22 protein-coding genes are annotated in these 57,671 nt (G+C 40.4%); 19 read left to right on the top strand and 3 right to left on the bottom strand.

Annotation, left to right across the window (positions count from 1 at the left end; all coding sequences use genetic code 11):
- The first annotated feature begins 564 nt into the window (after positions 1-564).
- On the top strand, positions 565-1,077 hold the full coding sequence (locus tag HWQ39_RS15515) for a hypothetical protein (RefSeq protein WP_292846479.1): 513 nt from the start codon (positions 565-567) through the stop codon (positions 1,075-1,077).
- 91 nt (positions 1,078-1,168) lie between these two features.
- Here the strand turns inward: HWQ39_RS15515 and HWQ39_RS15510 are convergent, their stop codons facing one another.
- Together HWQ39_RS15510 and HWQ39_RS15505 are read right to left on the bottom strand one after the other, a co-directional pair.
- Positions 1,169-1,750, bottom strand: a complete 582-nt coding sequence (locus HWQ39_RS15510; RefSeq protein ID WP_292846476.1) for a thioredoxin family protein — start codon at positions 1,748-1,750, stop codon at positions 1,169-1,171.
- Between the two features lie 141 nt (positions 1,751-1,891).
- Positions 1,892-2,107, bottom strand: a complete 216-nt coding sequence (locus tag HWQ39_RS15505) for a chlorophyll a/b-binding protein (protein WP_292846473.1) — start codon at positions 2,105-2,107, stop codon at positions 1,892-1,894.
- Between the two features lie 216 nt (positions 2,108-2,323).
- Between HWQ39_RS15505 and thyX the strand changes: the two genes are divergently transcribed.
- Positions 2,324-3,046, top strand: a complete 723-nt coding sequence (gene thyX / locus HWQ39_RS15500; protein ID WP_292846470.1) for an FAD-dependent thymidylate synthase — start codon at positions 2,324-2,326, stop codon at positions 3,044-3,046.
- Between the two features lie 211 nt (positions 3,047-3,257).
- Here thyX and HWQ39_RS15495 read toward each other — a convergent pair whose 3' ends face one another.
- Entirely contained in the window at positions 3,258-4,415 is a 1,158-nt protein-coding gene (locus tag HWQ39_RS15495; protein WP_292846466.1) for an AAA-like domain-containing protein, read from the bottom strand.
- A 462-nt stretch (positions 4,416-4,877) separates the two neighbouring features.
- Here HWQ39_RS15495 and HWQ39_RS15490 point away from each other — a divergent pair, with 462 nt between their 5' ends.
- The 17 genes from HWQ39_RS15490 (at position 4,878) to HWQ39_RS15410 (ending at position 57,573) form a co-directional block, all read left to right on the top strand.
- The gene (locus tag HWQ39_RS15490) at positions 4,878-9,122 is read left to right on the top strand and encodes a non-ribosomal peptide synthetase (protein ID WP_292846463.1); all 4,245 of its coding nucleotides are present in this window, start codon (positions 4,878-4,880) and stop codon (positions 9,120-9,122) included.
- 137 nt (positions 9,123-9,259) lie between these two features.
- On the top strand, positions 9,260-14,017 hold the full coding sequence (locus HWQ39_RS15485; protein ID WP_292846460.1) for a non-ribosomal peptide synthetase: 4,758 nt from the start codon (positions 9,260-9,262) through the stop codon (positions 14,015-14,017).
- 2 nt (positions 14,018-14,019) lie between these two features.
- Positions 14,020-23,943, top strand: coding sequence for a non-ribosomal peptide synthetase (locus HWQ39_RS15480; RefSeq protein ID WP_292846457.1), 9,924 nt, complete (start codon positions 14,020-14,022; stop codon positions 23,941-23,943).
- Positions 23,944-23,945: 2 nt separating this feature from the next.
- Positions 23,946-28,211: a beta-ketoacyl synthase N-terminal-like domain-containing protein gene (locus HWQ39_RS15475; RefSeq protein ID WP_292846454.1), complete on the top strand. Its 4,266-nt coding sequence runs from the start codon at positions 23,946-23,948 to the stop codon at positions 28,209-28,211.
- A 51-nt stretch (positions 28,212-28,262) separates the two neighbouring features.
- Entirely contained in the window at positions 28,263-38,660 is a 10,398-nt protein-coding gene (locus HWQ39_RS15470) for a non-ribosomal peptide synthetase (RefSeq protein WP_292846451.1), read from the top strand.
- A gap of 127 nt (positions 38,661-38,787) precedes the next feature.
- Positions 38,788-39,585, top strand: coding sequence for a hypothetical protein (locus tag HWQ39_RS15465; RefSeq protein ID WP_292846449.1), 798 nt, complete (start codon positions 38,788-38,790; stop codon positions 39,583-39,585).
- Between the two features lie 56 nt (positions 39,586-39,641).
- Positions 39,642-40,748, top strand: a complete 1,107-nt coding sequence (locus HWQ39_RS15460; RefSeq protein ID WP_292846446.1) for a zinc-binding dehydrogenase — start codon at positions 39,642-39,644, stop codon at positions 40,746-40,748.
- A 42-nt stretch (positions 40,749-40,790) separates the two neighbouring features.
- Entirely contained in the window at positions 40,791-41,612 is an 822-nt protein-coding gene (gene proC / locus HWQ39_RS15455; protein ID WP_292846444.1) for a pyrroline-5-carboxylate reductase, read from the top strand.
- Between the two features lie 74 nt (positions 41,613-41,686).
- Positions 41,687-43,678 carry an ATP-binding cassette domain-containing protein gene (locus tag HWQ39_RS15450; protein ID WP_292846441.1) on the top strand — a complete coding sequence of 664 codons (1,992 nt, stop codon included), beginning with the start codon at positions 41,687-41,689 and terminating at the stop codon, positions 43,676-43,678.
- A 59-nt stretch (positions 43,679-43,737) separates the two neighbouring features.
- Positions 43,738-47,793 (top strand): non-ribosomal peptide synthetase, encoded by a 4,056-nt coding sequence (locus HWQ39_RS15445; RefSeq protein WP_292846438.1) that lies wholly within the window; start codon positions 43,738-43,740, stop codon positions 47,791-47,793.
- 278 nt (positions 47,794-48,071) lie between these two features.
- A complete protein-coding gene (locus HWQ39_RS15440; RefSeq protein ID WP_292846435.1) occupies positions 48,072-48,206 on the top strand; it encodes a microviridin/marinostatin family tricyclic proteinase inhibitor in 135 nt (44 codons plus the stop codon).
- 270 nt (positions 48,207-48,476) lie between these two features.
- Positions 48,477-49,466, top strand: coding sequence for an MvdC family ATP-grasp ribosomal peptide maturase (locus HWQ39_RS15435; protein ID WP_292846432.1), 990 nt, complete (start codon positions 48,477-48,479; stop codon positions 49,464-49,466).
- A 41-nt stretch (positions 49,467-49,507) separates the two neighbouring features.
- A complete protein-coding gene (locus HWQ39_RS15430) occupies positions 49,508-50,485 on the top strand; it encodes an MvdD family ATP-grasp ribosomal peptide maturase (protein WP_292846429.1) in 978 nt (325 codons plus the stop codon).
- A 131-nt stretch (positions 50,486-50,616) separates the two neighbouring features.
- Positions 50,617-52,893, top strand: a complete 2,277-nt coding sequence (locus tag HWQ39_RS15425) for a patatin-like phospholipase family protein (protein WP_292846426.1) — start codon at positions 50,617-50,619, stop codon at positions 52,891-52,893.
- 129 nt (positions 52,894-53,022) lie between these two features.
- Positions 53,023-53,427, top strand: a complete 405-nt coding sequence (locus HWQ39_RS15420) for a hypothetical protein (protein ID WP_292846423.1) — start codon at positions 53,023-53,025, stop codon at positions 53,425-53,427.
- Between the two features lie 386 nt (positions 53,428-53,813).
- Positions 53,814-55,859 (top strand): ATP-binding cassette domain-containing protein, encoded by a 2,046-nt coding sequence (locus HWQ39_RS15415; RefSeq protein WP_292846420.1) that lies wholly within the window; start codon positions 53,814-53,816, stop codon positions 55,857-55,859.
- Positions 55,860-55,884: 25 nt separating this feature from the next.
- Positions 55,885-57,573, top strand: coding sequence for a GUN4 domain-containing protein (locus HWQ39_RS15410; RefSeq protein ID WP_366932277.1), 1,689 nt, complete (start codon positions 55,885-55,887; stop codon positions 57,571-57,573).
- The last annotated feature ends 98 nt before the right edge of the window (positions 57,574-57,671 follow it).

The raw sequence follows: 57,671 nt of genomic DNA, 5'->3' as shown, positions 1-57,671 counted from the left end.
CTGGGTTTATTTTTTATATAAGCTTTGACTGATAAAGAGCTAATCGGTTTGATTAATAACCTCAGTTGAGATGTGACAAATCATCATAGTATTGTTGCAGAGTTATGTGGTTTAACCTTGAGCTAAAGCGCCCAACATCAAAGCACAGTCAAAGATAGATTTATGCCAAGTGCTTAGATGTAAATCCTTAGAAACAGTCAAAAGAGGGCCGCTAAATAATTAATTTATGACAGAGGTCTTCGTGAGTTTCTACGGTTATAACAAAAGCCGACATTAGGATACACTGGCTTTTGAATACACCGGAACGACTCCCGTTGTGAGGCTATAGCTTTAGAATATTTACAAGCTTTACTTACGAATTAGCTGTTTCTAGAAAAAATACCGTTATTGCTGTGTAGGCTGATATTCTACCTGTTTCTATGCGGCTTTGTGTAGCTTATTAACAAATCAGCGGATTCATTAATATTAAGCCTGCTTTACTATTTAGTTTCTTACCCTGACCTTTTAGACTGCCTAGTGTGTTCATTTCATTTTGTTCAATAGCTTTTAGCCCTTATCGCTCCCATGCTGACCCATCACCGCAAGCCCGTGTGCTTATCACTTATTTCCACTGACCTACCAATTTGGTCTGTTGTCGAAACCGCCGCGACATTGTATCAAAAAGATACTAATAGATTCCATTTACTGCTGACCGCACCGCCTCTAATTAGCTGCGAAGTAGAGAGTGTTCTGAGTCCAGAAGACACACTACCCCAAAGCAAGAGCAAAGCTTATACCCCTAGCAGTCCCAGAATTTTGTGGCTGGAGATTTCTCCTTATCGGGTAATTATGACTATGCAAGGTAATGGCCAAGTGAGTTACCGTCATTTTTGGGAACAGGGCGTTTATGGCATTAGTCGCTATTGGTTGCCAACTGAATCATTGCAACCTAACGATCCCATTCGTTTAAGAAATTTTACTAATAGCCTAACTCTCAACGGACATCCTTTGCCGGAGCATTTGCGTTTGGAATATGAATTGTGGGCAGAAAAAGTCCAATTAGGATGCTACATACTGAATTTGGAAATTAAACATTGATAGTCATAGGGAGTAGGGAGAAATCAATTCAAAATTCAAAAGTCAAAATTCAAAAACTCCTGCCCCCTGCCTCCTCTTTCCCCAATCCCTTTTAACCGAAATAACTGGGTTGGTTTCCAGGTTTCCATTTAATATTGCAACCAACACTCGGCTTTTGCTCACTCGTAACAGGTTTACCCGCTAGCACTGCTTCAATTGCTGCACGTAAATCTGCCCCTGTTACGGGTTTACCATTACTGGGACGGCTATCATCTAGTTGTCCCCGATAAACAAGTTGGCGTTGGTCATCAAATACAAAAAAATCTGGCGTGCAAGCTGCTGTGTAAGCTTTTGCAGTTTCCTGGCTCTCGTCGTAGCATAAGGTAAAATTAAATCCTAATTCCGTGGAAAATGCTTGTAACGACTCTGGCGCATCATCTGGATAATTTGTTGCATCGTTAGCACTAATGGCAACGATCGCTAAATCACCTGTAAAATAATCTTTTCCTAACTGCACTAGTTCGTTTTGGACGTGTTTTACAAACGGGCAATGCCGACAAATAAACATTACCAAGAGTGCTTTTTTATTTGCAAAAGTGGAAAGTGAAGTTGCCTTTCCAGATACCACTTCCGGTAGATGAAAATCTGGTGCTTTAGTGCCTAGAGGCAACATAGTTGAAGCAGTTAAAACCATAATTTACCTGATAACTTAACGCTGATAACTAACGGCTTTTGGTATCAGTATATTTTTACTCTAGCACTAAGTTTTCCATAAATTAAGAGACGGTAAATCTACCGTCTCTTAATTTTACTAGGAGCTTAAATAAATTAGATTTTACAGATTTGCCAAAACACCAATGATACCGTGTCCTGTGAATACTTCTAATGCGATCAGAGAGACAAAACCAATCATTGCTAAACGACCATTGAGCAATTCTGCATAGGTAGTGAAGCCAGTGCGATCGCCTTGCTCATCTATATAAACTCTTGGCTCGAGCGCAAAGTTGTTCAATTTGCCTTGGTCATCAATTATAGCAGTGTTTGTACGCATGGTTTTTTCCCCGTCTTCTCTTTATGTAAATAACTGTAACAAAGTCATTAATATTTGTAAAGTATCTTAATCCGATCGAGTAAAAGTCCAAGCCAGAGAAGAAATATGCCGGAGAAGAGATATGATAGTGAATTGAGTTCACAGCCATGTCTAAGCAACAGGCTCTACTCGTTATTTGTCAGCACTTTCAGTCACAAATTCATTCCCTAACAGCTAATGCATCGATTTCGAGTAGAGGTTATTGCCAAAACACCAAACCCGCAGCAGGTGATTTATGCCGCGATGCACCAAGACTATACTGATGGGTTTGTGAATGACTCGCGCGACTCCTGGCCTTCAGAGTCACAAAGCGGCGAAGTAATTGTTAAGCGACTTTTAGCGGGTGAGAGGGGACATTATGGGCCTTTAGAGCATCCCCAGATTGTTTTTAACTGTGGCTACTTTCCCCACAGTGTCATGCAGCAGGCCCGTACTCACCGTGTTTCCGTATCATTCGATGTACAATCTTTTAGATATACGGGCAAGCAATTTATTGATGTAGTAGAAGGAAAGAAAGACATAGAAGATGTTTTTTACTTACGTCCCGTTGGTTATTACACTGATAGACAAGGCAAAAAGTACCACTATTCACCAGAGCAGCGAACAGCAGATTTGCAATGGTGTCTAGAAGCGGCTAAACGATATAAAGCTGATTTTGAGGCTGGGATGTCTGAAGAACATGCAAGAGGTAAAGTACCTTTTGATTATCGTCAGCATTTTGTAGTGAGTTTCAATTTAAGGTCTTTCTTGCATTTTTGTGACCTGAGAAATAAAAAAGATGCTCAACTTGAAATTCAAAAGTTATGTGAAATGATGTGGCCTCATTTTGAAGATTGGACACCTGCGATCGCACAATGGTATGAAAAGCAGCGTCTAGGTAAGGCAAGGTTAGCACCTTAGAGGTTGTTTGAAAAGTGTTTCGCTGTGACTTTAGGCACTTTAGATCCCCCCTAACCCCCCTTAAAAAGGGGGGAACCGGAATCAAAGTCCCCCTTTTGAAGGGGGATTTAGGGGGATCTAAAATTTTTGATACCGACAAGAGGACTTTTCAAACATCCTCTTAGAGCAGATTGTTTGAGCTGTCATTTTGAATTGTTAATACTAGCTCCTATCAAGAAAAGGGAAGATTTTCTAACTGTCTTGATACCCATTGAGGATTGAAAACACTCCGGTAAATCGGATTTTTAACTCTCAGATAGCCGTTACAATTTTCCACCAAACCAGATAGCAACAGTTCTATCTGTTCTTCACTATTATCGGCTGGTATCAAGTTCTCTATCGGGTTCCTATTCTTTAGTTCCTCTACTTGTAACACCTGTTGATAAACGTTTAATAACTTTCCTGCTTTATATTCGTCAAAAAGCAAGCGATCTCTTATGGTACGGAGATGTTCAGGTTCATCTTGGAATTCCCAATGTTGAATAATGCGCGATCGCACCAATTGTTCTATCCAATATCCTTCAGTACCGTTCGGTATAGTAATCGCTCCTTTATAACTTTCTAAAGCAACTTGCACAACTAACTGACAAAGCTTTTGCGTCAAAAACGGCTGTCCTCTTGTCCAATGAATAATATACTGCAATATTGCCTGTGGCTGGGTGACTACTTCTTCTAAACCTTCAAGTAGGGGAATAGCTTCATGTAATTGAAAGTCACATAACTTAATTGCTTTACCAATCTTAAAGGGATTTCCATATCGATCGGTAATTAAGTTAGATGGACTGGCTACACCAAACAAAGCAAAACCCAAGCGTTGAGAGCTTGGGTTGTGTGCTTGCTGTTCATAACAGTAACGAATCCAGATAAAAAAATCGTTGACCGGAAAATTCAAACTTAGCAAGCTATTAATATTATCGATAAAGATTAAAATGCGATTATTTTGAAATTCTCTCAGCAATACCTGTTCAACAAACTGATACAGTTTTTGTACAGGGTCAAGTTCTGATTGTTGCTCCCACCAACTCCCAAAGTTGACCCGTTCTGTTAGATTTAACTTGTGAAATAAGCTGACAATAATACCCTTGTACCATTGTATAGGTGTAATTTGATTAGTACCTAATAGAACTGAATTCAGATAAACACATATATAATTTTCTTTTTCTAAGCGATGAATAGTCTGGTGTAGTAGAGATGATTTACCTGTTTGATGGGAGTTGCAGACGTAACAAAAATCTCCTGTTTTTAATCTAGTATAAAGTTGTTCGTCTGCTTGACGGACAATATATGTAGAGTCATCATACTTCAGGCTACCACCGACTTGATATCTCATAGTCAAGTCAATTCTTGTAAATAAGGATACTTGTAATTTTGTAACCAATACTATATTTCAACGAGTAAAGCAAATTTTTGGAGTAAAAACTATATATTTTTAGAGAACTAAAGAGCGATCGCCCAAGAGATAGATATCTATATCATTTGCAGACTTATCTTCTCTTAGCTAAAAATAAAAATCAAGGAAAGTTAAGACACTTAAGTAAATTCTAGAGATAGTTAAGACAGCAAACACAGAGATAGCATCATCTGATTCATTAAATATTTATTTATCTGCTTAAGTTTCTTAACTTTCTTAACTTTCTTCTTAAATATCTTAACTGGCATTGCGTTTTATTTAAAAAACTGGGATTATCTAATTTGATATATCTACTGGATGATTACAAATAAATTATGATTTTGCTTATAAATTAGTAATAATTTTAATTAATAGTAAAATTGAAGTTGGAAATAGAAGCTAATGCAGTTAGATAATCATAGTAAAATTTTAGGAAGTTTCAGTAATAAAAATCTTATATACAGAGAAATAGAAGTTGCTATTAGGTCGAGCTTAAGTGTAGATGATTGTGTAGTTATAAAGAGAGAAACAGAAAAGCTAAAACAGGAATTAGTTGCCTATATAGTTCCATCAAGCTTATTTGCACCAGAACAATTGTTGTCTCACCTGCAAACAATTCTGCCTAGCAATTTGATACCCACAGCACTGGTACCAGTCTCCACCATACCCCTAACGAATACAGGGCAGGTAGATGAAGCTGCTCTAGCTAGTTTAGAAATTATTGACTCTGACTTAATAGATGGCATAGAGGAGCCATTAAAGTCATTGTCAGAAATTGAACGTGTTGCGGTGGTTGTTGAACCCTTTATTACAAGTATTCCTCCTGTCCACTTACAAGATTTGCTAGGTAATACTCAAGCGAACGCCTCTGAAAATAGCCAGAAAAATGTACTAGCAACTACACCTATTCAGAAGATAGAAGACAAGAAGCTGCCCTCGTCGAAAAAGTTAGCTATTAGTCACGGGGAATCACTGCAATACTCCGAAGACACTCCTAAAACTTTAAAAGAATTACTACAACGAACTGCTCAACATTCAACTCAAAGTATCATCTACATTCAGTCTGATGGTAGCGAGAAAGTTCAATCTTATGGAGAATTGTGGCAAGATGCTCAACGAATTTTAGCTGGATTCAGAAAGCTAGGACTCAAGCCGCAAGATAAAGTAATTTTTCAACTAGAAAACAACCAAGATTTCTTATGTGCTTTTTGGGGTTGTGTGCTGGGGGGCTTTGTTCCAGTGCCAATATCCATCGCCCCGACATACGAACTAGCTAATACTATCGCCAGCAAACTTCAAAACACTTGGCAAATGCTGGGCAAACCCCTTGTACTAACCAATGCTTCTTTAGCTTCCAATATTGATGATTTATCAAAGTTTCTGAATTTAGAAAACTTTCAAATTGCAACTGTTGAGAAATTGCGTGAGTGCGAAGCGGATTTCAACTTGCATCAAAGTCAGCCAGAAGATTTAGCGATTTTGTTTTTGACTTCTGGCAGCACTGGTATACCCAAGTGTGTGATGTTAAATCATCGCAATTTATTGAGTATGACGGGTGGCGAAGTTTTGATGGGCAATTTTTCCAATCAGGAAAGCATTTTAAACTGGATGCCTCTGGATCATGTGGGTGCGCTAGTTTCCTTGAGCATTATGGCTGTTGACTTAGGTTGTCAGCAAATCCATGTACCCACTAACTTGATTGTGCAAAATCCGTTGTTGTGGCTAGATTTGATTGATAAACACCAAGCTACGATTAGTTGGGCACCTAATTTTGCCTTTTCACTAATCTGCGATCGCGCAACCGAAATTAACCAAAAACATTGGGATTTATCGTCGATGCGTTTTATCATCAACGCTGGAGAACCCATTGTCACTAAAGTAGCCAGGAGTTTTTTAAGGCTGCTTCGCCCTTACGGTTTACCAACGAATGCGATTCATCCAGCCTTTGGGATGAGCGAAACTTCTTCTGGTATTACTTACTCTGATAGCTTTTCTCTAGAAACTTCATCAGATGACGCTTTATTTGTAGAACTTGGACTTCCAATTGCTGGCGCTTCACTGCGGATTGTTGATAAAAACGAACAAATAGTTACAGAAAATACGATTGGTCATTTACAAGTAAAAGGTGCATCTGTTACTAGTGGTTACTATCAGAATCCACAGGCAAACCAAGAAGTTTTTACCCCCGATGGTTGGTTTAATACCGGAGATTTAGGATTTCTTAATCAAGGGCGTTTAACTATTACTGGACGGCAGAAAGATGTAATTATCATCAACGGAATTAACTACTACTGTCACGAAATCGAAGCCGCTGTTGAAGAAGTTAAAGAAGTAGAAGTTTCTTATACAGCCGCCTGTGCAGTGAGACAACCAGGAATCAATACTGATAAACTAGCTATCTTTTTCAATACTTTCCTTTCTAATGATGGCAATTTAGTAACTCTGCTTAAGCAAATTCGCACTTCTGTTGTCAACAAAGTGGGAATAAATCCAGATTATCTAATTCCAGTAGACCAAGAAATTGTTCCTAAAACCGCTATTGGTAAAATCCAGCGATCGCAATTGAGTCAACGCTTCAAAACAGGTGAATTTCAATCTATTATAAAACGAATTGATATATTACTGGGTAACGCCAATACTATTCCCAACTGGTTTTACCGTCAAGTATGGCAGCCTAAAAATACTATTACTTATAATTATTCTTTAACTGTTATTAATTCCACTCTAGTATTTCTAGATTCATTCGGATTAGGAGCATATTTATGTCAGATATTATCAGAGCATAATCTGCCATACATAACTGTTTCACCCGCAGAAGATTTTCGTAAAATTAATCGTTCAAGCTACGCGATCGCTTCAGGACAATCCAAGGACTACCAACTATTACTCCAATCCTTAGCAGCAGATAACATAATTATTGGACAAATACTTCACATCTGGACTTATGACCGATATAACGGCGAAGTTAAAAGCTTGGATGCTCTCGAACAAGCACAAGAAAATGGAATATTTAGCCTATTGTTTCTAGTTCAAGCTTTAGCTAAAGTTCAAGGTTTTAACCATTCCGTGCAATTATCATTTATTTCCAGTCATATTCAGTCCATTTCCTCACCTGACCCAATAGCTTACGAGAAATCAGCAGTATTAGGGCTTCTGAAAACCATTCCTCAAGAATTACCTTGGTTAAACTGTTGTCATATTGATTTGCCTTTCACTGAAGTTGAAACAAATGGAGCTTATATTTTACAAGAGATGCAAGCTTCCTCTAAAGAACGAGAGGTAGCTTACAGAAATGGGCAGCGTTTAGTTCCTCGCCTAGAAAAAGTTGATTGGACTAACAAACCTAAATCTCTAGTCAGCTTCAAGCAAGGAGGAACTTATTTAATTACTGGAGGACTCGGTGGTATAGGTATTGAAATTGCCCGATATTTGCTGAAACATTACCAAGCTCGGTTACTGTTGGTCGGCAAAACTCCTCTACCAGATAAAAGTACTTGGAATGAATATCTAGAGCAAACAGACACAATTGCACAACGCCTGAAAGCTTATCAGGAACTAGAACAGCTTGGAGGAGAAGTAATTTATGAAGCTGTTGATATTTGTGACTTTAAACAATTGCAGATAACAGTTGAAAAAGCTAAATCTCAATGGGGTAAAAACCTAGATGGAATAATCCATTTAGCCGGCACTTTCCACGAGCAGCTTGTGCTTGAAGAAACTCAGGATAACTTAGCAGCAATACTGCGTCCCAAGGTGTTGGGTACTTGGGCTTTGCACCAATTGGTAAAAGATAATAAGCGCAGTATTTTTATCAACTTTTCTTCAGCGCACGGTTTTTTTGGTAGCACTGCTGTTGGAGCTTATGCTGCTGCCAATAGTTTTCTCAACTGCTTTTCTGATTACCAAAATTCCCAGAGTCAATTAACAAGCTATTGTTTTGCTTGGAGTATGTGGGATGAGACAGGGATGAGTCAAGGATATCAGATGAAGAATCTGATCCGTGCCAAAGGTTTCTATGTGATGTCTTCTTCTCAAGCAATATCTTCAATGCTTGCCAGCTTGCAACATCAGCAAATGCATCTATTGATAGGTTTGGATGGTAGCAACCAAAACATTCAACGTTGGCAATCGTCAGCTTTTAATTTGCAGAAGTTAACGGCCTATTTTACAACTAGTAGCAATGATGACGATATTGTTAAATTACCAGACTTGGATGTGCAAGACCGCTTTGGAAATTTCTGCACTTGCAAATTAGTAAAGCTTAAGGAAATGCCCTTAACTCTAAACGGTGCAATTGATAAAGACAAATTAGTTCGACAATTTACCTATCAGGAAGTAAACACTCATGTACCACCCCGGAACGAGTTAGAACAACATATTACTAAAATTTGGCAACAAATTTTGGGAAGACCAATTTTTAGCATTCACAACAACTTCTTTGAATTGGGAGGAAACTCCCTCTTGGGGACGCAGGTAATTTCTCGGTTACGTGATGCTTTCTCTCTTGATTTGTCTTTACAGAGTTTATTTAAATTTCCTACTGTGGCTGAATTTGCTTGTAACATTGGGGTACTGCAAATCTTAACAGCAAATGAAGATGCACTTATTACTGACACAGAAGAAGATTATGAAGAGGGGTGTTTATAAAGTGACAAAATTTGAATTTTTGACTTCGTATATCTTTAATTTTATATAGAATTTTCTGTACAACAGCAATAACGTAATAAATCCAATCCTGTGAACAATGCACTCTATTTTTGATACAGAAGAAGGATATTTATAAAATGACAGTATTTGAATTTTTATCTTCATTAAGCAATTTAGATATAAAGATTTGGATTGAAGATGACCAGCTACGCTATCGCGCTCCTAAGGGAGTAATGACTCCAGACATTAAGCAGGAGTTGATGAAGCGAAAGCAAGAAATATTGAGTTGTCTTCAACAAGCAAGAACTGCAAAAAAAATAGCCTTTGAACCTATTTCATCTATTGAGCGAGATTGCTATTTACCTTTATCTTTCAGTCAAGAAAGGATTTGGTTTTTGCATCAGTTAGAGGGTGAAAGTGGTGCCTACACAATAGCTTTTGCTGTAGGGCTGGAAGGAAATCTCAATATCAAAGCTTTGGAACAAGCACTTGGGGAGATAGTGCAACGCCATGAAGTTCTACGTACTCGATTTGAGATTAAGAATGACAAACCAGTACAAGTAATAGACCCCAACACAACCATAACGTTGCCAGTAGTGGATCTACAAAATATGGCAGATAATTGGAAACAAGTGGAGCAACTGGTAATAAAAGAAGCCTACAAACCATTTGATTTAGCGTGTGATTCTGTGTTGCGGGTCAAAATGTGGCGAGTTTCTCAAGACGACTACGTATTACTATTTATCATTCACCATATTGCTGCTGATGGTTGGTCAAAAGGTATTTTGATACGCGAACTTTCTGCTTATTATCAAACTATTACCACGGGGAGTTCTGTTGCCTTACCAAAGTTACCTGTACAGTATGCTGACTTTGCCATTTGGCAACGCAAATGGCTAACAAATCAGGTATTAGAGCAACAATTAAGCTACTGGAAGCAACACTTAACAAAAGCGCCACCTGTATTAGAACTACCTACAGACCGCCGCCGCCCAGCTATACAAACTTTTCGAGGAGGTATAAAGCGATTTCAAGTAGATGTTAGGCTGAGGCAACAGCTTAAGCAACTGGGTCAAGATTCAGGAAGCACATTGTTTATGACACTGCTAGCGGGTTTTGTCGTATTACTGTCTCGCTACAGTGGACAAACGGATCTTGTCGTTGGCTCCCCAATTGCGAATCGCAACCGCCAAGAAATTGAAGGTTTAATTGGATTTTTTGTCAATACTTTGGCATTAAGGTTCAATCTGTCTCAAGAACAATCCTTTAAAGCATTACTAGAGCAGGTGCAGCAGGTTACTCAAAATGCTTATGAGAATCAGGATTTGCCCTTCGAGATGTTAATCGAAGAGTTACACCTTGAGCGAAACTTAGACCGCAACCCACTCATCCAAGTGATGTTTGCCCTTCAGAATGCTCCGACGAATGCCTGGGATCTGCCTGGTTTAAAGGTTGAGGAAATGTCTTGGGGGTTGGATGCAGTGAGATTTGACCTGGAAGTTCACTTCTGGGAAGTTCCCCAAGGTCTTGAGGGCATTTGCTATTACAGCAGTGATTTATTTGATGCGGCAACGATCGCCCGCATGATGAAGCATTTCCAGAATTTGTTAGCGGCCATTGTCACTAATTCAGAACAACCAGTCAGCCAATTACCTCTACTGACAGCACAAGAAAGGCAGCAATTGTTAGTAGAGTGGAATGCCACCCAAACGGATTATCCAGCAGACCAATGTATCCATCATTTGTTTGCAGATCAAGTAGAGCAGTTTTCTGGTGCAGTCGCCGTGGTTTTTGGACAACAAAAGCTCACTTATCAGGAGTTGAATGCACAGACAAATCAATTGGCACATTATCTGCAAAAACTGGGCGTGAAACCAGGTGTGCTGGTGGGTATTTGTGTGGAGCGTTCTGTATCTATGGTTGTCGGCTTGTTGGCAATTCTCAAGGCGGGTGCAGCGTATGTACCTTTGGATACAGAGTATCCTGAAGAGCGTTTGGCTTTCATTATAGAAGACACACAGATATCAGTGCTGTTGACAACACATAAATTAGCTGATGTTGTTCCCAAACAGCAAGCACATGTTGTCTGCTTTGATACTGATGCAGCAGCGATCGCTTTAGAGAGTGAGCAAAACCTCACGACGGAAGTGACATCTGATAATCTCGCTTATGTCATCTACACTTCAGGTTCAACAGGGAAACCCAAAGGAGTCGCTGTTGATCACCGAGCAGTTAACCGCTTGGTAATGAACACAAACTACATCAACATAGAACCGAAAGATGTAATTGCACAAGCCGCAAATTACGCCTTCGACGCTGCTACCTTTGAAATTTGGGGTGCGTTACTTCACGGAGCGCGGTTGGTAGGGGTGAGCAAAGAGTTGGCACTTTCGCCTTCATATTTCGCGACCTTTATGCGATCGCAAGAAATCAGCGTGTTATTTTTGACCACTGCCTTGTTCAATCAAATTGCTCAGGAAGTCCCCTCTGCTTTCAATTCACTACGGCATCTTCTATTTGGAGGAGAAGCTGTCGATCCTAAATGGGTGAAGGAAATACTAAAAAATGGAGCGCCACAGCGACTACTCCATGTTTATGGGCCAACAGAGAATACAACATTTACTTCCTGGTACTTAGTGCAAGATGTCCCCGAAGACGCTACAACTATTCCTATCGGGCAGCCAATTTCCAACACGCAAATCTATTTGTTAGATCCCCAACTACAGCCAGTGGGCGTTGGTGTACCAGGAGAAATTTATATTGGGGGTGATGGTCTAGCAAAAGAATACCTTAATCGACCAGAGTTAACTGCCCAAAAATTTATTCTCAATCCCTTCTTAACAGGTAGGGGGGCAGAGGAGCAGGGGGGCAGAGGAGCAGAAATTATTCCTAATTCCCAATCCCCATTACCCCTTATCCCCAGAGGGGGGGCCACCTTCCCCAATCCCCGCCTCTACAAAACTGGAGATAAGGCACGTTACCTGAGTGATGGGAATATTGAATTTCTCGGTCGGATTGATTATCAAGTGAAGATTCGCGGTTTCCGCATCGAATTAGGCGAAATTGAAACCGTTTTGAGTCAACACCCTTTGGTGCAAGAGAGTATTGTGGTAGTAAAAGAAGACACCCCTAATGATAAACGTCTGGTAGCTTACTTAGTACCTGCGCAGCATCGTCAAACATTACCCCAGCAAGTTACTCAATGGCAGAGTGAGTATGTTAATGATTGGCAAATGCTCTATGAACAACTCTACAGCCAAAATCAAACATCCACAGATGACCTGACGTTTAATATTGCTGGTTGGAACAGCAGTTATACCAGACAGCCCATCCCAAACCAGGAAATGCAGGAGTGGGTTGAAAGTGCAGTTAGCCGCATTCAAGCTAACTTTCCCCAGCGTATATTAGAAATTGGTTGTGGAACAGGGTTACTGCTATCTCGTCTTGCCAAGCACTCTCAACAGTATTGGGGAACCGATTATTCCATCGCCGCCATACAGCATGTTAAGCAAGTATGCGGCACAGTTGAGGGTCTAGAAGATGTGCGGCTGCTGCACCAAATGGCAGATAACTTTGAAGGCATCCCGAAAGAAGAATTCGACACTGTTATTTTGAATTCAATCGTGCAGTATTTCCCCAGCATTGAGTATCTGTTGCAGGTGATCGAAGGAGCGATTGACTTAATTACTCAACAAGGTACAATCTTCGTGGGCGATGTCCGCAGCTTGCCATTATTGGAGCCATACCATGCAGCCGTGCAATTGTCCCAAGCTGCTGAGGATAAAACTATTGAGCAATGGCAGCAGCAGGTACATCAGAGTATGGCCGCCGAGGAAGAATTGGTCATCGATCCCAGTTTCTTCATTGCCCTCCAGACACGTTTTCCCCAGATTGGTTGGGTGGAGATTCAGCCCAAACGCAGTTACGCTCAAAATGAACTAACCCAATTCCGTTATGACGTTACCCTCCATGTCGGTACTAGTGTTCAAGCACGTACCGTTCCTTGGTTAAATTGGCAACTAGACAAGCTCTCGTTCCCACAAATTCAAAATCAACTGCAAAAAGAGCAGCCAGAACTGTTGGGAATTAGGCGCGTGCCGAATCAACGGTTGCAGCAAGCATTACAGATTGGGCAGTGGTTGGAAAATCCCCCGGCTGTAGAAACAATCAAGGAACTGCGGCAGGTATTAGCCCAACAGCCAACAGTTGGGATCAACCCAGAACAGTTTTACCAGTTGGGGCTGCAACTCGGTTACAGTGTCCACCTAAGTTGGTGGGAGAGTAGCCAGGATGGTTGCTATGATGTCGTGTTCTGCCGTAATAGTTTAACGCAGACATCCCATGCACAAGGCACAATCGCCTTCTGGGATAGTTCAGCCGTCACTACCAAACCCTGGACTGATTACACAAATAATCCCCTATATGGCAAATTAGTCCAAAAACTAGTACCGCAGGTACGCGAATATATCCAGCAGAAGCTACCTGAATACATGGTTCCGCAAGCTTTTGTTGTTCTCAATTCCCTGCCTTTAACCCCCAATGGCAAAGTAGATCGTCGCGCTTTACCAACACCTGATACAGTCACGAGAAATCTTTCCACTGGTATTGTTTTACCGCGATCGCCGATTGAAGCTCAACTCGCTCAAATCTGGAGTGAAGTCTTAGGAGTTGAACGCATTGGCGTTAATGACAACTTCTTTGAACTAGGGGGACATTCCCTACTAGCTACCCAAGTTCTGTCAAAAATCAACTCAACATTTGGACTCGATTTATCTATACAGATGATGTTTGAGTCACCCACAGTAGGGGGCATAGCAGCGTATATAGAAGTAGTGAATTTGGTAACACAAAATTTATCAAATAAAGAAGTCAGTAGCGAGGTAGTGGAGTTTTGAGCATGACTAACAGCATTGTTGAATTCGTTCGTCACTTGACAAACTTAAGTATAAAACTAGAGGTCGATGGCGTTAGCGGAGCGCCTCTGGAAGAGGTTCGCTTGCGTTGTCATGCACCTGAAGGGGTATTAACTCCATCGCTACGTCAGGAAATAGCTGGGCGGAAAACAGAAATTATTCTATTTTTACAGCAAGTAAAGCAGGTTAAAACTGCTCATCAGTTGTCGATTCAAACAGTGCCACGAGATGGTGAGCTACCCCTATCTTTCGCCCAACAGCGACTCTGGTTTTTGCACCAACTCTCCCCCGACAGTCGTTCTTATAATGTATTACTGATTCTGCGGCTGAATGGGTCGTTGAATATAGTTGCACTAGAACAGAGTTTGAGTGAACTTGTTTGCCGCCATGAGGTCTTAAGAACTACTTTTTCCACATTAGATGGAAAACCTGCCCAGGTAATTGCTCTTCCTACTGCCTTAACTTTGCCAGTCTATGATTTGCAGGGTTTCTCAGCCGAAGAGCAAACCAACCAGATTCAGCAAATAGCCAATTCTCAAGCATCCCAGCCCTTCGATCTGGCTGTTGGGCCATTAGTAAAATTCACTCTACTTCAATTGAGTAACCAGGAGTATGTACTGCTGTTGAAGATGCACCACATCATCTACGATGGTTGGTCTTTGAACATCTTCTTTGGTGAGTTATCTCAGCTATATGCAGCTTTCACTCAAAGATTACCCAACCCACTATCAGAATTACCCATCCAATACGCTGACTTTGCTTTTTGGCAACGCCAGTGGCTAACAGGCGTTGTCCTTGAGCGCCAACTGGCTTATTGGGAAAAACAGTTAGCGGATGCCCCTGTTGTACTAGAACTGCCTACTGATAAACCACGACCCCCAGTTCAGAGCTTCCGGGGTGGAGTTGAGCGTTTTCAACTAAATCGCGACCTCACACAACGCCTTAAACAACTCAGCCAAGAGTCAAACGCAACTTTGTTTATGACTCTACTGGCAGCTTTTTTGGTCTTACTCGCTCGTTATAGTGGTCAGTCAGATATTATTGTTGGCTCTCCCATTGCCAACCGCAACAGCCCTCAACTTGAGAAATTAATGGGGTTTTTTGCTAACACCCTAGCATTAAGAGGCGATCTCTCTGGCAACCCCAGCTTTGTTGACTTTTTAGCGCAAGTACGGCAAACAACCTTGTCAGCTTATGCTCATCAAGACTTGCCTTTTGAAATGTTGGTGGAAAAACTACAGCCAAAACGAGATTTGAGTCGTAATCCTCTGGTACAGGTGATGTTTTCCCTCCAGAATGACGCGCAGTCTTCTTGGGATTTACCTGGTTTAACTATTCAGAACATCTCTTTACCACTAGATGAAACAGTCAAATTTGACCTGGAAGTGAACTACTGGGAAGTTTCTGGAGGGCTGGAGGGTGTTTGGAGTTACAGTGCTGATTTATTTGATGCAGCAACTATTGATCGCATAGCCCAACATTTTCAAACTTTACTCCAAGCAATTGTTGCTAATCCCAAAGTGCCAATTGCAGAATTACCACTGTTGAGTCAAGCAGAACGTCAGCAATTGTTGGTGAAGTGGAACAACACTCAAGTAGACTATTCTCATGACAATTGTATCCATCAGTTATTTGAGCAGCAGGTAGAACGTACACCAGATGCGATCGCTCTCATCTTTGAAAATCAAAAACTTACCTACCGAGAGTTAAATCAACGCGCTAACAAAATCGCCCATTATCTCAAAACTTTAGATGCGAAACCAGACGTATTAGTTGGCATTTGCATGGAACGCTCTTTAGAGATGGTAATTGGAATATTGGCAATTATCAAAGCAGGTGGTGCTTATGTACCTTTAGATCCTACTTATCCCAAAGAACGTTTAGCATTCATGTTGGCAGATGCTCAAGTGTCGGTGCTGTTAGTGCAACCACATTTAGTCCAAGAACTACCGACACACCAAGCGCAAGTAGTATGCATTAACTCTGACTGTCAAGAATTTGCTGCTTATAGCCCTGAAAACCCAACTAGTGAAGTTACAGCAGAAAACTTAGCTTATGTAATTTACACCTCCGGTTCCACAGGAAAGCCCAAAGGTGCAATGAACACTCATAAAGGCTTGTGTAACCGTCTATTATGGATGCAAGATACATATCAACTAACAGCAACCGAAAAAGTTTTACAGAAAACACCATTCAGCTTTGATGTCTCAGTTTGGGAATTCTTCTGGACTTTATTGACAGGTGCGAGCTTAATTATAGCCAAACCAGGCGGACATCAAGATAGCCGTTATCTAGTTCAACTAATTGCCCAAGAAAAAATTACTACACTTCATTTTGTTCCCTCAATGTTGCAAGTGTTTCTAGAAGAGACAGGACTAGATAAATGTGGTAGTATCAAACGGGTAATTTGTAGTGGTGAAGCGCTATCTTTTGATCTACAAGAACGCTGCTTTGAACGATTAAACGCCGAGTTACACAACCTTTATGGCCCAACTGAAGCGGGAATTGACGTAACTTTTTGGGCTTGTCAACCCAATAGTAATGACAAAATTGTTCCGATTGGTCGTCCAATTGCCAATACACAGATATATATCTTAGATAAACATTTACAACCTGTTCCCATTGGAGTAAGTGGTGAGTTACACATTGGTGGTGTGGGATTAGCGCGTGGTTATTGGAATAAACCTGAATTGACTCAAGAAAAGTTTATTTCTAACCCCTTTGAAGCCGGAAAATATTTATACAAAACGGGTGATTTAGCACGCTATCGTTCTGATGGCAATATTGAATATTTAGGTAGAATTGACCACCAAGTTAAAATTCGTGGTTTCCGCATTGAATTGGGAGAAATTGAGGCATTACTGGTTTCTCACCCAACAGTATGGGAAAATGTGGTAATAGAGCGAGAAGATGAACTAGGCGACAAACGTTTAGTTGCTTATGTAGTACCGCAGGTAGAAGAATCTCCCACAGTCCCAGAACTGCGACAGTTTCTCAAGGCAAAGCTACCAGAGTACATGGTACCAAGTGCTTTTGTATTACTGGAATCTTTACCCCTGACTCCCAACGGCAAAGTAGACCGCCGCGCACTGCCAAAACCAGATTTAGACAGCACACTGCAAGAATTGTATGTCGCCCCACGCACTCCCATTGAGGAAATGCTGACACAAATTTGGGCGCAAGTGTTGAAACTAGAGCAAGTGGGGATTCATGATAACTTTTTTGAATTGGGGGGACACTCCCTACTAGCAACGCAATTGCTTTCACGCATCCGCAACATTTTCAAAATAGAATTACCATTGCGTGAGTTGTTTGTCGCAGCAACCGTTGCTGAATTAGCAAAAGAAATTGAGCAGTTGCAGCAACAAGACATAAAACTCTCCGCACCACCAATCTTAGCAAGGACAGACAACGCAGAATTGCCACTGTCTTATGCTCAACAGCGTTTGTGGTTTTTAGACCAGTTAAACCCAAACAGTGCCTTCTACAACATCCCTACAGCTTTGCGTCTAGTCGGAACTCTCAATATAACCGCCCTAAAAGAAAGCTTACAAGAAATTATTCATCGCCACGAAGCCTTACACACCAATTTCGTCACTGTTAATGGACAACCAATTCAAATTATTCACAATAGGGGGGGACTAGGGATAAGGGGTAATGGAGACTGGGGACTGGGGACATTATCAATTGTTGATTTAAGGCATTTATCCACAACTGAACAAGAAATTGCTTTGCAGCAATTAGCGAAACAACAAGCTATTCAACCGTTTGACCTGGCAACACAAACATTGGTCAGGGCAACATTAGTAGTGCTGTCCGAGACAGAACACGTTTTATTAATGTGTATGCACCATATTGTCTCTGATGGTTGGTCAATTGGTGTGTTTGTTCAAGAACTAGCAGCGTTGTACAATAGTTATTCTCAAGGTCAGCCGTCACCGTTAGCACCACTGCCAATTCAGTACGCAGATTTCGCCTTGTGGCAAAGACAGTGGTTGCAAGGGGATGTATTGCAAAGCCAACTAAGTTACTGGCAGCAACAACTAAAAGATGCACCAGCTTTATTGCCTCTACCCACAGACCGACCCAGACCTGCTGTGCAAACAGACAATGGGGCATATCAAGAGTTTGCACTGTCAGTTGAGTTAACCCAGAGATTGGTAAAACTGAGCCAGGAGCAAGGTTGTACTCTCTTTATGACACTGTTGGCAGCGTTTGATACCCTGCTTTATCGCTACACAGGTACAGAAGACATTTTGGTGGGTTCACCAATTGCTAACCGCGATCGCAGTGAAATAGAAGGGTTAATTGGCTTTTTTGTCAATACCTTAGTCATGCGTACCAATTTGGCAGGCAACCCCAGTTTTAGCGAATTATTGACTCGTGTCCGTGAAATCGCAATGGATGCCTACGCTCATCAGCATTTGCCTTTTGAAATGCTGGTGGAAGCATTGCAGCAAGAACGGGATCTCAGTCATACACCACTGTTTCAGGTAATGTTTGCTCTCCAGAATGCGCCCACATCACAAGTAGAATTGACTGGGCTAACTGTCAGTCTATTCCCAATGAAAGGCGCAAATGCCAGGTTTGATTTAACTTTAATCATGCAGAACACTGCTACTGGACTGGTAGGGATATGGGAGTATAACACTGACTTGTTTGATGCTAGTACTATTGAGCGAATGACTGGTCATTTTGTCACATTGCTTAAAGGTATTATTGCTAATCCAGAAGAGCGAATTTCCCAATTACCACTGTTGACGCAACCCGAACAACAAAAGTTACTTATCGAGTGGAACGATACAGGAGTGGATTATCCACAAGATTTGTGCATCCATCAGTTGTTCGAGTCGCAGGTAGATAGTACACCCGATGCGATCGCAGTTGTGTTTGAAAATCAACAACTTACTTACTATGAATTAAACTACCGTGCTAACCAGTTGGCACACTACTTGCAGTCTTTGGGTGTAGGATCTGATGTGCTGGTTGGTTTATGTGTAGAGCGTTCTTTAGAGATGGTCGTCGGATTACTGGGGATTCTCAAAGCTGGTGGGGCTTATGTGCCACTTGACCCAGAGTATCCCCAAGATCGGTTGAGCTTTATTTTAGAAGACGCTCAAGTTTCAGTGTTGCTCACCCAGCAGCAACTCGTTGACAGATTCCCCCAGCATCAAGCAAACCAAGTCTGTTTGGATACTGACGCTCAACTGATCTCCCAGTCAGGTCAAGACAATCCCATCTCCGGCGTACAAACAAATAACTTAGCTTATATAATTTATACTTCTGGTTCTACAGGTCAACCTAAAGGTATAGCCATGAATCAGCTTTCCCTTGGCAATCTGATATTGTGGCATCGAGAAAATCTGAAAATTTCTCGTGGAGCAAAAACCCTGCAATTTGCTTCGATTAACTTTGATGTCTCCTTCCAAGAAATCTTCACTACCTGGTGTTCTGGAGGCACATTATTTTTAATTGGGGAGGAGTTACGCCGAGATACCTCAGCTTTGTTAGGTTTTCTCCAACAAAAAGCAATTGAGAGAATGTTTCTCCCCTTTGTTGCCTTGCAGCAACTAGCTGAAGTTGCTGTTGGTAGTGAATTAGTTAATAGTCATTTGCGGGAAATCATTACTGCTGGGGAACAGTTGCAGATTACTCCGGCGATTTCTCAATGGTTGTGCAAACTAACTGATTGTACTTTGCACAATCACTATGGGCCATCAGAGAGCCATTTAGCCACCAGTTTTACTCTGAATAATTTAGTAGAAACTTGGCCGCTAATTCCTCCCATTGGTCGTCCCATTGCCAACACCCAAATATACATCCTAGACAGGTTCTTACAGCCTGTACCCGTCGGTATACCAGGAGAAGTTTATATTTCTGGTGTCCTTTTAGCGCAAGGCTACTTCAACCGACCAGAGTTAACCCAAGAGAGATTCATCTCTAATCCGTTTAGCACTGACCTCGATTCTCGCCTTTACAAAACTGGGGACTTAGCACGCTATTTACCTGACGGTAACATCGAATCCTTAGGACGCATTGATAATCAAGTAAAAATTCGCGGTTTCCGCATCGAGCTGGGAGAAATTGAAGCAGTACTCAGCCAACTTGATGTGCAGGCATCTTGTGTCATTGCCCGCGAAGACATTCCTGGAAACAAAAGCCTAGTCGCTTACATTGTGCCTCAAAAAGAGCAGACGCTCACAGTAAACTTTGTGCGTAACTTCCTGAAGGAAAAGTTACCAGAATATATGGTGCCAAGTGCGATCGCGATCTTAGAAGCTCTACCGCTTACCCCCAACGGGAAACTAGACCGCCGCGCTTTGCCCATACCTGATTTACACAGCCAATTATCAGACAAATATGCCGCCCCACGCAGCCCAATTGAAGAAATCCTGTCAATAATTTGGGCGCAAGTGCTAAAAGTAAAGCAAGTGGGCATTCATGATAACTTCTTTGAACTGGGAGGACATTCGCTACTAGCAACGCAACTGATTTCTCGCGTGCGTACCAGCTTAAAAGTAGAATTACCATTGCGTAGCTTATTTGCTGCACCAACAGTTGCCCAATTGTCCCAAAAAGTTCAACAGTTGCAGCAACAGGATTTAGAAATAACAGCATCAGCCATCTTACCGAGGGCAAGGGATACAGAATTACCACTGTCGTTTGCTCAAACGCGGCTATGGTTTTTAGACAAGTTAAACCCGAACAGCGCTTTCTACAACATACCCTTAGCTTTGCGTCTAGTCGGAAATCTTGAAGTTGCAGCCTTACAACAAAGCTTACAAGAAATTATTCATCGGCACGAAGCGTTACGCACCAACTTCATCACAGTTGATGGACAACCTTCTCAAATTATTCAAATACAACCGGATTCGACAGTTTCAGTTGTTGATTTGCAGCATTTATCCACACTTGTACTGAGCGAAGCCGAAGTAACCGAACAAGAAATTGCTTTGCAGCAATTAGCCCAACAACAAGCGCAACGACCCTTTGACCTGGAAACTGAAGCATTAATCAGGGCAACATTAGTAGTGTTGTCCGAGACAGAACACGGGTTATTAGTGTGTATACATCACATTGTGTTTGATGGTTGGTCAATGGGTGTGTTTGTTCAAGAACTAGCAGCACTGTACAATGCTTATTCTCAAGGTCAACCTCCATCGTTAATGCCACTGCCGATTCAGTACGCAGATTTCGCCTTATGGCAGCGACAGTGGTTGCAAGGAGATGTATTACAAAGCCAACTGAATTACTGGCAACAACAACTAAAAGATGCACCAGCTTTGTTGTCACTGCCCACAGACCGACCAAGACCTGCTGTGCAGACTTTCGCTGGAGCGTATCAAGAGTTTGCACTCTCAATTGAGTTAACCCAGAGATTGGAAAAACTGAGCCAGGAGCAAGGTTGTACTCTCTTTATGACGCTGTTGGCAGCTTATGATACATTGCTTTACCGCTATACAGGTGTGGCAGATATTTTGGTGGGTTCGCCAATTGCTAACCGCGATCGCAGTGAAATAGAAGGGTTAATTGGCTTTTTTGTCAACAATTTAGTGATGCGTACCAACTTGGCAGGCAATCCCAGCTTTAGCGAATTGCTGAGTCGTGTTCGAGAAGTCGCGTTGTCTGCGTATGCTCATCAGAATTTGCCTTTTGAAATGCTGGTAGAAGCATTGCAGCCAGAACGGGATCTCAGTCATACACCAATATTTCAGGTAATGTTTGCCCTGCAAAATGCGTCCATATCTGAAGTAGAGTTGACTGGGTTAACTGTCAGTCCATTGATGAGTGAAGGGATAACGGCAAAGTTTGATTTAACTTTAATAATGCAAAACACTGCCACTGGACTGCTAGGGGTGTGGGAGTACAACACTGATTTGTTTGATGCCAGCACAATTAAGCGGATGAGTAATCATTTTGTAACTTTGCTCTCTGCAATTGTTACTAACCCTCAAGAGCAAATCTCACAATTGTCCCTGCTAACAGAAGTTGAGCAACAACAGTTATTAGTGGAATGGAACAACACTCAGGTAGATTATCCCTCTGATAAATGTATCCATCAGTTGTTTGAGGAGCAGTGTTTGAGTACCCCCGATGCTGTGGCTGTGGTGTTTGACAATCAACAACTGACTTACTACCAATTAAATTGTCGTGCTAACCAATTGGCTCATTACTTACGCTCATTAGGTGTCAAACCAGATGTGCTGGTGGGTATTTGTGTAGAACGTTCTTTAGATATGGTGGTCGGACTTTTAGGGATTCTCAAAGCAGGTGGAGCATATCTACCACTTGACCCAGAGTATCCCCAAGAACGCTTGAGTTTCATGCTAGAAGATGCTCAAGTTTCGGTGCTGCTGACTCAACAACGACTTATTCAAAGACTTCCTGAGTATCAAGCAAAACAAGTCTTTTTAGATGAAGCTTGGGAACAAATTGCCCAAAACAATCAAGATAATCCCATCACTGGAGTCAAAGCTTTTCATCTAGCTAATGTGATTTACACTTCAGGATCTACAGGTAGACCTAAAGGTGTCATGGTTGAGCATAAGGGACTATGCAACTTAGCTCAAGCTCAGATTCAGACTTTTGGCTTAGACTCTAATAGTCGTGTTCTCCAATTTGCCTCCTTCAGTTTTGATGCTTCTATTTGGGAAGTCGTAATGGCGCTCAGGTCAGGTGGGACGCTTTACTTGGGAACAAAAGACTCATTATTGCCAGGGAAACCATTAATTGAGCAATTACGCGATCACTGCATTACCCATATCACCCTACCACCATCGGCGTTAGCAGTTATGCCTGGGTCGGAACTTCCGGCACTGCAAACAATAATTGTCGCTGGAGAAGCTTGTGCTGCTGAATTAATTAGGCAATGGTCTGCTGAGAGAAACTTCTTCAACGCTTACGGGCCAACAGAAGCTACTGTCTGTGCCACGATTGCAAAATGCACTGAAGATGACGAGAAAATATCTATTGGTAGAGCGATCGCCAACACGCAAGTTTATATTTTAGACGAAAATTTGCAACTAGTGCCGATTGGTGTGCCAGGAGAGTTGCACATCGGTGGTGTGGGGTTAGCAAGAGGCTACCTCAACCGTCCCGAACTAACTCAGGAAAAATTTATCAGCAACCCCTTTAATAATTCAAAATTCAAAATTCAAAATTCAAAATTATATAAAACAGGGGATTTGGCACGCTATTTAACCGATGGCAACATTGAATACCTGGGACGCATTGACAATCAAGTAAAAATTCGGGGCTTCCGCATTGAATTGGCAGAAATAGAAACACTATTAGGGCAACATGGTGATGTGCAAAATTGTTGTGTCATCGCTCATGAAGGAACTCCAAGTAATAAGCGCTTAGTCGCCTACATAGTGCCACAAAAAGATGTGACACCGACAACAGACGAACTGCTTCAGTTCCTTGCCAATAAACTCCCTGGCTATATGCTGCCAACTGCTTTTGTCATATTGGAGTCCTTACCCTTGACACCTAATGGGAAAGTAGACCGTCGCGCTTTACCTGACCCAGATTTGCATCAGGAACTATCGGATTATGTAATGCCAAATACAGAACTAGAAAGAATTATTGCTGGCATTTGGCAAAAGGCATTAGCAGTAGAAAAGGTAGGAATTTACAATAATTTCTTTGAGCTAGGAGGTCATTCGTTATTACTAGTAAAAATTAACCAGCAATTGCAAGAAGAATTTGGTTTAGAATTGTCAATAGTTGATATGTTTAATTACCCAACCATACATAGTTTAAGTCAATACTTAAGTCCTAAGACTCACAAAAAAGATCCAATCAAGCAAAATACTAATCAGACTCAATTTAATAGTGAAATCAAATCTTTAAGAAGTCAACAATTGGAATCCAGACAACAATATCGCTCTCAGAGAAAAAGGTAAAAATGACCATAAATTCAGTGCATAACAATAATGAATTTAACAATTCTGAAATAGCAATAATTGCTGTTACTGGTAGATTTCCAGGTGCAAAAGATATTGAATCATTTTGGCAAAATTTACGTGATGGTGTAGAATCAATATCCTGGCTGACAGATGAAGAATTGATAAATTCTGGCATTTCTCTAGAATCATTGAGTAATTCTAATTATGTCAAAGCTAGCACCGCTTTATCAGACATTGAATTGTTTGATGCGAATTTCTTTGCTTATAGTGCCAAAGAAGCTGAGTTAATAGATCCACAACAACGCCTATTTTTAGAATTGGCTTGGGAAGCTGTAGAAAAAGCTGGTTATGACCCGCAAACCTACAATGGTTTAATCGGGGTTTATGGTGGTGTAGGGATGAGTAGATATTTGCTGAATAATATCTATCCTAATCATCAATTATTAGCAACAATTGATCCTATCCAATTAGGAATCTCCAACGATAAAGATTTTTTACCGACAAGAGTTGCATATAAATTAAACTTGACTGGCCCCGCAGTAAATGTGCAAACAGCGTGTTCTACTTCTTTGGTTGCTGTTCATGTAGCTTGTCAAAGTCTCTTAAATGGTGAATGTGACATAGCTTTAGCTGGTGGAGTAACTCTGGCCATTCCCCAAAAAATAGGTTATTTACATCAAGAGGGAATGATTCTTTCTCCTGATGGACACTGCCGTAGTTTTGATGCTAAAGCACAAGGAACAATTGGCGGTAGCGGTGCTGGGATTGTGGTATTGAAAAGATTAAAGGATGCGATAAGCGATCGCGACCACATCCATGCAATCATTAAAGGCTCGGCAATTAATAATGATGGTGCAATGAAAGTCGGCTACACTGCTCCTAGTGTTAGCGGTCAAGCAGCCGTGATTGGCGAGGCTCAAGCTTTAGCTGGTGTAGATGCCGAAACAATTTCCTACATCGAAGCTCATGGTACAGCTACACCTTTAGGCGACCCGATTGAAATTGCAGCTTTAACTCAAGCTTTTAACCAAACTACCGATAAAAAAGGTTTCTGCGCGATTGGTTCGGTAAAAACCAACTTTGGACATTTGGATACAGCAGCAGGTGTCGCAGGTTTGATTAAAACTGTCTTAGCGCTGCAAAATAAAATGCTGCCTCCGAGTTTGCACTACCAGACACCTAATCCCAAAATTGATTTTGCCAACAGTCCTTTTTATGTCAATACAACCCTAACTGAATGGAAAAGAAATAACACCCCTCGCCGTGCTGGAGTTAGTTCTTTTGGTATGGGGGGTACTAATGCTCATGTGATTTTAGAAGAAGCTCCTGTTTTTGAGCAGGGGAGCAGGGGAGCAGGGGAGCAGGGGAGGAATTCTCAATTATTGGTACTTTCGGCTAAAACTGCAAATGCGCTTGAGAAGGCAACAGCTAATTTAATCGCGCATTTAAAAGAGCATCCAGAACTCAACTTAGGCGATGTAGCTTATACCCTCAATAGTGGTCGCCGGGGTTTTAATTACCGACGGATGTTAATTTGTCAAAACTTAGAAGACAGTGTGGAATCTCTCAGTAGTTTAGCAGCCCAACAAGTTTTTACTAATTATACAGAGATTACAGAACGGCCTGTTGTCTTTATGTTTCCTGGTCAAGGTTCTCAGTACGTCAACATGGCGCGAGAAATTTACGAAACTGAAACAGTATTTCGAGAACAAGTTGATTATTGCTCGGAAGTTCTTAAACCTCTACTCGGACTAGATTTACGTCATATTCTTTACCCTAGTGAATCAAAGATTGATGAAGCATCGCAGCAACTTCAACAAACAGCCGTTGCTCAACCTGCTATTTTTGTAATTGAGTACGCCCTAGCTAAATTATGGCAGTCTTATGGAGTAGAGCCACAAGCTGCGATCGGTCATAGTATTGGCGAGTATGTAGCAGCAACTCTAGCAGAAGTTTTTTCCTTAGAAGATGCCTTATCTCTGGTAGCTGCACGCGGACAGATGATGCAGCAACTTCCTACTGGCGCAATGCTTTCGGTTCCCTTGCCCGCAGACAAGATAAAATTCCTGTTAGGGCAAGAACTTTCTGTTGCTGCGATTAATCAACCCTCGCAGTGTGTAGTTTCCGGTTCCATAGCAGCCATAGATGCACTACAAAATCAGCTTGCTGCTCAAGGGATTGAATGCCGACGTTTGCATACTTCCCATGCCTTTCATTCGCAAATGATGGAACCAATCTTAGAAGCATTTGCAGAACGAGTTAAAAAACTTACTTTAAATTCCCCCAAACTTCCTTATATCTCCAACCTGACTGGTACTTGGATTACAGTCACCCAAGCCACAAATCCTGACTACTACGCTCAACATCTACGTTCCACAGTGCTGTTTGCTCAAGGTGTCGAGAAATTATTAGCAACACCTGAGCAAGTATTACTAGAGGTTGGGCCAGGACACACATTAACTACATTAGTCAAGAGACATCCAGACAAAGTAGCCGCACAAACAATCTTGACTTCGGTACGTCATCCTCAAGAAAAGCAATCGGATAATCGTGTTTTATTCACCACATTCGGTCAACTCTGGCTAGCTGGGGTGAAGGTAGATTGGTTTGGATTTTATAGTCAGGATGAATATTATCGTCTTCCCCTACCGACTTATCCCTTTGAACGCCAACGTTATTGGATTGACCCCCCACAAAAAGCAGCTTGGGAACAGTTACAAATCTTACCCACAACATCACAATTGTGGACATCGCTTACACAAGCAGGTCAAAACCAAGCAAATACTAGAAATGCAGAACTTAACGAGTTAACATATCTAGACAATAGACAGTGGTTGGATCGTTTATGTACAGCCTACATCAACTCTGCATTTAAGCAATTAGGGGTTTTTAGCAATCCTGAAAACAAGTATTCTTTAGAGAAGTTGTTGGAGCAACGCCATATTTCTCCCCGCTATCAGCAATTGTTATCTAGATGGTTGCAAATATTAGTAGAACAAGGACAACTACAGCAACATGAAGGGTTATTTTCTGGGCTAGTGCCGTGTTCGCAAGATTATATTCATGAACATTTAGAACAAGTCAGAGCGAGGTTTGCTGCTTCATCTTTAGTAGATTTAGATTTAGTGCAACGCTGTGGTGAAAATTTAGCTGCTGTTGTTATTGGCGAACAAGAACCACTAGAGATTTTCAATGAACTAGTTTACCAAAAAGAAAACAATGGTTCATATTCAGAATCTCCTTTAATTAGTTACTACAACTCTATCTTGCGCTCAAGCTTGGAACAGGTGGTCAAATCATTGCCATCATCTGTTCAGCTAAGAGTTCTAGAAATTGGCGCGGGTACTGGTGTGTCTACGCAAGCATTATTACTTGTGTTGCCACCTAAACAAACCAACTATACTTTTACTGATATTGGTAGCGGTTTCTTAACTCAAGCTGAACAAAAGTTTAACGATTATCAATTTGTTGAATATCGATTATTAGATATAGATAAATCGCCAATTGAGCAAGGGTTTGAGAAGTATAGCTTTGATGTAATCATAGCCTCTAATGTATTGCACGCCACTCAGAACATAGATCAAACACTCCAGCATGTACGCTCTTTATTAGCTCCTGGCGGCTTCCTCTTAGGATGGGAAATCACTCAACCGAAAATAGACTTTGATATCAGTTGGGGTCTGCTATTGAAACCTTTAGATGATAAAAGACGTAACCCCGGTCAGCCTTTTATCACCAAAGTTCAATGGTTTGAAGCACTACTTACTCAAGATTTTGTTCAATTTGCTGTGTTTCCCGAAACTGAAGCGTTTGAGCATCAAATTATTATGGCTCAAGCTTCTGCATCAGCCGCGTTTAGCACAAAATCTCGGCAAAAAGAGACTGACCAAAAATCAGAAATTGCATTACAAACAAAGCCGGATATTTTTCAGCTAGAAAAATTATCTGCACTCCACTCCAGACCTGATTTACCCAATTATTATGTAGCTCCCCGTGATGAGATTGAGCAAAAAATTGCCGATATCTGGCAAGAATTATTAGGAATTAAGCAGGTAGGAATCCATGATAACTTTTTTCAATTAGGAGGAGATTCCCTAATAGCTGTTCAGGTTCTATCCAGATTACGGAATACTTTTTCTATTAAATTAACTGTAGCAAGTTTGTTTGAGTCTCCCACAATAGCTGAAATAGCATCCAAATTAGAAAACAAACTAGAGTCAGATAATAACTTAGGTGCAGTTGAGAGAGAAGAAATATCAATTTGAGTAACAAATAATTTTAAATTACGAATTCGCTGGGGTGAAGGTAATAATTCTATGAATATCCAACAATTAGTAGTCGATCTTAATAAACAGGGTGTAAAGTTGTGGGTTGAAGGTGAGCAGTTACGTGCTAATGCTCCCAAGGGAGTGTTGACGCTAGAAACTCGTGACTTATTAGCTAAAAATAAAGCAGAACTTATCTTGTTGCTGCACGATAAAAATGCGGACACTGATACAGATTTACCCCTCACCAAAACCGAGCGTCCTCAGAACTTACCTCTGTCTTTTGCCCAAGAACGACTCTGGTTATTAAACCAGTTAGAACCAGATAACCCCTTCTACAACGAACAAGTAGCTCTAAAACTTCACGGTAAGTTGAACGTCGTGGCGCTAGAGCAAAGCCTCAACAAAATTATCTCTCGCCACGAAGCCTTACGTACTAACTTACGCACTATCAACGAGCAGCCAGTCCAGGTAATTGCTGACAGTTTAACCTTAAATGTGCCAATAGTAGACCTAACAGAACTACCTGAAAGTGAAAGAGAAATCGCTTGCCAACAATTAGCCACAACTGAAGCTAATCGACCCTTTGACCTTGCTAACTCTCCTTTAATCCGAGCCTCTGTAGTTAAACTCACAGAGGTAGAACACGCTTTGGTATTAACAATACACCACATCATCTTTGATGGTTGGTCAATGGGCGTATTGATGGGCGAGTTAGCAACCATTTACTCAGCCCTCTGCAATAACTTGTCGCCAAAGCTACCTGAGCTACCAATTCAGTATGCCGACTTTGCTATTTGGCAACGGCAATGGTTGCAAGCAGAGGTACTCCAAACGCAGCTTGATTACTGGAAGCAACTACTCAAAAACGCTCCTACCTTACTAGAATTACCTACAGATAGACCAAGACTAGCTATTCAAACTTTCCGGGGCGCAATCCAATATAGAGAATTTTCAAATGAACTGAGTCAAGCCCTTGCCAATTTCAGTAGGCAAGAGGGAGCCACCCTATTCATGACGCTGTTCTCCGCTTATATTACCTTGCTTCATCGCTATACAGGCTCCGATGACATTGTAGTAGGTACGCCCCTTGCTAACCGCGATCGCTTGGAACTTGAAGGGTTAATTGGCTTTTTTGTCAATACTTTAGTGCTACGTACCGATTTGTCAGGCAACCCTAGTTTTCAACAGTTGCTAAGTCGAGTCCGGCAACTGACACTGCAAGCTTACACTCATCCAGACCTCCCCTTTGAGGAATTGGTAAAAACCTTACAGCCACAACGAGACCTCAGCCATACACCACTGTTTCAGGTGATGTTTGTCCTCGAAAATGCGCCCATATCTGAGGTAGAACTGAGTGGGCTAACTCTCAGTCCATTAGCAACAGAAAAGACAACTGCCAAGTTTGATTTAACTTTATTCATTAAAAATACTCCCTCTGGGCTGATAGCTATATGGCAATACAACACAGATTTGTTTGACCCTAGCACCATAGAACGGATGGCAGGTCATTTTGTGACGTTGCTCGAAAGTATTGTTACCAACCCACAGCAGCAAATTTCCCAATTGCCCCTACTGACACAAGTTGAGCAACAGCAGTTGTTAGTATGGAATAATACTCAGGTGGATTATCCGCGCGATCGATCTATCCATCAGTTGTTTGAGGAGCAGGTTGGACGTACACCCGATGCAGTGGCGGTGGAGTTTGGAAATCAACAACTAACTTACCACCAATTAAACTGCTGCGCGAACCAGTTGGCGCACTACCTGAAGTCTTTAGGAGTGAAAGCCGATGTATTGGTTGGGTTGTGTGTTGAACGTTCCTTAGAAATGGTTGTGGGACTATTAGGGATTCTCAAAGCAGGTGGGGCATACCTGCCACTTGACCCAGAGTATCCGACTGAACGCCTGAGTTTCATGTTAGAAGATGCTCAAGTTTCAGTGTTGTTGATTCAGCAGTCACTCGTTGAGAGACTACCCCAGCATCAAGCAAAACTTGTCTGCTTAGATACTGACACTCAACTGATGTCGCAGTGCAGTCAGGACAATCTCATCTCTGGCGTACAAGCCAATAACTTAGCTTATATAATTTATACCTCTGGTTCTACAGGTAAACCTAAAGGTATAGCCATGAATCAGCTTGCCCTTAGCAATCTGATTTTATGGCATCGGGAAAACCTGAAAATTTCTCGTAGAGCAAAAACGCTGCAATTTGCTCCCATCAGCTTTGATGTCTCCTTCCAAGAAATATTCTCTACCTGGTGTTCTGGAGGCACATTGCTGTTAATTACAGAGGAATTGCGTCGTGATGCAGTGGCTTTATTAGGTTTTATTCAAGAAAAAGCTGTTGAAAGACTGTTTGTTCCCTTTGTTGCTTTGCAGCAACTAGCTGAAGTAGCTGTTGATAGTGAATTAGGTACTACTCATCTACGGGAAATCATCACTGCTGGTGAACAGTTGCAAATTACTCCCGCCATTTCTCAATGGTTGTACAAATTGACTGATTGTACTTTGCACAACCATTATGGGCCATCGGAAAGCCATGTAGCCACCAGTTTTACCCTGACTAATTCAGTAGAGACATGGCCGCTACTGCCTCCGATTGGGCAACCAATTGCCAATACACAGATATATGTCTTAGATAAATATTTACAGCCTGTACCTATCGGTGTGCCTGGAGAATTGCACATTGGTGGTGTTGGATTAACGAAAGGCTACTTCAACCGTCCCGAATTGACACAAGAAAAATTTATCTCTAATCCGTTTAACAATTCAAGACTATATAAGACGGGGGATTTAGCACGTTATTTACCAGATGGCAATATTGAATACTTGGGGCGTATTGACAATCAAGTAAAAATACGTGGTTTCCGCATTGAATTGGGCGAGGTTGAAGCAGTTCTAAGCCAACATAGTGATGTGCAAGCATCTTGTGTCATCGCCCGCGAAGATATCCCTGGTGATAAGCGCTTAGTCGCTTATGTGGTAGCACATCAGAACTCTACACACACAACCAGCAAGCTTCGGCAATTCCTGAAAGCAAAGCTGCCAGAGTATATGATTCCAAATGCTGTTGTCATCTTGGAGTCTTTGCCACTAACTCCTAGTGGCAAACTAGATCGCCGCGCTTTGCCTGTACCAGATTTATATAATGATCGCACAGACAAATATGTAGCTCCACGGACTCCAATCGAAGAACTGTTGACACAAATTTGGGTACAAGTGCTGAAACTAGAGCTTGTAGGTATACATGATAACTTCTTTGAACTTGGGGGACACTCGCTACTAGCAACGCAATTGGTTTCACGTATCCGCAACATTTTTAAAGTAGAACTACCATTGCGTGAGTTGTTTGCAAGAGCAACAGTAGCCGAATTAGCACTCTTCATTGAGCAGCTACAACAACAGAACTTACAACTGTCTGCACCACCTATTTTACCAAGAACCAAGAATACAGACTTACCACTGTCTTATGCTCAACAGCGTTTGTGGTTTTTAGACCAGTTTGAGCCGAATAGCCCCTCTTACAACATTCCTGTGGCTTTGCGTTTAGTTGGAACTCTTAATGTTACAGCACTACAGCAAAGCTTACAAGAAATTATTCATCGCCACGAAGCCTTACGTACCAATTTCGTCACCGTTAATGGAAAACCTTCTCAAATCATTCAAACACAAACGAATTGGACAGTTTCAGTTGTTGAGTGCGAATATCTGCCACTAGGCGAACAAGAAATAATTACACAGCAATTAGCGCAACAACAAGCCATTCAAGCGTTTGACTTGGACAATGAAGCATTATTCCGGGCGACATTAGTAGTACTGTCCCAGACAGAACACGTTTTGTTAGTGTGTATGCACCACATTGTCTCTGATGGTTGGTCAATGGGTGTGTTTATCCAAGAACTAGCAGCACTGTACAATGCTTATTCTCAAGGTCAGCCGTCACCTTTAACACCACTGGCGATTCAGTATGCAGATTTCACTATCTGGCAAAGAGACTGGTTGCAAGGCGATGTACTGCAAACTCAACTAAGTTACTGGCAACAACAACTAAAAGATGCACCAGGTTTATTGTCGATGCCCACAGACCGACCCAGACCTGCTGTGCAGACTTTTGTTGGGGCGTATGAAAAGTTTGCACTGTCAGTTGAGTTAACTGATCGGTTGACAAAACTGAGCCAGCAGCAAGGAGTGACGTTGTTCATGACATTGTTAGCAGCTTATGATACTCTGCTTCACCGCTACACTGGACAAACAGACATTTTGGTGGGTTCGCCAATTGCTAACCGCGATCGCTTGGAAAGCGAAGGGTTAATTGGCTTTTTTGTCAATAATCTAGTCATGCGTACCAACTTGGCAGATAATCCGAGCTTTAGTGAATTACTCACTCGTGTTCGAGAAGTAGCTTTAGGAGCCTACGCTCATCAGGACTTGCCTTTTGAAATGCTGGTGGAAGCATTGCAGCCAGAACGGGATCTCAGTCATACACCTCTGTTCCAGGTAATGTTTGTTCTTCAAAATACGCCCATGTCTCAAGTAGAGTTGACTGGGTTAACTGTTACTCCATTGATGAGTGAAGGGACAACGGCAAAGTTTGATTTAACTTTATCAATGCATAACACTGCTACGGGGCTGGTGGGTGCGTGGGAGTACAACACTGACTTATTCGATGCCACTACTATCGAGCGAATGGCGGGGCATTTTGTGACATTGCTAGAAAGCATTGTTACTAATCCGCAGCAGCAAATTTCCCAATTGTCCCTGCTGACAGAAGTTGAACAACATCAACTGTTAGTAGAGTGGAACAATACTCAGGTTGATTATCCACTAAATAAGTGTATCCATCAGTTGTTTGAAGAACAGGTTGAGCGCACCCCGGATGCTGTGGCGGTGGTGTATGAAGATCAACAACTGACTTACCACCAATTGAATTGTCGTGCTAACCAGTTGGCACATTACTTGCAGTCCTTGGGTGTAAAACCAGATGTGCTAGTGGGGTTGTGTGTAGAGCGTTCTTTAGAAATGATAGTAGGGCTACTGGGTATTCTCAAGGCTGGTGGAGCATACCTGCCACTCGATCCAGACTATCCTCAAGAACGCTTGAGTTTTATGCTTGAAGATGCTCAAGTTCCAGTGCTACTAACACAACAGCAACATCTTGAAAATTTGCCTCAGCATCAAGCGGAGGTTGTATGTTTAGATACTGACTGGCAATTGATTTCTCAATCAAGGCAGGATAATGCGATTGCTCCTGTGCAAGATAGTAACTTGGCTTATGTGATTTATACCTCTGGTTCTACCGGAAAGCCTAAAGGAGTGATGCTTTCTCACCGCAACCTTTGCAACCACATGTTCTGGATGCAAGCAACATTCCCCCTGACTGAAGCAGACAAAGTGCTACAAAAAACTCCCTTTAGCTTTGATGCCTCAGTTTGGGAATTTTACGCTCCTTTATTAGTAGGCGGACAATTGCTATTAGCTCAACCAGGAGGTCATGCTGACACTGCTTACCTGTTAGAGTTAATTGCCCAAGAGCAAGTTACTACTGTTCAATTTGTACCATCATTGTTACAAATACTTATAGAACAAGGAGGACTCGAAACTTGTCAGTCCCTCAAACAAATCTTCTGTGGAGGTGAAGCCTTACCAATTGCTTTACAAGATCAGGTGTTAAGTAATCTCAATGTCAACTTGCACAATCTCTATGGACCGACGGAAGCTTGTATTGATGCAACCTTTTGGACTTGCAAAGAAGAAATTAAACGGCAGGTTGTCCCTATCGGTCGTGCGATCGCTAACACCCAGGTTTATATTTTAGATGAATATCTGCAACTAGTTCCGATTAATGTGCCAGGAGAACTGCACATTGCCGGTGCTGGATTAGCAAGAGGCTACCTCAACCGTCCTGAGTTGACAAAAGAAAAATTTATCCCTAATCCTTTTAGCGATGAACCACATTCCCGCCTTTATAAAACTAGTGATTTAGCACGTTATTTACCGGATGGCACAATTGAATACCTTGGTCGCATCGATAACCAAGTGAAGATTCGCGGCTTCCGCATCGAACTTGGAGAAATCGAAGCAGCCTTCAACACCCATCCCCAAATCCAACAAGCTGTAGTTATTGTCACAGAGGATATTCCAGGTAACAAACGCTTAGTTGCTTATGTAGTCAAGAGTGATGAATCACTTACCACCAACCAACTGCGTCAATTCCTCAAGCAACAGCTACCAGAATATATGGTTCCCAGCGGCTTTGTCACCTTAGACAACCTACCGTTAACACCCAACGGCAAAATAGACCGCAAAGCACTACCAACACCTGATGGGGAAATTAGCCGGGAACATGAGTACGTAGCGCCACGTACAGCCATAGAACAAATTTTAACCAACATTTGGCAAGAACTGCTGCTCAAAGAAAAAGTCAGCATCCACGACAACTTCTTTGAAATTGGTGGCGACTCCATCTTGAGTATTCAAATAGTTTCTCGTGCCAAAAACTCAGGATTACAAATCACTCCCAAACAAATATTCCAAAACCAAACCATCGCCGAACTTGCCAGGGTTGCCAATACAACAGTGAGTGTTGAGTCTAAACAAGGGATAGTGACTGGAATTGCACCCCTAACACCGATTCAACAAAGATTCTTTGCACAAAATAGACAAGAGCAACACCATTATAACCAATCAGTTTTATTGCAGATTCCAAATCATCTACAAACTGAATTAATTACAATAGCTTTGGAAAAGTTGCTAGAGCATCACGATGCTTTGCGTTTAAAATTCACATCAGCTGCATCTGAACACAAACAAATAAACCAAGGGTTAGATGATAACATACCATTCGCCATAGTAGATTTATCATCAACATCTAAAAGTAAACAACCACTAGCTTTAGAAAAAATCGCCGTAGAATATCAAGCAAGTTTAAACTTGTCAACAGGGCCGATAATAAAAGTGGTGATGTTTAACTTGGGTGATGAAAGTGATGCCAGGTTACTAATTATTATTCATCACCTAGCAGTAGATGGTGTAAGTTGGCGAATTTTATTATCAGACCTACAAAGAATTTATCAACAATTAGTTACTCAGAAACCGATTGAGCTAAGTGCGAAAACAACAGCATTTATTGATTGGGCAGAGAAATTAAACAATTATGCACAGTCAGAAATTATCAAACTGGAGTTAGACTATTGGCTGAACCATCCTTGGTCGAAGATAACACCATTACCACCAGATAATGCTGACATTCAACCAGAAAATACAGTAGGTAGTGCTGCTTGTGTGTCATTGAAATTAACTCAAGAAGAAACTCAAACTCTGCTGTTGTCAGTAAACGAAGCTTACAACACACAAATTAACGATATACTGCTAAGTGCATTAGTACTTTCAATAGCAGAGTGGACGGGAAATTCAACAGTACTAATTGACTTAGAGGGACATGGCAGAGAAGAACTATTTCCAGATATAGATTTATCACGAACTGTAGGTTGGTTTACTAGTTTGTTCCCCGTATTATTGCAACTACCTTCATTAAACCAACCGGGAGAAATAATCAAATCAATCAAAGAACAATTACGAGCGATTCCTAATCGGGGGATTGGCTACGGGATATTGCGTTACTTGTGTAAAGATCCGACTGTTAATGAACAAATCGAGACAATTCCCGCTTCAGAAATTAGTTTTAACTATCTGGGACAATTTGACCAAGTACAATCAGAAACCGGTTGGAAATTTGCGGCTGAATCTGCTGGTGCTAGCCAAAGCTTAAAGCAAACTCGTGACCATCTATTTGATATTAATGCTTTGGTAGTAGAAGGGAAACTAGGAATTGAGTGGACTTACGATAGTCATGTTCACACTCGTTCCACAGTGGAGAAATTAGCACAGAGCTATATTCAATCAATCAGGTCAATAATAGAACATTGCCAGTTAAAAGAAAATAGAGAATATACACCGAGCGATTTTCCAGATACACAGTTGAATCAATTAGAACTGGATGAATTATTAACTCGATTCCCAACCAAAAACATTGAATCAATTTATCCACTTTCTCCTTCACAACAGGGAATGCTCTTTGAGACTCTATCTGCTTCTGAGTCAGGGATACATCTTGAGCAGTGCATTTTAAACTTACAAGAAGACCTAGACTCGTTAGCTTTTGAAAAAGCTTGGCAGCGTCTTCTCGAGCGGCACTCGATTCTCAGAACAGCCTTTATTTGGGAAGCTCAAAATGAGCCACTTCAAGTTGTGCTGAAGGGAGTAGAAGTTTTACTAGAGCAGCAAGATTGGCGCGGACTTTCTCTACCCAAGCAGCAAGAAAAATTAGAAACCTATCTCAGTGCAGACCGACTGCGTGGTTTGGAAATGACTAAACCACCGTTAATGCGTTTGGCGCTTTTCCAAGTAGGCTCCAATGCCTATCAATTCGTCTGGACTTCTCATCACATACTTACAGATGGCTGGTGCGTACCTCTCATCTTCAAGGAGGTTTTCGCATTCTACGAGGCATTCAGTAAAGGTCAAGATTTATTCCTGGAACCCAGTCATCCCTACAGAAATTATATTACCTGGCTAAAACACCAGGATTTGTCGCAGGCAGAGGCATTCTGGCGGGACAAACTTCAAGGTTTCAAAAGTCCAACCCCACTGGGAATAGAAGCTGAAGCTGTTAATTTTTCTGCCCAGGAAGAGCGCTATGGTGAACAAAAAGCCTGCTTACCAGCTGCGGCGACAGCAGCTTTACAGTCTTTGGTGCGGCAACATCACTTGACCTTAAATATTCTAATTCAAGGCGTTTGGGCTTTGCTCTTGAGTCGCTATAGCGGTCTTGAAGATGTGGTATTCGGCGCGACTGTCTCTGGTCGTCCCTCGGAATTGGTAGGGGCCGAATCTATGTTAGGTCTTTTCATTAATACCCTACCAATGCGGCTTTTGGTTTCTCCCCAAGCATCACTTTGGTCTTGGCTTAGAGATATCCAAAATCAAAGCTTCACGCAACGCGATTATGAATATTGCTCTGAAGGACAAATTCACGAATGGGGTGAAGTACCCGGCTCATTACCTCTTTACGAGAGTCTTCTGGTTTTCCAAAACCATCCAGTTGGTTCATCAGTAAAACAGTCGGTGAACGATGACAAGAATCAATCTCAGACTCGTTCTATAGGCGCACAAACAAAATATGCCCTCACCATTCTAGTTAGCCCAAGTTCAGAGATAGAGTTTCGCGTCATCTACAACCGATACCGTTATGACAATCCGGCTATAACCCAGATTTTGGAACATTTTCAGGCTTTATTGAACAGTATTGTTGACCTTCCAGAGCAGCACCTTGAAACACTGATAGAAAGGATTTCGGCAGAGCAAATTCCGCAAGTTAGACAGCTTCCGAAACTTATTCAGAGAGAAGTGCGAAAGGGCTTTAACGAACCTAGAAATCTGTGTGAATTTCAATTGTTACAAATTTGGGAAGACATTCTAGGCATTCATCCTCTCAGCATACAAGATAACTTCTTTGAACTTGGAGGTCATTCCCTTCTAGCTGTCCGTCTCATGTCCCAGATTCAAAAACATTTCCAGATAAATTTACCTTTAGGTATTTTGTTCCAATATCCTACCATCGAAGAACTAGCACATTTTCTAGATTTTTCAACAGATTCTTTACCTTGGTCTGCCCTAGTTCCTATCAAAAAGAATGGCAATCAACCACCTCTGTTCTGTGTTCACCCTGGTGGAGGAAATGTTCTTTGCTATCACCATTTTGCTTATTATCTCAGTTCAGACCGACCATTCTATGGACTAGAATGTGTTGGTTTAAATCCCGAAAATCAACCTCATATTAGCATTGAGCAAATGGCAACTCACTATATCCAAGAGTTGCAAACTGTTCAACCTCATGGCCCTTATTTCCTCACTGGCTGGTCTTTTGGGGGCTTAGTAGCTTTTGAGATGGCTCAACAACTTTCTCATCAAGGTGAACAGATAGCTCTGTTAGCTCTAATAGATACTACTCCTCCTTATCTAAGTTATAAAGAACCAGTAGACTATGCTTTTCTATTAGTAGAGTTATTCAAAGATCGTTTAGACCTTTGTTTAGAGGAACTGCGACAATTAGAACCAGAGGAACAGATAATTTATGTCGAGGAACAAGCTAAACAGAAAAATGTAATTATACAAGGTTTTGACTTCGAGCAAGCTCCCCATCTTCTGAAAATTTTCCAGATCAACGCTGAAGCCGTACAAAATTACAAAGGTGAATATTACTCAGGCTCAATTGTTCTATTTAAAGCCAGTGAAACTGATGCCGATCTTGAATATCACTGGAATGAACTAGTTGAACATATAGAAACTGTTGTAGTTCCTGGTAATCATCTAAACATGGTGTTACCACCTCATGTCCAGACCCTAGTTAAAGAACTCGAAAAGTTTATTGAACAAGCAAGAGACTAATCAATAGACATCTAATAAAAACTATGTAGAGATGCTAATTTGCGTCTTTACATTGTTAGTAAACACCCCGATTTGGGAGTAGCACTCCTATCAATAGGTACGATATTGAAATGTAAGGAACTGTATTATGACTACTACTTCTAACCAGATTAAATCCAAGCTTTGGGACAACAAACAAGAATATCCCTTAACTACAGAGTCTTTAAGAATGCTCTTGGAAAACCGAATTCCTTTAATTCGGCTAAAAGAATTTGCTACACCCAAAGAGTGTGAAATGTTAGTTGATCAAGCTGAATTGTTCAACTTTGACTGCTATCAAGATGTGAATCCCAAGATTGAGCGAATTGGGATCACAGTGTTTGAATATAATCGCATTAGTAAAGCAGCTTATTTTCAAGCAGTAGAACGCACAACTAAATTAAGAGACTACATTATGGCAGCCTCTTTTAATCCATTAGAACGCTTAATGGTGAAAATCCGAGAGTGTACAGGCGCGACTGTGCGAATTGCTTCAGAACCATTCTATGGTAGTTATTACACAGGACTGATTAGAAAAATAGAGCAGGGTACTCAACTTCATATTGATTATGCTCCGTTAGAACAATCTGAATGGGAAATTGGTACAGTTATTTTTCAGCTTTCCTGGAATTTGTACTTGAAATTTTCTGCTAATAATTATGGCAAAACACGTATTTACGATCGCCAGTGGCAACCAGGAGATGACCAATATAAACTCGATTCCTATGGCTATGGTGATACAGTAATTGCAGATGCAGACATAATCAGCTTCCAACCTTATGTCGGAGATGTGTTCATTTTCAATACACGCAACTATCACATTGTTGAACCGATGGATGGACAACGTGTGACTTTCACTTCCGCGATCGGATTACTACCTAATGGTGAAATTATTTTGTGGTCTTGAAGCTGATAAGTAGGAAGCAGGAAGCAATTTGGTAAACGTAGTGAGGAAGTAATATTATGCCCTTAGCAGCTGTAATGACTGCACCTAATCAACCAGTTGAAGTCCAACAATTACCAGACCCGATTCTGGAAAAGGGTGGGATCATTCTTGAAACCTTATATTCTGAGGTTTGTGGAACTGATGTACATTTACTGCATGGGCGTTTAGAGGGAGTACCGTATCCCATCATCCCCGGACACTTCTCAGTTGGTCGTGTGGTGGAAACAGGCGGACGGGTTAGCGATGTCAATGGTAATTTAATTGAGCCTGGAGCGATCGCCACCTTTCTCGATGTCCACGAAACCTGTTACAACTGCTGGTATTGTCTAGTAGCGAAAGCATCCACTCGCTGTCCCCAACGCAAAGTTTATGGTGTCACCTACTCAGCTAAAGATGGGTTACTCGGTGGATGGTCTCAACTAATTTACCTCAAACCAGGGGTAAAAGTTCTCGCTTTACCTGAAGAAGTCTCACCAAAGCAATTCATTGCTGGGGGATGTGCTTTACCAACTGCACTACACGCTATCGATCGCGCACAGATTCAAATTGGCGATGTTGTCGTGGTGCAGGGTTCTGGGCCTGTAGGTTTGAGTGCGGCAATTCTAGCTTTGCTATCAGGTGCGGGTAAAGTAATTGTCATCGATAAATTTGAGAGCAGATTAGTAGTTGCCAAATCTTTCGGTGTAGATGAAACCCTTGCAATTAAGGCTGACAATCCACGACAACATATTGAGCGGGTTTTGGAATTGACAAATGGACACGGTGCTGATGTCACTATTGAAGCTACAGGCATTCCCATTGCTGTCAAAGAGGGCTTGAATATGACCAGAAATGGAGGTCGCTACGTTATTGTCGGTCATTATACTAACACGGGTGAAATTCTCATCAATCCCCACTTAGAGATTAATCTAAAACATATTGATATTCGCGGAACTTGGGGAATTGATTTCAGCCATTTTTATAGAATGATTGAATTACTAAAACGTCATAGTGATTCTAGTAAAAATATTGCTTGGGAAAGTATAATTAGTCGTTCATACACACTACAAGAAATTAATCAAGCCCTGGCAGATGTAGAGGAAGGCTCTGTATTAAAAGCTGTGATTCAACCTAATCTATCTTGATGCCAACCACATATCAAATGACTTGGATAATAGGGAGAAAATATGCTTACAGATTTAAAAATTGCCTTGATTGGCGGTGGCACAATGGGCGAAATGATAATTAGTAGATTGTTATCGACGAAAACTGTTGAAAAATCTGAGCTAATTATTGTCAGCAATCCGGTTTCTGCGCGATGCCTTTATTTAGAAAAAGAATATGGAGTACGTACTACAACCTGCAATATAGAAGCAGTACAAGGCGCATCCATCGTGATATTGGCAGTGAAACCGCAGGTTTTGGTAGAGGTGATGGCTATGCTAAAGGGTAAAATTTCACCTGATGCTTTAGTAATTAGTATTGTGAGTGGAGCAAGTGTTTCATCTCTGTGCCAAGGGTTGAATCATCCTGCTGTTGTGCGTACAATGCCGAATATTGCAGTACAAGTTGGTCATGGGACTACGGTGTGGAGCGCATCATCAAGTGTGACAGAAATACAGCGATCGCATACTCAAGACATTTTACAAGCATTAGGCAAGGAATTTGCTACTCAAAATGAACATTACCTTGATATGGCAACGGCATTGAGTAGCGCGGGGACTGGATTTGTGTTTCTTTACATCGAAGCGATGATTGATGCTGGGGTTCAGATCGGTTTAACTCGGACACAAGCCCAAGAACTAACATTGCATACGATTGCTGGTAGTGTAGAACTTATGTTTCAGACTCACGAACATCCAGCAGTCTTACGAAACAAGGTGACAAGTCCTGGGGGAGTGACTGCTGCTGGTCTTTACGAGTTAGAAAAAGGTGGTATGCGAACTGTGATTTCTAATGCAGTGCTTGCTGCTCTGAGCCGCACTCAACAATTAGGTAATATGAGTTGAAAAGTTCGTGCTGATTATTTAACACCAAAAAGTATTAAATCTAATTCTAAAATATTTCAGTTTATCTCTAAAATATGCCAACCCAAGTTGTTCAAGTTCAACCCTCAACAAATGTATTTTCAGATTTTATTCAATTCTGGAAAGATATAAGAGCGATCGCCGGCCCTTACTGGTATCCAACAAAACCAGGAGATAGAGCCTTTTCAGACGTTCTTCGCGCCTGGGGAATGCTTATTCTCCTAATATTGCTAATATTGGCCCTTGTAGCTGCAACTACTTATAATAGTTTTATTCATCGCTATTTAATCGATGTCATAATTCAAGAAAAAGATTATTCTAAATTTACCTATACTTTATCACTTTATGCTGTTGGACTGGTCTTTATAACGCTTTTAATAGGATTTACTAAATTTATTAGAAAACAAATTTCTCTTGATTGGTATCAATGGCTCGATAATCATATTTTAAATAAATATTTGAGCAATCGTGCTTATTATAAAATCAATTTTCAAGCTGATATTGATAACCCGGATCAACGTTTAGCTCAAGAAATTGAACCGATAACCAGTAGTGCGCTCAGTTTTTCAGCTACTTTACTAGAAAAAGCACTAGAAATGATAACTTTTTTAATAGTTGTCTGGTCAATTTCCCAACAGATAGCTGTTGCTCTGCTTCTCTATACAATCATAGGTAATTTGATTGCTGTTTACTTAAATAAAGAATTAATTAAGATTAATCAAGCAGAACTTGAATCTAAAGCTGATTATAGTTATTGTCTAACTCATGTCCGCAATCACGCTGAGTCAATAGCTTTTTTTCAAGGAGAAAAACAAGAACTGAATATAATTCAACGTAGATTTAGTATCCTCATAAAAAACATTAAAGAAAAGATTAATTGGGAAAGAAATCAGGCAATTTTTAACAGGGGATATCGGGCTACTATCGAATTCCTTACACTCTTAGTACTTGCACCTTTATTTATTAGAGGTGATATTGATTTCGGACAAATTGGACAAGCTACTACAGCTTGCTATTTCTTTGCTGGTGCTTTGGAAGAGTTAATAGCTGAATTTGGCGTTTCTGGGCGATTTTCTAGTTATGTTGAGCGGTTATCTGATTTTTCCGATGCCTTAGAAGCAGTGGCAAAAGAACCTGAAAACGTCGGTACTATTAAAACAATAGAAGAGAATTATTTTGCTTTTGAGAACGTCACTTTACAAACCCCAAACTATGAACAGGTGATCGTCGAAAACTTGTCACTAACTGTTCAGCCTGGAGAAGGTTTATTGATCGTTGGGCCAAGTGGTAGGGGTAAAAGTTCGATGTTGAGAGCGATCGCTGGTTTGTGGAATGCAGGAACAGGTCGTTTGGTGCGTCCTCCCCTAAAAGAAGTATTATTTTTACCCCAACGTCCTTATATAATTCTAGGAACTTTGCGCGAACAGTTGCTTTATCCTAAAACTAATCGTCAATTGACCGACGCAGAACTCAAAGAAGTTTTGCAACAAGTTAACCTGCAAAACTTGCTAAGTCGAGTTGAAGGTTTTGATACTGAAGTTCCTTGGGAGAATATATTGTCCTTGGGAGAACAACAACGCCTAGCTTTCGCACGCCTCTTGGTGACTAATCCCAGGTTCACTATATTAGATGAAGCAACAAGTGCCTTAGATTTGAAGAATGAAGGAAATTTATATCAACAGTTACAAGAGACGAAAACGACGTTTATTAGTGTTGGGCATCGAGAAAGTTTATTTAATTATCATCAATGGGTTCTGGAACTTTCACAAGATTCTAGTTGGCAACTTTTAACTGTGCAGGATTATCGAAATCAACAAATAATAAATATTCAAAACACGCCTAATAATGAACTGCAAAGTCAATCACAAATATTGACGGAAACAATCAAAATTGAAGGGCTTTCTCATAAGGAAATAAGTGAATTAACTAACTATTCCATTAGCACTATCAGAAGTAAGGCAAGCAGAGGAGATTCTATCATTACTAGGGACGGGTTGACGTACCGCTATGATAAAGACGCAAAAATGTTGAAATGGCTTAAAGTCTAGTAGATAGACCCTTATACTTTTTAGAACTGTAAATTACTTTAATAAGGTTTTAAAAGATTATGCTCAATAGCATTGCCAAAACAATTTACCCACTCTCTTATGGTCAAGAAGCGATTTGGTTTATCTACCAAATTGATCCAGATAGCATTGCTTATAATATATTTATTACTGTAAAAATTAATTCTTATTTAAATATTGCTATCGTCAATCGTGTATGGAATAAAATTATTGAACATCATCCTATTCTGAGAACCACATATACTAGTCATGAAGGCAAACCAGTTCAGCAGGTTAATCAAAAACAAAAATTTAATCTTGAGACAACAGATTCTAGCAATTGGAATCAAGACCATTTAAAAGATAAAATATTTGCTATAACTGACCGCCCTTTTAACTTAGAAAAAGATTCAGTTTTAAGAGTTAATTTATTTATTCTTTCAGCAAGAGAACACATTCTTTTGCTAACAATGCACCATATTGCAGGTGATATGTGGTCTTTTGATTTACTGCTGAGTGAATTTCAAGCTTTGTATGCTAATGAAATTGAGCAAGATAGTCAAGAGCAGTCAGAAGCAGCAGATTATTTAACCGAGAATAAATCTTATCTAGAGTTTGTTTGCTGGCAGTCAGAAATGCTATCAGGCTCCAAAAGAGAAAAACTTTGGCAATACTGGCAACAAAAATTAGCAGGCGAATTGCCAATTTTGAATTTGCTCGTAGACAAACCGCACCCGACTGTACAGACTTATCAAGGGGCATCATATATTTCACCGCTAGATGAACAGTTAATTCAAAAACTCAAGCATCTAGCTCTAGCTTCTGGAACAAGCCTTTATCAAATTCTGCTAGCAGCATTTTACGTCCAACTTTACCGCTACACGAATCAAACAGATATCCTTATAGGAAGCCCGATGAGAGGTCGGTGGGGTGGAGATTTTCAAGATATTGTTGGTTACTTCGTTAACCTGATAGTTTTACGAACTGCTGTACAAGAAAATGCAACGTTTAAAGAATTTCTCACTCAAGTCAGCAACACAGTTAAAGATGCCCAAAAGCATCAAGATTACCCTTTTTCTCAGTTAGCAGAACAACTCCAGCCACAACGAGTTCCTAGTCGTTTTCCTTTGTGTCAAGTTAGTTTTACTTGGCAACGACAACGTTGGTGCGAATCAACAGAAAATTCATTGCACAGTCGAGAACAAGTGCTTGAGATGGAGCCGTACTTGCTCGGACATCAACGCGGTGCATACTTGGATATGAATTTAATGGTGATGGAAGCTCAGGGAGTTTTGCAACTTTGCTGGCAATACAATACTGACTTGTTTGAGGCTTGTACAATCAAGCGTATCGCAGGGCATTTTGTTAACTTGCTGGAAGGTATTGTCGCTAACCCAGAAGAGCGGATTTCGCAATTGCCTCTACTGACAGAAATTGAGCAACAGCAATTATTAGTTGAGTGGAATGAGACTCAAGCAGATTATCCTGGGGATAAGTGTATCTATCAGTTGTTTGAGGAGCAGGTAAAGCGTACCCCAGATGCAGTTGCGGTGGTATTTGAAAATCAACAATTGACATACCAGCAATTGAATTATCGTGCTAATCATTTGGCGCATTACTTACGCTCTTTGGGCGTGGGAGCAGATGTGCTGGTAGGCATTTGTGTCGAGCGCTCCATAGAAATGGTTGTGGGACTGTTAGGGATTCTCAAGGCAGGTGGAGCGTATGTGCCACTTGACCCAGACTATCCTACTGAGCGTTTGCACTTTGTGCTTGAAGATGCGGCGCTGCCAGTGTTGTTAACTCAGCAATCATTGTTAGAATCTTTGCCGCAGCATACTGCACAGGTCGTATGTTTAGATAGCGATCGCCAACTCATTGCTCAACACAATTCAGAAAATCCGCTCACTGGCAGCAAACCAGAGAACTTGGCATATGTAATTTATACTTCAGGTTCCACAGGCCAGCCAAAAGGAGTTCAAGTTAGCCATAACGGTGTAGTCAACTTTTTAGCTTCCATGAGTCTTTGCCCAGGATTAGTTGACTCAGATACGTTCTGTGCTGTTACTACCATATCCTTTGATATTGCGGCTTTGGAACTATATTTGCCACTAATGGTAGGAGCAAAGGTAGTATTAGTTGCGCGTGAAGTCGCCAGTGATGGTGCTAGGCTGTTGCTGGAGTTACAGCAGTCAGGCATAACAGTGATGCAAGCCACTCCAGCCACTTGGCAAATGCTGCTAACTTCAGGTTTATCTACTCAAAAGTTAGGGATGAAACTCTTGTGTGGAGGAGAAGCTTTAAGCGTTCAACTAGCCCATCAATTACTAGAAACTGGTGCCCAAGTATGGAATCTCTACGGGCCGACAGAAACTACAATTTGGTCGAGTGTTTACCAACTGAGGAATGAGCCAAAGCAACTAGAAGCTAAAAATGCGATCGCACCCATTGGTCGTCCTATCGCTAACACTCAAATTTACATTCTAGATACACAATTACAACCAGTGCCTGTAGGTATCCCAGGAGAGTTACACATTGGTGGTGTGGGATTAGCTCGTGGCTACCTCGACCGTCCAGAATTAACACAAGAGAAATTTATTTCTAATCCTTTTGGTGCTGGTCGCCTCTACAAAACAGGAGATTTAGCACGCTATTTGCCGAATGGTAACATTGAATACCTGGGACGCATCGATAATCAGGTAAAAATTCGGGGCTTCCGCATCGAGTTGGGAGAAATTGAAGCAGTATTAAACCAACATAACGATGTGCAAGCATCTTGTGTCATTCCCCGCGAAGACAATCCAGGTGATAAACGCCTAGTTGTTTACGTAGTGCCACATCAACGCTGTACCCCCATAATCAGTGAACTACGACAATATCTGAAAGCAAAAGTCCCAGACTACATGGTGCCAAATACCTTTGTCATCTTAAAGTCTTTGCCCCTAACTCCCAACGGCAAAGTAGATCGCCGTGCTTTACCTGCACCTTCCCAAAGCAGGGACTTAGAAAGATTTGTTGCGCCTCGTAATCAATTAGAACTGCAACTAGTGCAAATTTGGTCACAGATTTTGAAAGTTGACGAGGTGGGGGTAAAAGATAACTTTTTTAACATTGGTGGGCATTCTCTTTTAGTTCCGTACTTACTAGCTCAAATTCAACAGCAGTTTGGTAAAAGTCTCCCCTTCGTTACTCTCTTCCAACATCCAACAATTGAAGAGTTGGCAGAACTGGTGCAAAAAGAAGTTCATATCTCTATCTGGTCTCCTTTAGTAGCACTTCAGCCAAACGGCTCAAACCCACCTTTGTTTTGTATTCCCGGTGCTGGTGGCAATCCATTCTACCTACATAACTTAGCCCGTTGTCTGGGTTCAGACCAACCGTTCTACAGTTTCCAAACAAATCATCTAGATAGAGAATTAGTACCTATTACACAAGTGGAGGACATAGCTGGTCAATACATCCAAGCGTTGCAGGCTGTGCAGCCGCAAGGCCCGTATTTTTTGGCAGGCCATTCTTTTGGCGGTAAAGTCGTGTATGAAATGGCACAGCAATTGCTGCGTCAGGGACAGGTTATTGCTCTAGTTGCCATTCTAGATACTACAGCACCGAATACTCAACAACAGCAAAATGAATGGGACGATGAATGGGATGACAATGCTACGTGGCTGATTGGTATTGCCAAAACCATGCAAATTGTATACGCAAAGGACTTGGATATGGATACTGATGTATTTCCATCATTAGACCTAGAGGCGCAATTTAAACATGTTCTGGAGTACTTAAAAAGGCTTGACATTATGCCTCTCGACGCTGATACCACGTATTTGAAGCAGTTTTTGCAAGCTTTAAAAGCTGATACTAAGGCTAACTATGTACCACAACAAGTCGATCCGCTTTCAATTACTCTCTTGCGAACCAGCCAGACTAATCTAGAAGAGCCTATTAATCAGCCTGAGATTTTACAGGATTTGGACTTGGGCTGGAACAAGTTTTCTACTGAACCAATTAATGTCTATTTTGTCCCAGGCAACCATGTAACAATGATAACTCAACCCTACGTTCAGGTTTTAGCCGAACGCTTGAAAGCTTGCATTGAGCAAGCAAAAGCCAACATATAAATGCAAAGATAGTTCAGAGTACTGGGTGAAAAGTTCCACTCAGTTAGTGCCGAAACCCTGTTATTATCGGCATCATAATTATCAGTGAGAGCGATTTTTTCGGGGGAGATGGACATTGGGTCATCTTGATAACTATTAAATAAATTTTTCTTAAGTTTCTTAAGTTTCTTAAGTTTCTTAGAATAATTCCTTCTTAACTGTCTTAACTGACCTTGAAAATATATTTAATTACTGATATATCTGTAGTTGCAAAAACAATTTCCTTTAAGGAAAACTCTATGCCTACAAACACAGTCAAAACAGTGGATGCCGTAGTGGTGCCATTCTTTGCGCGTTTCTTGGAAGAGCAAGCTACTGAAGGAACAGAGGTTCCTTGGACTTACAAGTTTCCTTCAGATTTGGAAGATAAATAATTTATTTAGTCTTCTACACATGAAAGTACCTTTTTAATTGGGAAAATACCTTGTAATTGGCTTCATCATAATTTAAGTGAGTAGTGATTATCAAATAATTAAAAACTACTCTTAAAAACGCGATCGCTTTCATATTACTTCATCCATAACATGGAGGTGATTGCCTTTTATAAATATCTCAATTCTTTAAAAATTTTAGGTCTTAAAAAGCTATCTTTTTTGCTATTTATTAATAGCTAACTCTTAAAATCATCAAAAAATATATATTTTATGTACCTATCTCGTGATGTAGTTTTATTAATCACCCACAGTGGTGATTTCTTCACAATAGATAGAGTGGCAGAAGCCTTATCAAAAAAAGGCGTGCAACCATTTCGTCTAGATACTGATAAATTTCCTCTAGAAGTACAATTAACAGCGCATTTTGATAAGTCTAAAAGCTACCACACTATAGAATGTAACAACCACTCTATCAGCACAGAGCAGGTGCAAGCTGTATGGATGCGCCGTATTTGGGAACCAAAACTGAGTCAAGAATTAGCACCAAAGTTTCGAGAAGCTTGCGTTAGAGAATCACAAGCAACTTTAGATGGTTTTTGGGACAGCCTGAAGGGAGCTACGTGGGTAGATAATTTAGAGCGGATAGATTATGCAAGTAACAAGCTGCGTCAACTACGGATTGCGTCTGAAGTAGGTTTTGTTATTCCCCAGACTCTTGTCACCAACAAAGCCCAAGCAGCACGAGAGTTTTTTCAGGAAGTCAACGGCAAAATGGTGAGTAAGCTCTTAACTGCTCTTTCGCGCAGTATGGAAGCTAAATCCTCGTTTTTTCTGTACACCAGCATCGTCAAGGAAGAAGACTTAGAAGATGCCGAGTCACTGCGCTATTGCCCAATGGTTTTTCAAGAGCAAATTCCAAAGCAACAGGAATTACGGGTGGTGTATGTGAATGGTAATGTATTTGTGGGGGCGCTAAATGCAGATGTGTATGCAGCAGCCAAAGTTGATTGGCGTAAACCTGGTGTTGAGGTTGGCGCATGGCAACATCACCAGCTTCCTGATGAAGTAATTCGCCGTCTGCAAGCCTTTATGGGGAAATTTGGGCTGTTATTTGGAGCGTTAGATTTCATCGTCACACCATCAGGCGAATACGTCTTTTTGGAAATCAACCCTGTGGGAGAGTGGGGAATGCTAGAAAAGGATTTAGACTTACCGATTGCAAGTGCGATCGCAGATGCTCTTGTACCAATTCGTAATTAAGAAAGTCAATTACTGTAGGGTATCTTAGGCGCAACTCAATTATGACTGTATTAATAGTCACGTTTAGCAAAGACAATGAAAGCATTCCTCTAGTCATCAAAGAAATTGAGGCTAGAGGAGAAAAAGCATTTCGGTTTGATACAGACAGATATCCCACCGAAGTCAAGCTAGATATTTACTCTGACGATACTGAACGGGTAATTATTACTGATGGCGAACAGAAGCTCGATTTGAGTGATGTATCCTCAGTTTGGTATCGGCGGATGCGCTACGGACAAAAAATCCCCGACTCAATGGACAAGCAATACAGAGATGCGTCAATTAACGAATGTCGCGCCACAGTCAGGGGGATGATTGCCAGCCTTCAGGGATTCCACTTTGATAAAATATCCAATGTGGATCGGGCTAATAATAAGCAACTGCAATTGCAAGTTGCACGAGAAGTTGGTCTTGTAACTCCACGTACTCTAACCTCAAACAATCCAGAAGCAGTCAAACAATTTGCTCAAGAGTGTCAGCAAGGTATAGTTACCAAGATGCTTTCTTCCTTTGCTATTTATGATGATCAGGGGCGAGAAAAGGTTGTTTTTACCACTCCAGTTACAAATGACGATCTGGAGAATATGGAAGGACTGCGTTTTTGTCCGATGACCTTTCAAGAAAATGTGCCCAAGGCGCTGGAGTTGCGGACAACTATTGTCGGACACCGCGTATTTACTGCCGCAGTAGATTCCCAAAACTTAGAAGGATCTACTTACGACTGGCGCAAAGAAGGGAGAGCCTTAGTTAAAAATTGGCAGCCTTACGATTTGCCAGAAGATATTGAGAAAAAGCTACTCAAACTGATGGCTTATTTTGGCTTAAACTATGGAGCAATTGATATTATTGTCACCCCCGATGGTCGTCATGTATTCCTCGAAGTTAACCCAGTCGGGGAATTTTTTTGGATGGAGATATATTCACCACACTACCCCATTTCACAGGCGATTGCAGAAGTATTACTGACTAATAAAAATTAGGAAATTGAGCATTGTGTATTTTTCTTGTCTTCTATTTTGAAAGGTGTTAGTAAGTTTTCACTATTAAGTTTATTAATATTAAATCCCTCATTTAAAATTACGAATTATTGAGATTTGGAGATTAAATCCTTGTGATAAACCTAGTAAATACACAAACAGTTTTAACATTTGATGGAGTAAATGATTATATAGATTTTGGCAGAAACGATATTGGCGGCGTTTTCGCTCAAGGGAGTTCAGCTTTTACCGTTTCAGGATGGGTAAATCCATACGAATTAACAAATAAAGCCACTAGTTATGGGACGCGCAATGTATTTTTTGCCCGTTCTTCAGAGAGATATAGCGATAATTTTGAATTCGGCATCAGTGAAGCAGGGAGCCTAGATGTCTACATTGATGAAACAGTTAGCAAGGGTATCAAAACCTTTGGGCAAGGAGAATTAACTATAGAACAATGGCACTTTTTTGCTATTGTTTTTAATAGTGGTCAACTAGCCGTATACCTTGACGATCGTGAATACAACGATTCTCTTAGAGGTTCATCTTTAAACAAAGCAACAAGTTCTATAACTCTGGGAGCAACGTTACATAAACAGGTCTATTTCAAAGGACAATTAGCAAACATTAGCGTTTGGAATTATCCTTGTACTCAAGCAGAAATCCAGACTCATCGTTGTGGGCTAATAGTCGGAGATGAAGAAGGATTAGTGGCTTACTGGAAATTAGACGAAGGGCAAGGCACAACTGTCAAAAACCAAAAGGGAAAGTCTTATCAAGGAAATTTTCGTGGTAATCCTATTTGGACTTTAGCAGAAATTCCATTCGCAACACAATCGTCAAATCCAGTTATATTTGCAGCAGAATTATCCAATCAAGAAGATATTCAAGAAGATATACAAACTGAGACAGCAGTTATTCCTGAAGACAATATCTCACCACTAACCACAAGTTTATTAGCAGCAACGGTATCTTTAGTAAGCAACGAAGATCAACCGAAGGAAATTCAACAGACAGAAACAAACAGCGAAGAATCCGAGATTATTCCAACTGCGATCGCTCTTAGTCCAGATGACGAAGAAACCAAAACAGACCGAATTGAAGATTCCGTCAATATCCAACAAGCACAAATATTAACTCAGGAGGAATCGCCGTTAGTAAGCGACGACGAAAACCAACCAAAGGAAATTCAACAGACAGAAATAAACAGCGAAGAATTCGAGATTATTCCAACTGCGATCGCTCTCAGTCTAGATGACGAAGAAACCAAAACAAACCAAATTCAAGATCCCGTCAATATCCAACAAGCACAAATATTAACTCAGGAGGAATCGCCAGAAACCATGAATACAAAAGCCCGTCCCAAATATAAAATACTTTCCATTGATGGAGGCGGTATTCGGGGTATTATTCCGGCATTACTCCTAGCAGAAATTGAAAGGCGGACACAAAAGCCTATATTCAGTTTGTTTGATTTAATTACTGGCACTTCCAGTGGCGGAATTTTAGCACTTGGACTAACTAAACCCCGATTAAGTTCTGATGTATCTGATAACTTGCCACTAGCTGAATATACTGCTGAGGATCTCCTACAGCTATTTATTGAGTATGGGGTAGAAATATTTTATGAGCCGTTGTTTGAAAGACTACTTGGCCCGTTAGAGGATATATTTCTCCAGCCAAAATATCCTTCCGAAAGCAAAGAAGAAATTTTCAAGAAATATTTTGGTAACGCCCTTATACAAAATAATCTCAAAGAAGTTTTTGTAACGAGTTACGATATCGAGCAGCGAATTCCGATATTTTTTACAAACCAACTAGAAAAACAGCAAACATCCTCTAAGAATTTTCAGAAGTTATCTGGGGGTTTTTCGCTCCTAGATGCAGCATTAGCAACTAGTGCTACTCCGACTTATTTTGCTCCTCATCGGCTTATAAACCCCCACAATAGCGGCATCGCCTATACTTTAATCGATGGTGGAGTATTTGCTAATAATCCAGCCCATTTAGCTATTTTAGAAGCACAAATTAGTAGTAAACGAAAAGCCCAAAAAATCCTCAATACAGAAGATATTTTAGTAGTTTCTTTAGGTACAGGTTCGCTGACAAGTGTCTATCCTTATAAAGAAGTCAAAAATTGGGGACTCTTACAATGGGGAAGACCGCTTTTAAATATTATGTTTGATGGTAGTAGTGAAGTGGTAGCTGGAGAATTAGAACAGTTGTTTGAACCTAGCGATAAAGAAGCTCAAAGTTTTTATTATCGCTTTCAAACCTTGTTAGATAGTGAACTAGAAGAAATAGATAATACGAAACTCCAAAATACTCGTCAGTTACAAGCTATAGCCCATCGACTAATATCTAACAAAAGTCAACAAATCGATGAACTGTGTAGTCTTTTGTTGGGCTAAAATCAGATTTTTTATATCTTGCACCAGTTAGTTGGTGCAAGATGTAAGATTTTTAATTTCTTCACAAAAGAAATTAGTAATGACTCTCTTAGTCATGTTTTCACTTTATAAGGATTGTAGGTAAGTACAATGGATGAACTCGTCAAAAAAATTTCCGGTTTAGGCCTTCCTGGCATACTTTTCGTGATCGCAACGGGTGCATCAGGGGGTAACGTCGCTGCCGTTGTCGCTATGCTTTCAACGCTGGGCGGGCCTTTAGGCCTCTTAGGAGGTTTAGGCTTGCTTGGGCTGGTAGCCGTTCTAGGGGAATATATAGCGGGATTTGGAATTGAAAACATTCTCAAGCTCGTCTATACAGAACGTAGCAAAACTGAATCTGTCAGATTTCTTCTCAAAGAAATTCAAGAATTGCCCATTTCAGATGAGTTAAAACTAAAACTGAAACATCATATTAGCCCAGTAGTCATTACTGAGCCTGACCAAGGCCCTTTTCCGAGAACAGTCGAAATTGTTGATGAGGAACCATTGATCTAGTGCATTCGATTTGATCCCCCCTAGCAGCCCACGCCAGTCGCTTATTAAGAATGGTGCAAGTTATCAGACTCCCCTTAAAAAGGGGGGATTTAGGCTTTCAAGGGGAGGTTTTTTAAAATCTCAAAAATAGTTGAGAAAATTCTTAAGTGTTTAACGTACTTTGGTCGTTTCAAGATTTCAGTGTTGGCTGAAATAGTTAAAAAATGACCAAATACGAAATACTTGCCCTTGTAAGGGGGATTTAGGGATATCTACAAATCTTAAATACAACACCATAAAAGTTTTCAGACATTCTCTAAAGGAAAAATGGCCTTTGAGTCTAACTTAATTCTCAAAGGTCATTTCAGAATTCCTTGTGTAATTAGTAACGGCTAAATTTTTAGAATATGCAAATTCCATCTGTGCCTGAGCAAAATACAACAAATCCTTTTTCAACCTTGATTCAATTTTGGCAGGATGTGAAAGTAGTTGCCGGGCCTTATTGGTATCCAACAAAAGCAGAAGGAAGAGCATTTTCAGATGTGATTCGCTCATGGGTAATGCTCATTATATTAGTATTATTAATATTCGTAATTGTCGGTGCAAATGCTGCAAATAGTTACTGGAATCGCTATGTAATTGATATCGTTATTGAACAAAGAGACCTTGAGAAATATAATAGTACTTTATGGCTGTCCAGTCTCATTATTGTCGGGATGGTCTTGTTAGTCACTCTTTTGAGATATGTCAGAAAAAAAATAACTCTTGACTGGTACAAATGGCTAAATCTTTATATTTTAGAAAAATATTTAAGCAATCAAGCTTATTATAAAATCAACTTTAAATCTGATATAGATAATCCAGATCAACGCTTATCCCAAGAAATAGAACCTATTACTAGTATTGGCTTGAGATTATCATCTTCTTTATTAGAAAAATCTTTAGAAATGGGAAGTTCTTTGATAATTCTCTGGATAGTTTCTTCACAAATTACAATTTATTTAGTCATTTATACAATTGTAGGTAATTTAATAGCTGTTTACTTGAATCAAGGAATAAATAAACTTAGCCAAGAAGAACTTGCATTTCAAGCAGATTTTGCCTATTGCTTAACTCATGTTCGTAATCACGCTGAATCAATCGCTTTTTTTCAGGGAGAAAATGAAGAATTAAATATAATTCAGCGTCGCTTTAATAATGTTTTAAAAACTGCTGAACAGAGGCTGAATTTAGAGAGGGGACAAGACGCTTTTGGCAGAGCATATCAGTCTGCCATTAGCGTATTCTCGATGTTTATTCTTACACCTTTATTTCTTCAAGATCAAATTGATTATGGACAAATAAATCAAGCTAGTTTTGCTTGCTTTATGTTTTCTAACGCTCTAGGAGAACTAATAGCCGAGTTTGGGATTTCAGGACGATTTTCTGGCTACGTAAAGCGTTTAGCAGAGTTTTCAGATGCGCTACAGGCTGCTAGTAAACAACTAGAGAACGCCAGTACTATTCAAATTATAGAAGAAGAACGTTTAGCTTTTGAGAATGTCACTTTACAAACACCAAATTATGAACAGGTGATTGTTGAAAATTTGTCATTTGCTGTTGAGCCAGGTGAAGGGTTATTGATTGTTGGCCCTAGTGGTAGGGGTAAAAGTTCTTTGTTGAGAGCGATCGCTGGTTTGTGGAATGCAGGAACTGGCCGTCTAGTGCGTCCTCCCCTAGAAGAAGTATTATTCTTACCCCAACGGCCTTATATCATTTTAGGGACTTTGCGCGAACAGTTGCTCTATCCTCACACAGATAGGAAAATGAGCGATCGCGAACTTGAACACATTTTGCAACAAGTTAACCTGCAACACTTACTTACCCGTGTAGACGGCTTTGATACAGAAGTTCCTTGGGAAAATATATTGTCCTTAGGAGAACAACAACGCCTCGCTTTTGCACGGCTGTTAATTACACATCCTAGTTTCACTATCTTAGATGAAGCAACGAGTGCTTTAGATTTAAATAACGAAGGTAATCTATATCAACAGTTACAATCAACGAAAACAACTTTTATCAGCGTTGGTCATAGAGAAAGCTTATTTAATTATCATCAATGGGTGTTAGAACTTTCACAAGAATCTAATTGGCAACTTGTTTCTATGCCAGATTATCAATTGCAAAAAGGAATTGCTGTTAAACCATCACAAAAGGAGCAAATTACGATAGATGTTTACCCGAAAAATGAACTTAAAATGAAGCTAGAATCAGCAGCGATGTCTAATGACAAGCTGCAAAGCGTCTACGCCACAATTATAGGACTTTCTCATAAAGAGCTTCAGACATTAACAGACTATTCTCTTACTACTATCAGAAGCAAAGCTAGTCAAGAAAAGTCTGTGACTACTAAGGATGGTGTAACCTACCGCTATAACAAAAACCCGGAGATATTGAAATGGGTAAGAGTTTAGTAACTATTTGTATATTTCAAAACAAATGATGCTAACTAGAAAGCAAAAACAGTTAGTTACTTATAAATCTATTACGATTTACGAAAAACATTATAAATTTCCTACTTTAAAAAATCCCAAACTAAAAAAAGTTCAAAGAAAAATTAGAAAATGCCAAAGCTTAATTAAAGAAGGTACTAAATATTATTCTTATTTCTGGGGAATAATTAAATGGAAAAAAGAAATTAGTCAAGGAGAAACTTTAGCAAAGGTTAAATTATTAATTACAGATTATATTCAACTTATTGATTTTTTAGAAACTTATAAAAATAGTTATCAAAATTTTTTATTAAAATTTATAGATGACTGGAAAAATCTATTTAACCAAAAATATCATGAAATTATAAAAGTAAATGAAGAAAGAAATAAACTAGAAATAAAAAATTATAGAAATCGTCAAATAATTGATAATTTAAAATCGGAAGAAGAAGAAAATTTAAAATCTATTTTGTTGTTAAGTAATACTAATTTTTTAATTTTAGAAAAAGTACAACTACTCAGTGAAGGAATTAAAAATTTAGCGGAAGATACCAAAAATCAAAAGCAAGTTATTCAGAAAATACTTAAAGATATAGAGGTGTATCAAGAAATTTATGAATACCAAGTCAGAGCTACAAAAATTCGTCAAGAAATCGCAAAAATAGCTGAAACCGCAATTAATTTAGAAAAGTCTCTACAAGATTACTTTAGTCCTTTTCAATCTTTAATAGATGATGTCGTAAAAGTAGATGCAGATTTTTACGCAATTGTAGGAGAAATCCAAAATTTAGCAAGTAGTACTTTAAATTCTCAAGTTAATTTATTAACGATACAAGATACTAGTACGATATCTCATGACATCCTCAATTTATTAGTGGCAAGTTATGATAAGAAAGATAGACTACAAGATGCTTTTTTTCAGTCAAAATTATTAGATTTGCAGGTTCATGACTTTGATTTTAGTAAAGATGAGATAAGTTTAAATCAAGCGATTTACCTAATATCTAATTATATGTCTACTCAGCTGGTTGCTCAAAAAAAAGTGCTAGGGATAGAAGAAACAGATATTGTTTCTTCCTATGCTCAACTTTTTATCGAAAAAAAAGAATTGGCGGAACAACCTAATAATACTGATATTGAGCTTTCTACAGAATTTAAAAGTAATTGGAATATTGATTACAGTAAATTGCAAAACCTTCTTACACAGTACAAGTGGCAAGAAGCTGATATTGAAACAACTAAATTAATGCTACAAGTCATGGGCAAGAATGATTGGAATGAAGTTTATAAAGAAGATATTCTTAATTTTTCATGCCAAGCTTTTCATAAAATTGATCGACTTTGGCAGCAATACAGTCATGGTTACTTTGGTTTTAGTGTTCAGCAAAGTATTTGGAACGAAATAGGCGGCCAAATAGATTATGAAACAGAAAAAAGACTTGGCGATCGCCTGGGTTGGCGAAAAGAGGGAAACTGGTTAAATTACGACCAACTAACTTTTAAATTATCCCCGACGACACCGATGGGACATCTACCAGTTAAATGGTTACATTATGACCAAAATATATTAGACATACCCCCACATTCATCTACAGCTCCCCTGTCAATGGCAGCTTGGCGAGTTGGATCTTGGCTAGTATGGCAGATGCATTTATTTTTCACTCGTGCTAAAACTTGTCATGAAACTTTACCATGAGTGAATCGCACATTATTTACAGCAATTTTCAGGTAAATAGACCACAGTGGTTGAACCAACCGAAGGCATCATCTTCGGTAATATAATTTACAGCCTCT

It is taken from the genome of Nostoc sp. NMS8 (genome assembly GCF_017115045.1).
Lineage (GTDB): Bacteria > Cyanobacteriota > Cyanobacteriia > Cyanobacteriales > Nostocaceae > Nostoc.
This window is presented reverse-complemented; position numbering and strand designations above follow the sequence as displayed.

Coding starts and splice junctions, on each gene's coding strand:
- HWQ39_RS15515 (WP_292846479.1), top strand. CDS start 565: ATGCTGACCCATCACCGCAAGCCCGTGTGCTTATCACTTATTTCCACT.
- HWQ39_RS15510 (WP_292846476.1), bottom strand. CDS start 1,750: ATGGTTTTAACTGCTTCAACTATGTTGCCTCTAGGCACTAAAGCACCA.
- HWQ39_RS15505 (WP_292846473.1), bottom strand. CDS start 2,107: ATGCGTACAAACACTGCTATAATTGATGACCAAGGCAAATTGAACAAC.
- thyX (WP_292846470.1), top strand. CDS start 2,324: ATGCATCGATTTCGAGTAGAGGTTATTGCCAAAACACCAAACCCGCAG.
- HWQ39_RS15495 (WP_292846466.1), bottom strand. CDS start 4,415: ATGAGATATCAAGTCGGTGGTAGCCTGAAGTATGATGACTCTACATAT.
- HWQ39_RS15490 (WP_292846463.1), top strand. CDS start 4,878: ATGCAGTTAGATAATCATAGTAAAATTTTAGGAAGTTTCAGTAATAAA.
- HWQ39_RS15485 (WP_292846460.1), top strand. CDS start 9,260: ATGACAGTATTTGAATTTTTATCTTCATTAAGCAATTTAGATATAAAG.
- HWQ39_RS15480 (WP_292846457.1), top strand. CDS start 14,020: ATGACTAACAGCATTGTTGAATTCGTTCGTCACTTGACAAACTTAAGT.
- HWQ39_RS15475 (WP_292846454.1), top strand. CDS start 23,946: ATGACCATAAATTCAGTGCATAACAATAATGAATTTAACAATTCTGAA.
- HWQ39_RS15470 (WP_292846451.1), top strand. CDS start 28,263: ATGAATATCCAACAATTAGTAGTCGATCTTAATAAACAGGGTGTAAAG.
- HWQ39_RS15465 (WP_292846449.1), top strand. CDS start 38,788: ATGACTACTACTTCTAACCAGATTAAATCCAAGCTTTGGGACAACAAA.
- HWQ39_RS15460 (WP_292846446.1), top strand. CDS start 39,642: ATGCCCTTAGCAGCTGTAATGACTGCACCTAATCAACCAGTTGAAGTC.
- proC (WP_292846444.1), top strand. CDS start 40,791: ATGCTTACAGATTTAAAAATTGCCTTGATTGGCGGTGGCACAATGGGC.
- HWQ39_RS15450 (WP_292846441.1), top strand. CDS start 41,687: ATGCCAACCCAAGTTGTTCAAGTTCAACCCTCAACAAATGTATTTTCA.
- HWQ39_RS15445 (WP_292846438.1), top strand. CDS start 43,738: ATGCTCAATAGCATTGCCAAAACAATTTACCCACTCTCTTATGGTCAA.
- HWQ39_RS15440 (WP_292846435.1), top strand. CDS start 48,072: ATGCCTACAAACACAGTCAAAACAGTGGATGCCGTAGTGGTGCCATTC.
- HWQ39_RS15435 (WP_292846432.1), top strand. CDS start 48,477: ATGTACCTATCTCGTGATGTAGTTTTATTAATCACCCACAGTGGTGAT.
- HWQ39_RS15430 (WP_292846429.1), top strand. CDS start 49,508: ATGACTGTATTAATAGTCACGTTTAGCAAAGACAATGAAAGCATTCCT.
- HWQ39_RS15420 (WP_292846423.1), top strand. CDS start 53,023: ATGGATGAACTCGTCAAAAAAATTTCCGGTTTAGGCCTTCCTGGCATA.
- HWQ39_RS15415 (WP_292846420.1), top strand. CDS start 53,814: ATGCAAATTCCATCTGTGCCTGAGCAAAATACAACAAATCCTTTTTCA.
- HWQ39_RS15410 (WP_366932277.1), top strand. CDS start 55,885: ATGATGCTAACTAGAAAGCAAAAACAGTTAGTTACTTATAAATCTATT.